Annotated in this window: 53 protein-coding genes (1 of these 53 running past the window's edge); 26 read left to right on the top strand and 27 right to left on the bottom strand. The window is 53.8% G+C overall.

Annotated elements, in window-relative coordinates; translation table 11 throughout:
- The 9 genes from EI42_RS26990 to EI42_RS26950 all read right to left on the bottom strand — a co-directional run.
- Positions 1–158, bottom strand: the 5' portion of a protein-coding gene (locus tag EI42_RS26990; RefSeq protein ID WP_111325749.1) for a class I SAM-dependent methyltransferase. 484 nt of this gene lie to the left of the window's left edge; only the first 158 of its 642 coding nucleotides appear in the window; its start codon is at positions 156–158; the stop codon falls past the left edge of the window.
- Between the two features lie 70 nt (positions 159–228).
- Positions 229–1,383, bottom strand: coding sequence for a cysteine desulfurase family protein (locus EI42_RS26985; protein ID WP_111325748.1), 1,155 nt, complete (start codon positions 1,381–1,383; stop codon positions 229–231).
- Between the two features lie 125 nt (positions 1,384–1,508).
- Entirely contained in the window at positions 1,509–2,366 is an 858-nt protein-coding gene (locus EI42_RS26980) for an amino acid ABC transporter permease (RefSeq protein WP_111325747.1), read from the bottom strand.
- Positions 2,367–2,397: 31 nt separating this feature from the next.
- Positions 2,398–3,069 (bottom strand): amino acid ABC transporter permease, encoded by a 672-nt coding sequence (locus EI42_RS26975; protein WP_111325746.1) that lies wholly within the window; start codon positions 3,067–3,069, stop codon positions 2,398–2,400.
- A 33-nt stretch (positions 3,070–3,102) separates the two neighbouring features.
- Positions 3,103–4,023, bottom strand: a complete 921-nt coding sequence (locus tag EI42_RS26970) for an ABC transporter substrate-binding protein (protein WP_111325745.1) — start codon at positions 4,021–4,023, stop codon at positions 3,103–3,105.
- Positions 4,024–4,237: 214 nt separating this feature from the next.
- Complete coding sequence (locus EI42_RS26965) at positions 4,238–5,074, bottom strand: amino acid ABC transporter ATP-binding protein (RefSeq protein ID WP_111325744.1); 837 nt, start codon at positions 5,072–5,074, stop codon at positions 4,238–4,240.
- Between the two features lie 211 nt (positions 5,075–5,285).
- Positions 5,286–6,095: an NUDIX hydrolase gene (locus EI42_RS26960; RefSeq protein WP_137686015.1), complete on the bottom strand. Its 810-nt coding sequence runs from the start codon at positions 6,093–6,095 to the stop codon at positions 5,286–5,288.
- A gap of 164 nt (positions 6,096–6,259) precedes the next feature.
- Positions 6,260–7,192, bottom strand: coding sequence for a rhodanese-like domain-containing protein (locus EI42_RS26955; RefSeq protein ID WP_111325743.1), 933 nt, complete (start codon positions 7,190–7,192; stop codon positions 6,260–6,262).
- A gap of 72 nt (positions 7,193–7,264) precedes the next feature.
- Positions 7,265–7,825, bottom strand: a complete 561-nt coding sequence (locus EI42_RS26950; protein ID WP_111325742.1) for a hypothetical protein — start codon at positions 7,823–7,825, stop codon at positions 7,265–7,267.
- A 269-nt stretch (positions 7,826–8,094) separates the two neighbouring features.
- Here EI42_RS26950 and EI42_RS26945 point away from each other — a divergent pair, with 269 nt between their 5' ends.
- A complete protein-coding gene (locus tag EI42_RS26945) occupies positions 8,095–8,283 on the top strand; it encodes a hypothetical protein (protein ID WP_111325741.1) in 189 nt (62 codons plus the stop codon).
- Between the two features lie 180 nt (positions 8,284–8,463).
- Positions 8,464–9,912, top strand: a complete 1,449-nt coding sequence (locus EI42_RS26940; RefSeq protein WP_111325740.1) for a glycosyltransferase family 87 protein — start codon at positions 8,464–8,466, stop codon at positions 9,910–9,912.
- A gap of 54 nt (positions 9,913–9,966) precedes the next feature.
- On the opposite strand, the gene EI42_RS26935 is transcribed toward EI42_RS26940, so the two are convergent.
- A complete protein-coding gene (locus EI42_RS26935; protein WP_170142940.1) occupies positions 9,967–11,424 on the bottom strand; it encodes a G1 family glutamic endopeptidase in 1,458 nt (485 codons plus the stop codon).
- A 183-nt stretch (positions 11,425–11,607) separates the two neighbouring features.
- On the opposite strand from EI42_RS26935, the gene EI42_RS26930 reads away from it, so the two are divergent.
- Positions 11,608–12,585 (top strand): threonine ammonia-lyase, encoded by a 978-nt coding sequence (locus EI42_RS26930; protein WP_211326366.1) that lies wholly within the window; start codon positions 11,608–11,610, stop codon positions 12,583–12,585.
- Positions 12,586–12,649: 64 nt separating this feature from the next.
- Here EI42_RS26930 and EI42_RS26925 read toward each other — a convergent pair whose 3' ends face one another.
- The 3 genes from EI42_RS26925 to EI42_RS26915 are packed head-to-tail and all read right to left on the bottom strand — an operon-like array spanning position 12,650 to position 15,809.
- Positions 12,650–13,462, bottom strand: a complete 813-nt coding sequence (locus EI42_RS26925) for a sugar phosphate isomerase/epimerase family protein (protein WP_111325738.1) — start codon at positions 13,460–13,462, stop codon at positions 12,650–12,652.
- A gap of 7 nt (positions 13,463–13,469) precedes the next feature.
- Positions 13,470–14,645 carry a dihydrodipicolinate synthase family protein gene (locus tag EI42_RS26920; protein WP_111325737.1) on the bottom strand — a complete coding sequence of 392 codons (1,176 nt, stop codon included), beginning with the start codon at positions 14,643–14,645 and terminating at the stop codon, positions 13,470–13,472.
- 3 nt (positions 14,646–14,648) lie between these two features.
- Positions 14,649–15,809, bottom strand: coding sequence for a Gfo/Idh/MocA family protein (locus EI42_RS26915; protein ID WP_111325736.1), 1,161 nt, complete (start codon positions 15,807–15,809; stop codon positions 14,649–14,651).
- A gap of 369 nt (positions 15,810–16,178) precedes the next feature.
- Between EI42_RS26915 and EI42_RS26910 the strand changes: the two genes are divergently transcribed.
- The 6 genes from EI42_RS26910 to EI42_RS26885 all read left to right on the top strand — a co-directional run bounded on the left by EI42_RS26910 (position 16,179) and on the right by EI42_RS26885 (position 23,592).
- Entirely contained in the window at positions 16,179–17,252 is a 1,074-nt protein-coding gene (locus EI42_RS26910) for a LacI family DNA-binding transcriptional regulator (RefSeq protein ID WP_111325735.1), read from the top strand.
- 355 nt (positions 17,253–17,607) lie between these two features.
- Positions 17,608–18,375 (top strand): IclR family transcriptional regulator, encoded by a 768-nt coding sequence (locus tag EI42_RS26905; protein ID WP_170142939.1) that lies wholly within the window; start codon positions 17,608–17,610, stop codon positions 18,373–18,375.
- Between the two features lie 20 nt (positions 18,376–18,395).
- Complete coding sequence (locus tag EI42_RS26900; protein WP_111325733.1) at positions 18,396–18,905, top strand: (2Fe-2S)-binding protein; 510 nt, start codon at positions 18,396–18,398, stop codon at positions 18,903–18,905.
- Positions 18,895–21,327, top strand: a complete 2,433-nt coding sequence (locus EI42_RS26895; protein WP_111325732.1) for a xanthine dehydrogenase family protein molybdopterin-binding subunit — start codon at positions 18,895–18,897, stop codon at positions 21,325–21,327. Before EI42_RS26900 ends, EI42_RS26895 begins: the two co-directional genes overlap by 11 nt.
- Positions 21,327–22,313, top strand: a complete 987-nt coding sequence (locus EI42_RS26890; RefSeq protein ID WP_111325731.1) for an FAD binding domain-containing protein — start codon at positions 21,327–21,329, stop codon at positions 22,311–22,313. Before EI42_RS26895 ends, EI42_RS26890 begins: the two co-directional genes overlap by 1 nt.
- A gap of 4 nt (positions 22,314–22,317) precedes the next feature.
- Positions 22,318–23,592: a phenylacetate--CoA ligase family protein gene (locus EI42_RS26885; protein ID WP_111325730.1), complete on the top strand. Its 1,275-nt coding sequence runs from the start codon at positions 22,318–22,320 to the stop codon at positions 23,590–23,592.
- A gap of 31 nt (positions 23,593–23,623) precedes the next feature.
- On the opposite strand, the gene rho is transcribed toward EI42_RS26885, so the two are convergent.
- Positions 23,624–24,844, bottom strand: a complete 1,221-nt coding sequence (gene rho / locus EI42_RS26880; RefSeq protein ID WP_371859942.1) for a transcription termination factor Rho — start codon at positions 24,842–24,844, stop codon at positions 23,624–23,626.
- Between the two features lie 461 nt (positions 24,845–25,305).
- Here rho and EI42_RS26875 point away from each other — a divergent pair, with 461 nt between their 5' ends.
- From EI42_RS26875 to EI42_RS26865, 3 genes are all read left to right on the top strand, one after another.
- On the top strand, positions 25,306–25,947 hold the full coding sequence (locus tag EI42_RS26875; protein ID WP_111325728.1) for a DedA family protein: 642 nt from the start codon (positions 25,306–25,308) through the stop codon (positions 25,945–25,947).
- A 268-nt stretch (positions 25,948–26,215) separates the two neighbouring features.
- Positions 26,216–26,446, top strand: a complete 231-nt coding sequence (locus EI42_RS32095) for a hypothetical protein (protein ID WP_211326365.1) — start codon at positions 26,216–26,218, stop codon at positions 26,444–26,446.
- A gap of 375 nt (positions 26,447–26,821) precedes the next feature.
- A complete protein-coding gene (locus EI42_RS26865) occupies positions 26,822–27,454 on the top strand; it encodes a biliverdin-producing heme oxygenase (protein WP_111325726.1) in 633 nt (210 codons plus the stop codon).
- Positions 27,455–27,509: 55 nt separating this feature from the next.
- On the opposite strand, the gene EI42_RS26860 is transcribed toward EI42_RS26865, so the two are convergent.
- The 4 genes from EI42_RS26860 to EI42_RS26850 form a co-directional block, all read right to left on the bottom strand.
- A complete protein-coding gene (locus EI42_RS26860; protein WP_211326364.1) occupies positions 27,510–28,658 on the bottom strand; it encodes a PQQ-dependent sugar dehydrogenase in 1,149 nt (382 codons plus the stop codon).
- A 30-nt stretch (positions 28,659–28,688) separates the two neighbouring features.
- Positions 28,689–29,618: a DMT family transporter gene (locus EI42_RS26855; RefSeq protein WP_111325725.1), complete on the bottom strand. Its 930-nt coding sequence runs from the start codon at positions 29,616–29,618 to the stop codon at positions 28,689–28,691.
- Between the two features lie 358 nt (positions 29,619–29,976).
- A complete protein-coding gene (locus tag EI42_RS33510; protein WP_211326363.1) occupies positions 29,977–30,372 on the bottom strand; it encodes a M20/M25/M40 family metallo-hydrolase in 396 nt (131 codons plus the stop codon).
- Positions 30,360–31,112: a M20/M25/M40 family metallo-hydrolase gene (locus EI42_RS26850; protein WP_211326362.1), complete on the bottom strand. Its 753-nt coding sequence runs from the start codon at positions 31,110–31,112 to the stop codon at positions 30,360–30,362. The genes EI42_RS33510 and EI42_RS26850 overlap by 13 nt, the downstream gene beginning before the upstream one ends.
- Before the next feature lie 246 nt (positions 31,113–31,358).
- On the opposite strand from EI42_RS26850, the gene EI42_RS26845 reads away from it, so the two are divergent.
- Both EI42_RS26845 and EI42_RS26840 read left to right on the top strand, forming a co-directional pair.
- Positions 31,359–32,501: an ArsR/SmtB family transcription factor gene (locus EI42_RS26845; RefSeq protein WP_170142938.1), complete on the top strand. Its 1,143-nt coding sequence runs from the start codon at positions 31,359–31,361 to the stop codon at positions 32,499–32,501.
- A gap of 19 nt (positions 32,502–32,520) precedes the next feature.
- Positions 32,521–32,865 carry a VOC family protein gene (locus tag EI42_RS26840; RefSeq protein ID WP_111325723.1) on the top strand — a complete coding sequence of 115 codons (345 nt, stop codon included), beginning with the start codon at positions 32,521–32,523 and terminating at the stop codon, positions 32,863–32,865.
- A gap of 12 nt (positions 32,866–32,877) precedes the next feature.
- Here EI42_RS26840 and EI42_RS26835 read toward each other — a convergent pair whose 3' ends face one another.
- The 3 genes from EI42_RS26835 to EI42_RS26825 all read right to left on the bottom strand — a co-directional run bounded on the left by EI42_RS26835 (position 32,878) and on the right by EI42_RS26825 (position 34,762).
- Complete coding sequence (locus EI42_RS26835) at positions 32,878–33,867, bottom strand: helix-turn-helix transcriptional regulator (protein ID WP_111325722.1); 990 nt, start codon at positions 33,865–33,867, stop codon at positions 32,878–32,880.
- A 70-nt stretch (positions 33,868–33,937) separates the two neighbouring features.
- Positions 33,938–34,216: a YkgJ family cysteine cluster protein gene (locus EI42_RS26830; protein WP_111325721.1), complete on the bottom strand. Its 279-nt coding sequence runs from the start codon at positions 34,214–34,216 to the stop codon at positions 33,938–33,940.
- 135 nt (positions 34,217–34,351) lie between these two features.
- Entirely contained in the window at positions 34,352–34,762 is a 411-nt protein-coding gene (locus tag EI42_RS26825; protein WP_111325720.1) for a response regulator, read from the bottom strand.
- Positions 34,763–35,041: 279 nt separating this feature from the next.
- On the opposite strand from EI42_RS26825, the gene EI42_RS26820 reads away from it, so the two are divergent.
- Positions 35,042–35,386 carry a four-helix bundle copper-binding protein gene (locus tag EI42_RS26820; RefSeq protein ID WP_170142937.1) on the top strand — a complete coding sequence of 115 codons (345 nt, stop codon included), beginning with the start codon at positions 35,042–35,044 and terminating at the stop codon, positions 35,384–35,386.
- 119 nt (positions 35,387–35,505) lie between these two features.
- On the opposite strand, the gene EI42_RS26815 is transcribed toward EI42_RS26820, so the two are convergent.
- Together EI42_RS26815 and EI42_RS26810 are read right to left on the bottom strand one after the other, a co-directional pair.
- Positions 35,506–37,284 carry an ABC transporter ATP-binding protein gene (locus EI42_RS26815; RefSeq protein ID WP_111325718.1) on the bottom strand — a complete coding sequence of 593 codons (1,779 nt, stop codon included), beginning with the start codon at positions 37,282–37,284 and terminating at the stop codon, positions 35,506–35,508.
- Positions 37,281–39,023 carry an ABC transporter ATP-binding protein gene (locus EI42_RS26810; protein ID WP_111325717.1) on the bottom strand — a complete coding sequence of 581 codons (1,743 nt, stop codon included), beginning with the start codon at positions 39,021–39,023 and terminating at the stop codon, positions 37,281–37,283. Before EI42_RS26810 ends, EI42_RS26815 begins: the two co-directional genes overlap by 4 nt.
- 334 nt (positions 39,024–39,357) lie before the next feature.
- On the opposite strand from EI42_RS26810, the gene EI42_RS26805 reads away from it, so the two are divergent.
- From EI42_RS26805 to EI42_RS26795, 3 genes are all read left to right on the top strand, one after another.
- Positions 39,358–40,053 (top strand): GNAT family N-acetyltransferase, encoded by a 696-nt coding sequence (locus EI42_RS26805; protein ID WP_111325716.1) that lies wholly within the window; start codon positions 39,358–39,360, stop codon positions 40,051–40,053.
- Positions 40,054–40,055: 2 nt separating this feature from the next.
- Entirely contained in the window at positions 40,056–40,769 is a 714-nt protein-coding gene (locus EI42_RS26800; protein WP_111325715.1) for a hypothetical protein, read from the top strand.
- Between the two features lie 90 nt (positions 40,770–40,859).
- Complete coding sequence (locus EI42_RS26795; RefSeq protein ID WP_111325752.1) at positions 40,860–41,825, top strand: ornithine cyclodeaminase family protein; 966 nt, start codon at positions 40,860–40,862, stop codon at positions 41,823–41,825.
- Between the two features lie 56 nt (positions 41,826–41,881).
- Here EI42_RS26795 and EI42_RS26790 read toward each other — a convergent pair whose 3' ends face one another.
- Positions 41,882–42,211: a YbjQ family protein gene (locus EI42_RS26790; RefSeq protein WP_111325714.1), complete on the bottom strand. Its 330-nt coding sequence runs from the start codon at positions 42,209–42,211 to the stop codon at positions 41,882–41,884.
- A gap of 171 nt (positions 42,212–42,382) precedes the next feature.
- Between EI42_RS26790 and EI42_RS26785 the strand changes: the two genes are divergently transcribed.
- The gene (locus tag EI42_RS26785; protein WP_111325713.1) at positions 42,383–43,165 is read left to right on the top strand and encodes an SDR family oxidoreductase; all 783 of its coding nucleotides are present in this window, start codon (positions 42,383–42,385) and stop codon (positions 43,163–43,165) included.
- A gap of 69 nt (positions 43,166–43,234) precedes the next feature.
- Here EI42_RS26785 and EI42_RS26780 read toward each other — a convergent pair whose 3' ends face one another.
- Positions 43,235–46,129 (bottom strand): tetratricopeptide repeat protein, encoded by a 2,895-nt coding sequence (locus EI42_RS26780; protein ID WP_170142936.1) that lies wholly within the window; start codon positions 46,127–46,129, stop codon positions 43,235–43,237.
- Positions 46,130–46,553: 424 nt separating this feature from the next.
- Between EI42_RS26780 and EI42_RS26775 the strand changes: the two genes are divergently transcribed.
- Both EI42_RS26775 and EI42_RS26770 read left to right on the top strand, forming a co-directional pair.
- Positions 46,554–47,342, top strand: a complete 789-nt coding sequence (locus tag EI42_RS26775; protein ID WP_111325711.1) for a gasdermin — start codon at positions 46,554–46,556, stop codon at positions 47,340–47,342.
- Between the two features lie 30 nt (positions 47,343–47,372).
- Positions 47,373–50,195 (top strand): CHAT domain-containing protein, encoded by a 2,823-nt coding sequence (locus EI42_RS26770; RefSeq protein WP_111325710.1) that lies wholly within the window; start codon positions 47,373–47,375, stop codon positions 50,193–50,195.
- A 32-nt stretch (positions 50,196–50,227) separates the two neighbouring features.
- Here EI42_RS26770 and EI42_RS26765 read toward each other — a convergent pair whose 3' ends face one another.
- Entirely contained in the window at positions 50,228–50,785 is a 558-nt protein-coding gene (locus EI42_RS26765; RefSeq protein ID WP_111325709.1) for a hypothetical protein, read from the bottom strand.
- Positions 50,786–51,151: 366 nt separating this feature from the next.
- Here EI42_RS26765 and EI42_RS26760 point away from each other — a divergent pair, with 366 nt between their 5' ends.
- The 3 genes from EI42_RS26760 to EI42_RS26750 all read left to right on the top strand — a co-directional run bounded on the left by EI42_RS26760 (position 51,152) and on the right by EI42_RS26750 (position 53,061).
- The gene (locus EI42_RS26760; RefSeq protein ID WP_111325708.1) at positions 51,152–51,673 is read left to right on the top strand and encodes a hypothetical protein; all 522 of its coding nucleotides are present in this window, start codon (positions 51,152–51,154) and stop codon (positions 51,671–51,673) included.
- A 120-nt stretch (positions 51,674–51,793) separates the two neighbouring features.
- Complete coding sequence (locus tag EI42_RS26755) at positions 51,794–52,150, top strand: hypothetical protein (RefSeq protein ID WP_111325707.1); 357 nt, start codon at positions 51,794–51,796, stop codon at positions 52,148–52,150.
- 125 nt (positions 52,151–52,275) lie between these two features.
- Positions 52,276–53,061, top strand: a complete 786-nt coding sequence (locus EI42_RS26750; protein ID WP_111325706.1) for a GNAT family N-acetyltransferase — start codon at positions 52,276–52,278, stop codon at positions 53,059–53,061.
- 64 nt (positions 53,062–53,125) lie between these two features.
- Here the strand turns inward: EI42_RS26750 and EI42_RS26745 are convergent, their stop codons facing one another.
- The gene (locus EI42_RS26745) at positions 53,126–53,320 is read right to left on the bottom strand and encodes a helix-turn-helix domain-containing protein (RefSeq protein WP_111325705.1); all 195 of its coding nucleotides are present in this window, start codon (positions 53,318–53,320) and stop codon (positions 53,126–53,128) included.
- Between the two features lie 1,611 nt (positions 53,321–54,931).
- Between EI42_RS26745 and speE the strand changes: the two genes are divergently transcribed.
- Positions 54,932–55,876 carry a polyamine aminopropyltransferase gene (gene speE / locus EI42_RS26740; protein ID WP_111325704.1) on the top strand — a complete coding sequence of 315 codons (945 nt, stop codon included), beginning with the start codon at positions 54,932–54,934 and terminating at the stop codon, positions 55,874–55,876.
- Positions 55,877–56,233 carry an adenosylmethionine decarboxylase gene (gene speD / locus EI42_RS26735; protein ID WP_111325703.1) on the top strand — a complete coding sequence of 119 codons (357 nt, stop codon included), beginning with the start codon at positions 55,877–55,879 and terminating at the stop codon, positions 56,231–56,233.
- Positions 56,234–57,032 lie beyond the last annotated feature (799 nt).

The raw sequence follows: 57,032 nt of genomic DNA, 5'->3' as shown, positions 1-57,032 counted from the left end.
CAGCCGATATCAGCGACATGTCCCTGCACGTCTGCGGCAAGCTGATCGAGCACGCTTCGGTCGAAAGGCTTGTGATCGAGCTCATGAAATACATCGCGAGCGTAGGCTTCGGCCGCGGTATCATAGCTGGTGCGAAACCGTTCGGTGTATTGCTTCATGCAAAGAACTCCATTCAGCAACGGACAATAGTATTGGGAAAACGACAAACTCCTGAGGATCTGTCGGCTGTTATTCGCGTAATGCCAGAGCACTGCGAGCGATTGCGCGTGCCGCCTGCTCTACCTCTTCTTCCGTCGTCCAACGACCGAGCGAGAGACGAAGTGCCGCCATTGCCCGCTGCTGTGAGAGCCCCATAGCAAGCAGCACTTCCGATGGCTCAGCCATGCCCTCATGACAGGCAGATCCAGTCGAAGCCGCGATTTCAGGGGTGGCGGCAAGTACCTGTTCCCCGATAGTGCCATCAATGCTCACGTTGAGCGTGTTGGGAAGTCGTTCGCTCGGGTGTCCATTCAAGTGCACAAGGCCGGGAAGCAGATGCTCAAGACGCTGTTGTAGCAGATCGCGTAGTTCCTGGAGGCGAGGCGAGCCCAGATGCTTTTGTGCAAGCAAGCAAGCGATGCCAAGCGCGACCATAAATGCGACGTTCTCGGTTCCGGCGCGCCGTCCTTGTTCCTGACTTGCCCCATAAATTGAGGGTTCCAGATCAAGGCCACGCCGTATGTAGAGCGCACCGATCCCCTTTGGCGCGTAGAGTTTATGGCCCGCGATGGTGAGCAGATCAACGCCCAGTTCAGAGACGCGAACCGGGACTTTTCCGACAGCCTGGGAGGCGTCGGTGTGGAAGAGTACGCCGTGTCGATGGGCGATAGAGGCCAGGGCGCTGATTGGCTGAATGGTTCCGGTCTCGTTGTTGGCGTACATGATTGAAACCAGCACGGTATCAGGCGTCAATGCGGCTTCCAGCGCGGCAGGAGAAACCTGTCCATAGTGATCGACGGGCAGATAGGTGACACGGAATTGATGCAGGCGCTCAAGACTACGACAGGCTTCAAGCACGGCTGGATGCTCGGTCTGCTGCGTGATAATGTGGTTTCCCCGATCACGATACATCAGCGCGGTTCCCCGAAGTGCCAGGGTATTGCTCTCGGAGCCGCTTCCCGTGAAAATGATCTCTTCGGGTGTGCTATCGAGCAGGTGGGCAACTCGTTCCCGAGCGGTCGCAATAGCGGCCCGGGGGGCGCGCCCATAGAAATGCGTGCTGGAAGGATTGCCGAAGTGGGCACTGAGATACTGTGTCATGCCATCGAGCACGGCAGGATCTATCGGTGTCGTGGCATTATAGTCCAGATAGATCGGGTTCTGATCGAGCGCTGGATGCGTCATGGCGAGCCTCCCTTCACGGCGCGAAGCATGCAAACAATTCCGAAACAATTGATTCTCTTCTTATTATAAGCGCGCCGCTATCAGAATACAAAGGCACCTGCCACGCGGTGTGACAGGTGCCTTGCTCAGTGGTGCTGTTTAGCCTCCATCCGCCGTGTGAGGAGCGACAGCGGATAGCAGATAATCAGGTAGAAGAGCGCTCCGAAAATGAAGACAAACAGCTTCGCATTCGCATCGGTTTGTGGGGCACCCAGAGCCAGCGTGATATGTTCCAGCTCAAGGACGCTGACCGCCGAAAGCAGTGAGCTATCCTGAACCAGACCAATAAAGTTATTTGCCAGGGGAGGAATGACCAGTTTAATCGCCTGAGGGAGTACGATATGTCGCATGGTCTGCCGGGCATCGAGACCCAGACTGAGCGCTGCTTCCGTCTGACCGGAGGGAACGGCGCGAATGCCCGCACGAAAAACCTCTGTCAGATAGGCACCATAATGAAAACTGAGGGCCATGATACCGTAAAAATAGCTATTGAATGAATCGGGAACCAGACTGTTGTTTTGCAGCACCGTCATAATATCAAAGGCGATGCGATCGGGATGAAAGCCCAGATTTGCGAGGGCCAGGCCGAAGCCATAGTACCAGAGCAGGAGCTGCACCAGAAAGGGTGTTCCTCGCACCACTTCCACATAGGTGACGGTGAGCCAGCGCACGGGACGAAAGGATGAAAGCGCCCCAAACGCACCCAACAGACCGATCAAGCAGGCGAACACGGTACTGATAAGCGAGACGACCAGCGTGACCAGCATTCCCTGTAAAAAGGCAGGAAAGTAGAGAAAAAGGATATTCTGATAAGAGAGCAGATAGATACCAAAAGCGAGCGCTGCTACAGCAGCAACGACATAAAAAAGCGCATCAAAGGCCGTACGCCAGCCATGCCGCTGAGGAGCGGGCCGAAGCCCCTTCAAAATCGCGTGCTTTTGCATTTCTTGCGTGTGTTCCTCCCACGGGAGAGCCTCAGAATTGCAGCGAGGCCCGGACCCTTGCTTCAAGTTTGCGTGCAACAAAAGAGGTTGGCAGGCTCATTGCCAGATAGAGCACGATTGCCAGCGCATAGAGCGGCAGCGGGTTGCTTCCGTGTCGCGTGACCCAGAAACTCAGGATAGAGGTCAGGTCGGTTCCTGAAACGAGGCTGACAATGGCTGAATCCTTGATCATAAAGATAAAATCGTTGACGAATGGTGGAATCATCAGCGGGATTGCCTGAGGTAGCACAATCCGAAAGAAGTTCTGCGCGCGCGAGAGACCAAGTGAGTAGGCAGCCTCAGTTTGTCCCTGCTCAACGGAGGCCAGCCCGGCGCGAAAAATTTCGGCTTCATAGGCCGCGTAGTTCAAAGCAAGGGCAGCAATACCGGCTGACCACGCGTTTATCATATTCGCCAGATGATATTGTGCGAGAATGGCACCAAGCGCATAATAGAGAATATAGAGCTGTACCAGAATCGGCGTTCCTCGAATCACTTCGATAAAGATACGGGCCGGCCCGTGGAGCCAGACGGTGCGAGCATTGCGCATCAATGCCAGCACCAGGCCCAGTACAAGCGCCAGGGGAAAGGCGGTGACACAGTAGATCACTGTATCACGCGCCCCGGCGAGGAACGCTGGTAGAGCCTGCAGGGCCAGATCCATCGTGTAACCTCCTTGAATCTCTACCAGATCGCGTTATTGAATGCCAATTTCTGCCTGCTGGTCATTCCACATTTTCCAGCGTTCATAGATTTTGCGCAGCGTGCCATCTTTCTTGAGTTGTGAGATGGCCTGATCGATCTCGCCCTTGAGCTTCAGCGCGTTGGCGTCGCCTTTGAGAAACGCAATGACATAGTCGCTGCTCTCGAAGGGCTTGCCAATTGGTTTGAGCTTCGGGTTTTTCTGAGAAGTCGGCCCACCGCCAAGCACATAGTAGGTCGCCATCGGGTAATCAAGGAAGACGGCGTCCAGGCGTCCAAGCGCCAGATCGTTCAATGGCAGGTCAGGATCATAGGTCTTTACCTTAATTTTCGGGTTGGTTGCCAGGATGTCAGCCGCTTTGAAGCCGGCTCCCGTCCCGACGGTCAGCCCTTCCAGGTCCTTCAGTGAGAGGTTGTCGTTCTCGGTTTTATCGGCAAAACGCTTATCATCGCTTCGTACAATGATCTGCTGTCCATAGCGGTAATACGGCTGTGAAAAGACTTCCGTTTTCTTGCGGTCCTCGTTGATCTCCCAACCGTTCATAATCAGGTCGAAGCGACCAGATTGAAGCGCCTGCTCAAGCTGCGGGTATTCGACCTCAACCATTTTGGCCTTGATACCCATCAGCTTTGCCAGCGCGTCGGCGATATCCACTTCAAAGCCGATCAGTTGCGTCGGGTTGGTGGGATCATGAAACACATAGGGAGCGCCTCCGGTGGCTGCTGCACCCCATTGCAACACACCGGGTTGTTTCAGCCCTTCGCTGGCGATGGTGGTCGCGCTTGAAGAGACAGGAGTCTGGACGTTGCCGCCACAAGCAACCAGAATTTCGGGAATCGCGCTACCGGCGATCAGGAGCCCGCCGAGAGTACCGGCACGTTGAAGAAAAGCCCGTCTACGCAGTTGAGACGCCATGATAGTATAAACCCTTTCTAAAAAACGAGATGTTATGGTTCAGGGTGAAACCTGCTCTGCACGCAGGAAGATGGAACAGGTAGGCATGCTCCCCACGAGCCAGGAGAGCGAAAACAGAAAGGGGGCCTGTTCCCACAGGGAGGGTATCCCTCCGGTCACAAAGAGGTATCCCTTATGCGGGGACCTGTCTTTGTGTTGATGTTGTATCTAGCTGTTACGCCAGCGTGAGATGCGCCAGCATGCGTTCTAAAAAGGCCTGGGTGCGTTTCTGTTTGGGTGCTCGGAACAGCTCTTCTGGATCGCCCTGTTCTATGATGCTGCCGCTATCCATGAAGACGACCCGATCAGAGACATCGCGCGCGAAGAACATTTCATGCGTCACGACGATCATCGTGCGTCCTTCATATGCCAGATCCTTCATGACGCGCAAGACTTCGCCGACCAGTTCAGGATCAAGGGCCGATGTTGGCTCATCGAAAAGGAGCGCCTGGGGCTGCATCGCCAGAGCACGCGCTATCGCGACACGCTGCTTCTGGCCGCCTGAGAGGCGTGAGGGGTAGGTGTCGCGCTTATCCAGTAATCCGACCTTCGCCAACAGGGATTCACCAAGAGCTATTGCTTCATCTCTGGACATTTTACGCACCAGCAAGGGAGCTGCGATGACGTTCTGAAGAACCGTCATATGGGGAAAAAGATTGAAGTGTTGAAAGACCATACCGAGTTCGCGGCGTATCGGGCTCAACTGCTTGACTGAAAGGTGAGGGTTGAGTTTCTGACCGTGAATATAAATATCGCCACTATCGGCCTTTTCGAGGGCATTCAGACAGCGAATCAGTGTACTCTTTCCTGAGCCGCTCGGCCCGATCAGGGCCACCACTTCGCCTTTGCGTACCTCGAAATCGATATCTTTGAGGACCTGCTTATCTCCGAAAGACTTGTTGAGCTTCTTCGTTTGAATGATGATCTCGTCAGCAATCGGCGGGCTGGGAGGGATGCCAGACGACGCGCTGTTGCTGGCAGCGGCGTGCTGGATGTTGATGTTGTCGTGCATGGTTGACGTGCTCCTTGCAAGGTTGGTACTGGATTGAGAATTTCGCAAAAAAATGTGCCGCCAGTTGCCTCAGGCAATGCGACCGCTAATATTATTAGCTTGTAGAGTCGTGAATGTCAATGCATAAAGAGCCAAAAAGCGGAGCGACTCGAAAAAAAGATGGTCGCTTGCTTTTTGGCTCTCCCGAGAGCAGGAACGAAATGAGAAAAGATTATATATCGTGTAAAAGCGGCTTCGGTAATTCCTGAAGAATGCGGGCAAGCTCCCGAGGCAGCGGCAATTCCAGTGCTTGTGTGGGCAGGAACCATTGCCCGTTATATTCGGTTGGCTCCGGTGGCGGGCTGGCGACCCGACAGAGATAGAGTAGATCGAAATGATAATGTGTGCCCAGATCAACAAGCAAGGTACGGTAGGGATGAGGCACGAAATAGGTGTTCTCTATCCGCAAGCCTGTCTCGGCGGGTTGCTGTAGAAAAGTTACGGTATAGCCTGTCTCTTCATGTATTTCTCGTATAAGCGCCTCATGTGGGAACTCACCCTCTTCCACGTGACCACCGGGCGGGAACCAGCGCCCTTTTGCTCGAGGAATCAAAAAGAGATGAGAGCCCTCCTGATCGAACACCAGCCCGGTCACAGTGAACTGATAGGCATGGCGCTGGTGGGGACGACAGTTGATGGCGGCCCGGCGACTGCGTTCCGCGAAAATAATGTTGCTCACCGCCGAGGGGTCCAGAGTGGCGAGAAGATAATGGGCCGTGATCGTGGGATCGGCGGCCAGCGTCACAACGGTGTCGGGATAGGCTTTATGCAGTTTGCTTGCCTCTTTTAGAGGACAGCAAGCGATGGCATCCTGTCCGGCCTTGATACACTCCTCGATGGCGCTTGCGGTGGCATCAATGCGCCGAAGCTGTGGCATGAGCTGTACCAGTGCTTCACAGGCTGAAAGAAGCTGTGCCGTGGCGGACTGTGCGGACGCGACCAGCAGGAAGACCAATCCGCCTTTCGCTCCTTTTTTATCCATAATACATAGGCTCCTCTACAAGACTCCTTATCCAAAGCTTGTCACAGAAAAATCGCTGACATGCTTTTTAGCGAATGTGCACATGCATCTGCATCTATATTGGAAGATACAGAAAGAATGACGATTCTTCAAGAAGAAAAGGAAACATGGGACTTTCATCTTCTTCAGGCATAGGGTTCAATCACCGGAAATCCGTTGGCTTTCCAGCCCGGATAGCCATCAGCGAGCGTCCAGGCCACAAAGCCCTGTTTGCGCAAAAAGGCGGCGGCCTGCTCTCCCCGGGATGTTCCCTGTTGCAGTATATTGCTATAGGTGACAATCAGGCGCTCCGGGGAGAGGGTGTTTGTCTGCTTGTAAAGCTGCTCCAGTGGCAGGTGTAGCGCATTGGGAATGTGACCGTTATGATATTCCAGTGCGCTCCGCACATCGAGGATCAGCGGCGAGCTGTGCAGCGCATGCAGCGTAGCGGATGCAATGCGATAGTGAAAGAGGTCCGTACTGTCTGGAAGCGGGATATGTGGGCCCTGAGGCGAAGCGGACCGGCGCAATTGGAGCGCCTCGGCAAGCGCTGAGATGGCCTCTTCTCGCTGACCGTTTGCTTGATAGGCAAAAGCAAGGTGATGCAGGGCCCACGCCTGAAACGTGAGCGGAGTGGAAAACTCGCGCATAGTTCGCAGCAACAGCGTGTAGAGCCGAACCGGACGCACGGTATCGCCATATTGGTGTGCATGCCGGGTAATCATGGCATAGGGATAGCACAGCCCGTGCTCAAGAAGTTCTGCTCTGGCCTGTTCTGTATGCTGCTGTTGAGCAAGCTGGAGAAAGCGCTGAAATACCTCATTCTCGACGCGGAAAAGCTCCTGCCAGTGGAGTGATGCCAGATTGCTGCTGACAAGCATTTCCGGGGCTGCCTGCGACCGTACAGCCATCAGGTGCTGCTGAACACACGCTTGCTTTCGGGCGATTGTGCTGGCTATGCATTCTTTGAAGGATGCACACATGCCATCTGTTGGGAGGTAACGAACGGTCTCCAGCTCTGTATAGCGTGCGAGATGGAGCAGGACAAGAAGACCGGCCTGAGCAAAGGGATCGTACATGATTCGGTCCTTTCCTGTAGTGTTTGTTATCGGGCGGCGCTCCCCATCTCAGAGATAGGGAGCCGGCCTGAATTACTCTTCCTTGAAATAGATAAGGCCTACCTGGCGCAGTGTTTCCAGCGCACCTTCTATCACCTGAGGGGGCAGATGAAGCTGTCCCTTGAGGTCATCAATGCTACGCTTGCCATCGATCAGCATAAAAATGGTGCGCAAGACAACACGTTCACGTGATGTCCGTCCGGCAAATTGCTCCGGTAAATAGGAACTCTGACGCACAGGGATGGGAGAAGAGATAAGCGAACGGGCAGGGGATGCCTCAATTGGCTGAGGGATCGCTTCTTCTACCGGGACCGGTGGCGGCTGCGTGGGCTCGTTGCTCTCCGCGCCAACGGTCACATTCCATATGTGTATTTGCAGGAGAATGTCCAGTGCAGGGTCACCTTTCAGAATCACGCCATTTGGCCCGGTAATGGCACTCGACGTGATAACACCACCTTGCGCATAGACGATGCCAACGCAGGGGTCTTTGATCAGTGTGCCGGGAACACCATCGGGAAGAGAGGTTTGTAAAGTAATGGGGTGGTTGCTAAATGTATCGACAATCGTCATAAGATCAAGATGATATATTCCCATGCTATGCCTCACCCATTCTAGCTCCAGTTTCCGCAGGAGACATGTTACTATAATAACGACCCAATGGAACGATCGATAGTGATTATGCAAATTCCCCTACTACTGTATCCTTTATCAAAGGAATAGTAGGAACTCAATTTTCTGCATTCGTTTATGATAATGTAATTTTATCATGGAGAAAGATGAATGGCCATAAAAAACATGTTAAGATTAGAAGAGTTCTTTTATGAATTAAATGTAAGAAAAAGAGAAGTGGTAGCGGTAGAATTATGAATAGAAATTTTCCTCCAGAAAAGGCTGGCATACAGGCAGAGAAAGAAGATGGAGAGTGGTATGAGATGTTAGCGCTGTTCTATGCATACCGCTGCTTTGTCCCTGTTGAAATCGCAACGCTTGTCGGAACCGGGGAGAAGGTGCTATGCTTGCTTCTGGGTGTTACGCCCATCTCAGGGCGGTAGAGAAACAATCGAACGGTAGAATAGTCCTTTTCCTCTTCACAATTGGCACTGATTCCGGGTAAAGTAGAGAGGGCGCATATGTTTCTCTATGATTGTTTCTTGCTCTATTTTAAAGAACGAGGCCACCCGCCGACATGTGTGAAACGAATCTCGAATCTCTCTGAATAATGAAAGGCCAAAATGACAGAATTACGCATTGCTGACGAAGAAAAGGGAATGGTAGCAAAGAAGCCATTTTTGGCCCGATACTGGCGCGATATCTGTGTAGCTCTGGCTATGTGTGTGCTTATGTTTATTGGCTCCGGGTGGCAGCTTTTTACTCAGTCAAACTTCCAGTATTTCAATGTCTATAGCGATGTCGCGAAGTATCAGTGCTATACAGTTGGCTTCTGGCAGGGTATGCCGACGGTCCAGACGAAGTTCACGAAGGAACAGTGCGGCTTCATGCGCAACAAGCCCGCGACGAACGGGCAGATTGCTGACTTCATGCGCGAGCATGGGTTTCCACAGCCCTTGATTGATATGGTGAAGTCGCAACAGGTTGGAAGCCGTTTTCATGTCCTGCCGAACGAATATCCTTTCTCGACACTGATCTTCTTCTCTCTGGCGCTCTTAGCCCCTGCTCGCTTCTTTCAGCTCGCCTATGCTTTCTGGATGGCCGTGCTGGCGGTGATCCTGTATGTGCTGCTGGCGCGTTATAAATCGCGTCGTGCCGCTATGGTCTATGCGGTCTATATGGTCGCGGGGGCTGCTGTAACGGCTCTGGCGCGCTTTGACCTGCTCCCGGCGGCGGCAACCCTGTTCGCGGTGATCTGTGCGGTGCGACGACGCTGGACGTGGGCCTATATCTGGCTGGCGGTCGCGACGCTGCTGAAATTTTATCCCGCAGTGCTGTTGATGCCGTTCCTGCTCGCGCAACAGATGGAGCTTGGCAAACAGGTGAAATGGTACGCATGGCGGCGCTGGAAGGCGTTGGCGGTCTTTGTGGTGCTCTGCGTGGTTGTGATGGCCGTTTCGCTCTTCCTGAGCATTGAGGGCACAGTTGGCCAGTTTACCTACTTCGGCCAGCGCCCGATGCAGGTTGAGGCAGTTGGTGCGTCGCTCATGTGGCTGATCTCGAAAGTGACCGGCATGACGCTGACCTATGGAAAGACATTCGGCTCGCTCAATATTCTGAATCACCTGCGCCTGATGAGCATAGTCAGTATAGGGTTGAATGTGTTGTTGTTTGTCGGGCTGCTGTACACCTACTGGCTCCAATGGAAGGGTCGTATCAATGTGGCCGCATCGTCGCTTTTGACGCTGCTGGTGGTGATGGTGACAGGCAAGGTCTTCAGTCCGCAGTACCTGATCTGGGTTGCTCCGCTCGTGGCCTTCGTGGGCGACAGCGACCGTAAATGGTTCATTCCGTGGACGATGATCAGCGTGTTGACCTCGATTGTGTATCCCATCATTTACAATCAGGTGCCACTGGTCAAGGTGCCGCTTCAGCCCGCGTTCTGGCCGGTAGTGACGATACGAAACCTGCTGCTGTTCGGTTTTGTGGTCTGGCTGCTGGTTCTCTACACGCGATCGCGCAAGGTAGGACAAGCAGACGTGGAGGCGCAAAAAGAGTCAGCCCTGACCTGAAAAGAAAGCACAAGGAGCCACAGAAGCTTGAGCACTGCGGCTCCTTTTTTATGCTCACTTTTGCGTCCAGCGCACGGTGAAGCCAGATCCCTTCTGATCAAGTGGCGACGTGATCACGGCGACGGCGTTGCCTCTGTTCATCTGGAAGACATACAGGTGTGGCTGGTCTCCGATTGGCTTGCCATCAACCGAGCAGGTGAACGCGACGGAGTCGAAGCGGGCAAGGCGCTGCGTGTTGCGGCCCTGTTCAACGAAGGTCGGCGCTTCGAGGATACATTCCGCAAAACGGGTATCAGCGATATCTCCGGGCCGTGCGGTTGAAAACTCCCAGTGTTGCGTTTGATTCTGCAATTTGAGCTGAAATTGATTCTGGTGGAACTCCACGGTTGCAATTATCGAGTCGCCAGCGTGGACCGGTTTGCTGATGCGCTGCGGAGGCGCTGGATACGTTTGCCAGGTTGCGAAGTATGATGGCTTCCCGTTCAGGCAATCGGTCTCGGTGATAATCTGTGCAAGCTGGCTCTGCTGGTCGCTGTCCATTGGATTCGCGGTCATGCCTGCCCAGATGCCAGTATACGATGTCTCGGTTGGCATGCAGTACGCGGCAGGTACTTTCCACTCGGCCCGGACGCTCTCGTGCTGGATAGATTGATCCAGGTTTGTTCCGGCATAGCCCGCGTAGTTGGCAGTCGTCTGGGTTTCGGCATAGCGCACGGTGCCGCTTCGGGTGCCGTCCGGGTTTGAAAGAGAGTTACCATTATCGGCCTGGATGGTATAGGAGAGCGTGACGGGACCACTTTGCAGCGATTGGCCCCCGAAGTTCCAGACGCAGGTGTAGAGCTCATTGGATGCGGTGGTTGCCTCACAGAGTGTTTGTTTCTGTTGATTGGGAAGCTCTGCCGTAAAACGCACGCTGCTGATATCGAGATCGCGGGCGAAGGCGCGGACCGAGAGTGAGAGCGAGGTTCCCTGTGTCAGAAAGTGCTGTGTTGGCGCCTCCCAGAGGCCGGTGAAGCTGTTTCGCGGGAGGGTGACGATGGTGACATCATAGCCGCCCTGGCTCGGTTGCGCGTTGGGATGATTGATGCCCAGTGAGAGCGTGCTTTCTTTTCTGGTTGTGATGTTTGCCTGCTTGCCTGCAAGCTCGGTTTGTGAGCCGTTGAGGCGATAGATCAGCGCATAACAGGGCAGTGAGGGCACAGGGAGGGTCTGGGTCTGGCAGTTGTTCTTCCCTTCCGGCCCGACAGCCTGGCTCTCGGGAGTCGGGTGAATGGTTCCTTCTGCGAGGATTTTCACCTGCTCGCCCGGTACGATGGTGAGTGGTTCGGTTTTCTGCTCGTTGGTGATCTTGACCGGCTGAAGCCCGCTTCTGGCGTCGAGATGGACCTTATGCACTCTCGCCGCTTCCGCTGGTGATGCAGAAGGCGGTGTAGAATCGCATGCCGCCGCGAGAAGCAGAATACATAGCAACAAGCAGTGTAGCAGGATCTCTCTTGTCTGCTTGATCGTCATTGCTTTTTCTCCCTGCTGCAAGACACAACCCTGTACATTTATTGTACGATATCTGTATATAAGGAGACATATTGAGCAGTGTAGATACCTGTTCCATGGTGAGAGTAGCGCGGGATATGGCCCATCAGCCATGGCCTTATTGGCTGTAGATGCATGGTTGCAATAGAGCTACAATGATGTTGAATGAATCACCAAAGAGAGGATGATACAACCGGTATGGTGACGTTACAGGACGTACATGCAGCATATGAGAGAATCCGCCCGTATGTGCGCAAAACTCCGCTCGTTCAGATGAAAGCGGTCAGGCAGACTCTCAGCCACGAGGGAGACATCTATCTGAAACTGGAAAATATGCAGGTGTCGGGCTCGTTTAAGGCGCGCGGGGCACTGAATACGGCGCTCGGGCTGACGGAAGAGGAGCGTCAGCGCGGCCTGGTGACTGCTTCTGGTGGCAATCATGGTATGGGCGTGACCTATGCAGGTTGGCTGACCGGAGTGCCTGCGACTATTTATCTGCCGCATTCGACGCCCGCTGCTAAGGTTGCGAAGCTCAAGCGGTGGGGAGCCGAGGTCGTGGTTGTGGGTCGAGTCTGGGATGACGCACATACCGCAGCTCTGGCGCATACGAACCGCTCAGGTGCTACCTATATTCACCCCTTCGCGGACCCGCGGGTGATTGCCGGGCAGGGGACGATTGCGCTTGAGCTGTTTGATGAGAGGCCCGATATCGATCATTTGATTGTGGCAATCGGCGGCGGCGGCCTGATTAGCGGGATTAGCATTGCAACGCATGGGCTCAAGCCTGATGTGAAGATTACTGGAGTGGAGCCGGTTGGCGCGCCGACGCTCTATGAGAGCCTCAAAGCAAACCGCCTGGTGGAGCTGGAAGAGGTCATGACCGCGGCGGGGACACTGGCGCCTCGGAAAAGCGATCAGCTTAACTTTGAGATTATTCAACAGCACGTTGAAGAAATTGTGCTGGTCGATGATGAAGAGATGCGCACGGCTGCCCGCTGGCTCTGGGAAGAACAGGGCATCGCTGTGGAATTGAGCGGAGCTGCCGCCACAGCCGCTGTATTAAGTGGCAAGGTCTTGATTGAGCCGGGCGAGAAAGTGTGCGTGCTGGTCTGTGGTCAGGGGACAGACGGTATCGAGGAATAATCGGGACATGAAAAGGAAGGGGGAAACGCGTTCCCTCTTCCCGGTTTCAGAGCGTGTGTGAGTTCTAGACATGTTCAAGGTAGCGCTCGCACATAAGCTGTAATATCTCGTCTCCTGGCATGCTCCAGAGCTGCTGGTTGAAGATCTCGACCTCAATCGGGCCTGTGTAGCCAGCCTGTTCCACAGCGGTGCGCAGGCGCCGGAGCTCGATCACACCGTCTCCCATCATGCCTCGCCCGTTCAGCATATCAGGCGTCGGGACCAGCCAGTCGCATACATGAAAGCCGAGAATCCGCTCGCCGGCTGCTGCGATCTGTGCATAAATATCAGGCTCCCACCAGATATGATAGGCATCGATCACAACCCCTACCTGTTTATGATTAAGGCGGCTTGCGATCTGGTTTGCCTGCTGAAGAGAGACGATCACTGAGCGATCACCTGCATACATCGGGTGAAGCGGCTCTATGCCGAGCCTGATGCCATGTTGCTCGGCGTCGGGGATCAGCTTTTCTATGCACTCCTCCACGTAAGCGCGAGCGGCGACAAGATCACCATCAGCGGCGGGGCCACAGACCAGCACCAGGACTTCTGTGCCGAGCGTTGCCGCCTCTTCAATGGCGCGGCGATTGTCGTCAAGCCGCTCCTGACGCTCGCGGGCGCTGCTTCCCGCGAACCAGCCGCCGCGGCATAGGCTGGACACGCGCAGACCGGAATCGCGCACAATACGCGCGCTTTCCTGCAATCCCTGTTCGGCGACTTTTTCGCGCCAGAGGCCGATAAAGGGAATTCCAGCCCTGACACAACCCTCTACCGCCTCGCGCAGATTCCAGGGATCTGTTGTCTTTTGATTTAAGCTGAGCCGTGAGAGATCATGCATTGGTTTGTTATGCTCCTGTCTCCTCGATTCCGGCGAGGGCTAGAACGGTGCGCATCCGTGTTAGAGCCAGTTCAGGCTGAAGCAACAGACCGGCTGTATCTGCCAGTTTGAAAAGTTCGACAAGGTGCAGAATAGACCGCGCATTTTCCAGACCTCCAACCATATGAAAGTGCTTCTGATGTCCATTGAGGTAGGCCATAAAGACAACTCCCGTCTTGTAGTAGTAGGTGGGAGCCTGGAAGATATGGCGTGAAAGGGGCACGGTCGGTTCCAGTAATGCCTGATAGTGTGCGATATCACCCTGATCGAGCGCCTGAAGCGCGGCGGAAGCCACCGGAGCGATCGCATCAAAGATGCCGAGCAGCGCGTCACTGTACCCCTGCTCGTCTCCCAGTATCAGGCGTGGGTAGTTGAAATCGTCGCCGGTGTACATATGGACACCCTCGGGCAGCAGGCGGCGCATCGTGATCTCGCGTTCGGCGTCCAGCAGCGAGATTTTGATCCCATCAATTTTAGAGGTATGCCGCCTGATAACATCGAGGCAGACATCCATAGCGGCATTCAGGTCGGTAGAGCCCCAGTAGCCGTGTAGAGCCGGATCGAATATATCTCCGAGCCAGTGCAGAATGACTGGTTGCCGGACCTGCGACAGAATGCGCTCATAGACGTGAAGGTACTCGTCAGGCGTGCGTGCACAGGCGGCCAGAGCGCGGCTCGCCATCAGGATAATACGTCCGCCTTCTCCCTCGATGAACTCGCACTGCTCCTCGTAGGCTGCGATTACGTCATCAAGCGTGACGGAGGGTGAGGGGGCAAGCTGATCGGTTCCTGCGCCACAGGCGATCCCACCGCTATAGGTTCGCGCCTCAGTAAGGGAGCGGCGAATCAGCTCTTTAGTGGCGTGCCAATCAAGCCCCATACCGCGCTGTGCTGTGTCCATTGCTTCGGCCACGGAGAAACCAAGCGACCAGAGATAGCGCCGATAGGACATGGTTGCATCCCAATCGAGTGTGGCAGGCTGTGCCGGACCATTCTCTGCCAACGGATCACAGACAACATGTGCGGCTGCAAAAGCTTTACGGCTCTTCGGTGGAAGAAATTCAACAGGAGGTGTGAACGGCCCTTTCAGCGTATAGGGTTCGAGGGTTCCGTCCGCCTGCGGTAAGCGAATCTGTTGCGACATACGCTACTCCAGTTCTGTCGGGATGGCCGGGACATCCAGCCAGCGGCGTTCTTGCCAGGACCGCAATCCAAGCTCTGCAAGCTGCACGCCACGTGCTCCCGCAACAAGTGTCCAGGGGAAGGGAGTGTCACAGACGACGTGCTTCAGGAAGAGCTCCCATTGTGCCTTGAAGCCGTTTTCAAACGTGGTATTGTCGGGCACATCCATCCACGAAGCATAGAAGTCGATCGGATTGGGAATATCGGGATTCCAGATAGCCTTTGGTGTGTTCACGCGGCTCTGTACCTTGCATTCCCGCAGCCCGGCACGCGCACTGCCATGTGTTCCGTCTACCTGAATGGTCAGCAGTTCGTCGCGATAGACACGTACACACCACGATGAGTTAAAATGGGCGATGATGCCGCCCTCAAGCTCAAACGTGGAGTAGGCTGCGTCGTCGGCGGTACAGGCATAGGGGTTACCCTGCTCGTCGATGCGCTCTGGAATGTGCGTCGCGCCCAGGCAGGAGACCGCTTTAACAGGTCCGAACAGGTTATGCAGCACGTATTCCCAATGGCAGAGCATGTCAACGATAATGCCACCACCCTCTTCTTTCCGGTAATTCCACGATGGCCGCTGTGCTTCCTGCCAATCTCCCTCGAAAACCCAGTAGCCAAACTCGCCGCGCACGGAGAGGATACGACCAAAGAAGCCGCTATCGATTACACGCTTGAGCTTCTGAAGCCCCGGAAGGAAGAGTTTGTCCTGTACAACGCCGTGCTTGACGCCTGCTTGCTGTGCGAGATGCGCCAGTTCCAGCGCTGTGCTGGTATTGGTGGCAATTGGTTTCTCGCAATAAATATGTTTTCCAGCCTGTATAGCTGCTTTCACATTCTCAGCTCGAAGTGTCGTTGATTGCGCGTCAAAATAGATGCTATCGTTGGGGTTAGCCAGGCATGCAGCAAGGTCGGTACTCCATCGCTCGATCTTATGGGCTTCGGCCAGCGCTCGCAGCTTGTGCTCATTGCGTCCAACCAGAATAGGGTCTGGTATCAGAGCCTCGCCATTTGGAAGGGCTACACCGCCCTGTTGTCGAATCGCCATAATTGAACGAATGAGATGCTGGTTTGTGCCCATACGCCCCGTGACCCCATTCATAATTATTCCGATCCTACGCTGTATCATGTATTGCTCCTTTCCATAAAGCAATAACCCTTTCCGCTTTCTCTTGAAGAGAAAACGTTATCTATTTCTATTGTTGAGGCAGCAGAAGCAAGCGGAAATCATTCACGCTTGCTTCCCTGGTTTTGTGCTATCATGAAAGAGTATTTTGCCCCACCTTTTTCAGAAAAGGTTTTCTATTGTAAACTATACCGTGCGACTCCGTTTTTGTCAATGGAAGTCGGGCGAAGGTCAAGCTCAATAAGAGCAAGCAGGCGGTGTTAGAATGAAGAACGGTCATGTTCCATAGAGAGCCTACTTGACAGAAAGTAGAAAATCACAGATACTTTGGTAGAAATGCATTACTGCCTGCTAAGGAAGGAATAAACGGTGATGGTCAAACAGGTAGCCTCTATTGTTGATGTCGCGAAACTGGCCGGGGTATCAATTGCCAGCGCCAGCCGCGTATTAAGCGGTTCCTCCTATCCTGTCAGCGAGGAGACGCGACAAAAAGTGCTGAAGGCGGCGCAGGAACTGAACTATGTGCCGAACTCGCTTGCGCGCAGCCTGAGGGCGCAACGAAGCAACCTGATAGCCGTTCTGGTAGGCGATAATGCTGATCCTTACTTTGCCGAGATCGTGCGCGGTGTCGAAGATGTTGCGAACGACTGCGGCTACCTGACGATTGTCTGTAACTCTGATCGGAAAAAAGAAAAAGAGCTCAATTATTTACGCATTTTGCAGGATTATCGTGCGGATGGAGTTATTTTTGCTGGTGGTGCTTTGAATGAACCCGGCTACCCGGCGCAGCTTGAGAAGGCGATCAAGTCGATGCTGGATCGGGGTGCGGCAGTGGTCACGCTGGCTCAGCATACCTTGCAGGTGCCCTCAATTCAGGCTGACAACTTTGCCGGGGCCCGCGCCATGACACAGTACTTGCAGCAGCTCGGGCACCGCCGCATTGGCTTTGTATCGGGTCCGACCAATGTGACGGTTGCCAATGTGCGCTTGCAGGGGTATATGGCGGCGATGGTTGAGGCTGGTTTGCAGATTGACCCGGGACTCATTCTCAGTGGTAATTTCGATCAGGCAAGCGGCGAGATGGCCGCACAGGCCATTTTACAGATTCCACCAGAGCAGCGACCTACGGCTGTGTTCGCGGCAAATGATGAGACCGCCTTTGGCCTGTTAAGCGGTCTGGGACGATTGAAGATCCGTGTGCCGCAGGAGATTTCTGTCTGTGGTTTTGGTGATCTGCCGATGGCGCAGATGGTGGTTCCCGCGTTAACGACCGTGCATATTGGCCTGCGTGAGCTTGGTCGTGCGGGTGCGCGTAAGTTGTTGGCGATGCTGCATCGTGAAGAGGTCCCTCCACTTGAAGTGATGCCCACGCATGTTGTTCCTCGTGATACCACTACATCTCCTTCAGTTGCATCATCTGCTCTTAAGATGGTTGACACACCTTAAATGTCCTTTATCTCTGTATTTTATCTCTGCACGGTCGCTTCTGGTGAAAGCCAGAATAGCGACTTTTTTCTTTTCTCTCAAAATTGGTACAAAAACATGTCCCCTTTTCCGAACTCCTTCGCATTATAGAATAGAAGATTTTTTGTTGCTCTGCTCTCTCAGGGCATTCTCTTCTGTTATGGTCTCTATTAGCACCCATTAATGGTGGTACATGATGGATATAGTGAACGATACAGGAAAAATAGGGAAACAGGACAAAATTGGATTGACGCGTTTTCTTCAGGAGTATATACTTGTTCATATGAGCAAACGATTTGTTCGCCAGAGTGAACAGCGGAGGGATGAGGATGCACATATGTCGCGATTACGTCTGCCGGCGCCAATGGTGGAGCGGGCTTTTCGGCTCCTTGACCTGCTCAGCCTTGCGGAAGAAGGGATGACGCTTTCTGAGCTTTCGCGCCAACTCTCGATGAGCAAGGGAAGCATGCACGGGCTGCTCAAGACGCTGGAAGCATGCGGCATTGTGGAACAGACAGACGAGAAGCTGTATGTCGCTGGTCCTTACCTGTTTGACCTGGCACAACGGTTTGCGCGCGGGCCGGGCTTGCGACGGCTGGTGTTGCCTGCAATGCAGCGGCTGGCCGAAGCAACCGGTGAAACGGTCATTCTCGGGCGTGAGGAAACGATAGGTGTGCGAATAAACGAATGTGTGCGCGCCGAAAACGAGCACCTGCATATCTCAGCACGGCCCGGAACCATCGTGCATTTTCTGGCCGGAGCGACCGGGCGCGTCGTGCTGGCAAGCTGGTCCCCCGAGCGGCGGGAGTCCTTTTTGCGGTCACAGCCCCTGCCAACGTTTACCAGACGCTCGATCTCTGACCCGGAGCGCTGGTTACGTGAGGTGGCCGAGACGGAACGAACGGGTGTTGGCATCGATTACGAGGAATATCTGACGGGGGTGAACGCGGTTGCGGCTCCGATTACGGGCCCCGGCAGAAACCTTGTGGCTTTGCTCTGGATTGTAGGGTTTGCCTCGCGCTTTGATCGTGTGAGAGTCATTGAAGCAAGCAGATTGCTCTCTGCTGAAGTTCAGGCGATTTCGCGGGCATTGGGAGGCGCATAGTCATCAAAGGAGAGACTGGTATGCAGCGGCAATTGATTACGCTCACTGTCAATGGGGAGCGCCGCGAGGTTGCGGTTCTGCCTCATCATACGCTCCTGGAGGTGCTACGGGAAGATCTGGGCTTGACCGGAACCAAGCACGGGTGTGAACTGGGAGAATGCGGGGCCTGTACCGTTTTGCTCGATGGACGGCCTGCCCTGTCCTGCCTGACGCTGCCCCTGGCGGTTCAGGATTGCGAGATTACGACTATTGAGGGGCTGGAACGCAATGGCAAGCTGCACCCTCTACAGGAAACCTTTGCGGAACTGGGGGCGGCTCAGTGTGGCTATTGCACGCCCGGGATCATTCTTGCAGGCGTGGCGCTGCTTGAGGAGATCCCTCATCCCTCATTAGAGCAGATAAAGGAGGCCCTTTCGGGCAATCTCTGCCGCTGCACTGGCTATACGGCGATTTATGCCGCGGTGGAAGAGGCGGCACGCCGAATGACAGCGCCCATTCCATCAGGAAAGGGGTCGGACAATGACGCATGACTCCGCTTATACTGTGATCGGACGACCATTCCCGAAAGTCGATGCATACGCGAAAGTCACCGGACGTGCACTGTATGCCGATGATATTTCACTGCCGCGTATGCTCTATGCTCGGCTGCTTCGTTCGCCACATCCACATGCACGCATTCGCTCGGTGGATGTTCAGCGTGCGCTGGAACTGCCGGGAGTGGTTGCGATCCTGACAGGTGAGGATCTTCCGCGCAAGTATGGTATCCTGCCTTCCAGTCAGGATGAGTATGCATTGGCAGTCGAGAGGGTGCGCTATGTTGGTGATCCCGTAGCGGCGGTAGCGGCGCTCGATGAAGAGACGCTGGACGAGGCGCTCAAGCGGATTCAAGTCGATTATGAGATTCTCCCGGCACTTATGAGCATTGATGAAGCGCTGGCTCATCCCGAGATCAAGATCCACGAAGAAACGCGGGTCGGGAATATTCACAAGGCAGTTTCCTATGAGTTTGGGGATCTTGAGGCCGGTTTTGCCGCCGCTGACGAGGTTTTTGAGGATTGGTTCTTTTATGAGGGCAACAATCATGCTCCGATTGAGGAACACGCCTGTGTGGCGAATTGGGAACCGATCCCGCATGACCCGATCGGGGGGAAGCTCACGCTCTGGTCATCAACGCAGACGCCTCATTATGTTCATCGAGAGGTAAGCAAAGTACTCGATCTGCCACAGTCGCACATTCGCGTGATTGCGCCGCATGTGGGTGCCGGCTTCGGTGGCAAGTCGGATCCATTTTCACATGAGATATGCACGGCTGAGCTGGCTCGACGGACTGGACGCCCGGTAAAACTGACCTGCACTCGTGAGGAGGTCTTCCTGATCCATCGCGGACGGCATCCCGTCAAGATGTGGATTAAGACGGGTGTAAAGCGCGATGGCACGCTAACGGCAATGCATTTTCGTTCATTCCTGGATGGGGGCGCGTATGGCTCCTATGGCATTGCGACGACCTACTATACGGGCGCTCTTCAAACGGTGACATATGCGCTTCCCTGCTATAAGTTTGAGGGAATGCGTCTGTTTACCAATAAGCCGCCCTGTGGCCCCAAGCGTGGTCATGGCACCACACAGCCCCGGTTCGCGGTTGAGGTGCACCTTGATAAGGTAGCGTATGCGCTTGGTATCGATCCCATCACCCTGCGGAAGCGCAATCTGATTGCTCCCTATACTCGTACGGTGAATGGTCTGCGCGTGACCAGTTGCGCGCTGGATGTGTGCCTCGATCGGGTGGTAGAGCGCTCGAACTGGCACGCATTTCAACAGAGCAAGCAAGCACAGGAGACAAGCACCACGCTCAGGCGGGGGCAGGGGGTGGCGGCATCCGCGTACATCTGTGGAGCGGGCAAGCCGATTTACTGGAACGATATGCCGCATTCCGCCGTGCAAATTCGCCTTGATCGCGGTGGAGGCGTGACCGTCTACTGTGGCGCTACCGATATCGGGCAGGGGTCTACATCAGTGCTGGCGCTGATCGTTGCCGAAGAATTGGGTATCGAGCCGGGTCGCATCCATATGGAGACCGCTGATACCACGCTGACGCCGGTTGATCTTGGCTCCTATTCAAGCCGTGTCACCTTTATGGCCGGGAATGCTGCTATTGTTGCTGCTCGTGCCCTGAAAGAGCAACTGATGACCGTCGTTGCTGAGCGACTTGGTGTCCCGATGGAGCGACTGGTTGCGGCGGGCGAGATGATCTACGATGAGCATGACCCCGGGCGAGCCATGTCGTTTCTCAAGGCGATTCAGATGGCCGAGGCGCGTTTCGGGGCGCTGGTCGCGGCGGGCTCCTACACGCCGCCCGAGGATATTCACGGCGACTATAAAGGGGCAGGAGTTGGACCCTCTCCAGCGTATTCCTATTCGGCCTGTGTGGCTCAGGTGGCGGTCGATGTTGAGACCGGTGAACTGACCGTAGAGAAGCTCTGGTTGGCTCACGATGTGGGAAAAGCGCTCAATCCGGTGCTGGTTGCCGGGCAGGTCGAGGGGGGCGCATATATGGGCTATGGCGAGGCAGTGATGGAGCAACAGGTGTTTCGCAAGGGGCGGCATAAGATCCCTTCGCTACTCGACTATAAGCTTGCGACCACGCTGGATACGCCCGAGATCGAGACGATTCTGATTGAACATCCCGATGCGGAGGGTCCGTTTGGTGGCAAGGAGGCGGGGCAGGGGCCCCTGAACCCGGTCATTCCCGCGATCGCGAACGCCATTTATAACGCGGTGGGTGTGCGCCTTGATGAGACGCCGATGACTGCTGACAAGCTGTTACGCGCTTTGAAAGCGGCTGCGGGTGCTCGGGTAATCCCACCGACTGTCGCGTCGGTTGCCGTGCCTGATCCCTGGCCGACGCGCCTGGTCCGTTGGGCACCTGACAGTGTGAAGGGAGGGAAGCAATAATGTTGCGACTTCCACCATTTCGCTATCTGGCTCCTCGCACGCTTACCGAAGCCGTCGAGATGCTGGTTCAGGAGGGCGAGCAGGCAATGCCGCTTGCCGGAGGGACCGATCTTCTGCCCAATATGAAGCGTCGCCAGTTCACCCCCTCGGCGCTGATCGCGTTGCAGGGAATCGCGGACCTTCGACGGTTAGAGGGCTCGCCAGCAACGGGTATGCGGCTTGGCGCGGGAATCACGCTCACCGAGCTCTCGATGCTGCCCCAGGTAATGACGGGCTATCGTGCGTTGGCGCTGGCAGCGGCTTCGGTCTCGACGCCACAGTTGCGCAATGTGGGTACGCTTGGTGGTAACCTGCTGCTGGACACGCGCTGTAACTACTACAACCAGACAGAGTTCTGGCGACACTCGATCGGCTATTGTATGAAGAAGGACGGAGAGATCTGCCTTGTGGCTCCGGGAAGTCCGCGCTGTTGGGCGATTTCCTCCGCTGATACTGCGCCGGTGCTGGTGGCGCTGGATGCCCGGGTGCGTTTGCAGGGCGCGCAGGGCGAACGTGTGATCCCGGTTCGTGAGCTGTTTCGGGATGACGGGATGCATCCCTACACGAAGACCCATGATGAGCTGGTGAGTGATATTCTACTTTCTCCAACTGATGGCTGGCAGAGTATCTACCTGAAGCTGCGGCGGCGTGGCTCGTTTGATTTCCCGTTGCTTGGTGTGGCAATCGCACTCAAGAAACGGGCTGATGGCATTGTGGACGACGTGCGTATTGTTCTGGGTGCAGTGGCCTCGCATCCGGTGGAGGCACGAGAAGCGGAAGCGTTGTTGCGCGGGAATGCGCTGACTCCTGAGGTGATCGAGGCGGTGGCGCTTGCGGCGGCAAAGCGAGCCCGACCACTTGATAACGCTGATCTGACCATTGCATATCGGAAGCAGGTTGCTCCGGTTTATATTCGTCGTGCGTTGTTGCAATTAGCCCGGGAGTGAAGCAATGATTGCTCTGGAAACGGCCTCTCGTGCTGAAATAGAGGCCCATCAACTGGCGCGTTTGCAAGAAGGATTGAAGCAGATCTTGCGCAGTAACCGGTTCTATCAACGAAAGTATGCAGACATGTCGCCGCTTCAGAGGCTCACAGATATGGCGTGTTTGCCTTTTACTGCGAAGCGAGAGCTGATCGCGGATCAAGAGCGATACCCTGCCTATGGTTCAAATCTGACCTTCCCGCTGGCCGAGTATGTGCGTCTGCATCATACCTCTGGTACGACTGGACGACCATTGAGAGTGCTGGATACCGCGGAAAGCTGGTCATGGTGGGCGCGTTGCTGGGGCTTTGTCTATCGTGGGGCAGGTGTGACGCGGGATGATGTGCTCTTTCTGGCGTTTGGCTTCGGGCCGTTTATTGGCTTCTGGGCCGCACATGAAGGGGCGCATCTGCTTGGAGCGTTGACCGTGCCAGGGGGGAGTATGGATTCATTGCAACGGCTGCGGCTGTTGCGCGAGACAGGCGCTACAGTGCTGGTTTGTACGCCGAGTTATGCCCTGCGTCTGGCTGAGGTTGCACGCGAGAATGGGCTGAAGCCGGCGGATTTTTCGATCCGGGTGACGATTCATGCCGGAGAGCCGGGAGCCTCTATTCCCGCTACCCGGGAGCGAATTGAACAGGCCTGGCAGGCGCAGACCTACGATCATGCCGGGATGACCGAAATGGGGGCCTACGGTTTTTCCTGCTCGGAACGCTGCGGTATGCATGTGAATGAAAGCGAGTTTATCGCCGAGATTCTTGATCCCGTAACGGGCAAGGCGGTACGCGAGGGCGAAACAGGCGAGCTGATATTAACCAATCTCGGTCGTTGGGGCATGCCCGCGCTTCGCTATCGCACGGGCGACCTTGTGCGACATGGCGGCTACCGTTGCCCTTGCGGGCGGAGCTTTCTCTTTTTGCCGGGCGGCGTGCTTGGCCGCATCGATGATATGCTGATCGTGCGCGGCACGAATGTGTATCCATCTGCGCTGGCCGACGTGCTACACCGGTTTCCCGAGGTTGCCGAGTATCGGATCATTGTCACACGGGTGGGCACGATGGATGAGATCGCCCTGCAAATTGAAAGTGCGACGCCGAGGCCGGAGGCGCTGCAAAAGGCGATTCAGCAGGAGCTGCACGCTGTGTTCGGCTTGCGCTTCCCGGTAGAGGTTGTCTCGTCTGGCTCCTTGCCACGCTTTGAGCTCAAGGCGCGGCGGGTTGTGGACAGACGACCGCGAGTGTAGGTGCCGGGTTGCTTCCGGCACCCCGTTTCAACTATGAAAGGCCATCTTTGAGTGATGCCAGAAATTCAAGGTTGCTGTTCGATCTGGACAGGCTCTGCAAGAGCGCTTCCATTGCTTCCAGACCGTTATTGCCAGGCTGATCGGCAAGCGTCGAGAACATACGACGCATCAGCACAACGGCACGTAACGTCTTGGGATCAAGGAGAAGTTCTTCACGGCGAGTACTGGAGAGGGCAATGTCAATGGCGGGGAAGACGCGGCGTTCTGCGAGTCTACGGTTCAGAACCAGTTCCATGTTACCGGTTCCTTTGAACTCTTCGTAGATCACGTCATCCATGCGGCTCCCGGTATCGACCAGACAGGTCGCGATAATGGTCAGGCTGCCACCTTCTTCAATCTTACGCGCGGCACCGAAGAAGCGTTTCGGTGGGAAGAGAGCACTTGGATCGAGACCACCGGAAAGGGTGCGCCCGCTAGGTGGAACCGCGAGGTTATATGCGCGGCTCAGGCGCGTGATGCTGTCCAGCAAGATGACAACATCCTTGCCGCATTCAACCAGACGCTTGGCGCGTTCCAGTACCATTTCAGCAACACGGGTGTGTGCTTCGGTCGGCTCATCAAAGGTTGAGCTGATGACTTCGGCCTTGACCGAGCGTTTCATGTCGGTGACTTCCTCTGGTCGCTCGCCAATCAATGCGATGATCAGATGAACGTCGTCGTACTTGGTGGTGATTGCGTTGGCAATTGCCTTGAGGAGCATGGTTTTTCCGGCTTTTGGAGGGGAGACGATCAGACCACGCTGGCCACGTCCGATGGGAGCTACCAGATTGATGATGCGGCCTGAGAGGCTGGATGAGTCGGTTTCCAGGTCAAACATCTCTCGGGGAGAGATAGGAGTGAGGTTCTCGAAGTGCGGCCGATGCTTGGCTGTTTCGGGGTTCAGGCCGTTGATTGCTTCGACTCGCAACAGGCTGTAGAACTTCTCGTTGTCCTTCGGCGGTCGGACCTGCCCGGTAATCATGTCTCCGTTGCGCATACCGAAACGGCGAATCTGTGATTGCGAAACGTAGACATCCATACTTCCGGGGAGAAAGCGTTCCTGCCGCAGAAAACCGAAGCCCTCTTCGACAATCTCCAGGACGCCAGAGGCCATAATGTTCCCTTGCTGATTGCTGCCAGATTGGAGCAGGCGGAAGACAAGTTCCTGTTTCCTCAGGGTATTGTAGCCGGAAAGATCCAGATCATTCGCCATAAGGCGTAGTTCTGGTAAAGTTCTATTTTCTAATTCAACAATGTTCACGATGCACGGGCGTACTCAATGCTTGAAAAACGCCCATTCCCCCTTTCTGCTGGAGTTGCGTTTGAAATAGAATAGTGGTGTATATTACAAACCTGGCATATCAGCTTCAAAGAAAATCCTGTTTCCTTTTCTGTGGCGTCTAGTTGGAGGCTCTTTCCTCTGACTTTAGGATATAGATCAACCTGCTAGGGGAACTATCGGGTGAAAACGAGCACTTCTGAGGCCATATGCACTATAGCAGATGTATCAAAAGATGTCAAGCGACAGAGTTTTGTTCTGGCGCTTATGCAAAATGCTAAGGGATATGCTACAGTTCTTCTTATAGGGAGGTTGCCTGCTTGCTCGCGGGAGGATACCCCCGGCTTTGTTTTCTATTGTGCTATAAATTGACATAAAGCGTGTGGAGTACGCATATGTGGCATATTACAACGATAATGATTCTTTCCTGGCTCGCCACTTATGGATATTGGGCCGTGCTCTTTGGTGTGATGATCGAGAGTACCGGGATCCCGTTTCCGGGAGAAACCATCCTGCTGGCCGCTGCCGTGACCGCTGGCTCTACCCAGAAACTCGCGATTCATATTGTGATTCTGGCGGCGATAGCCGGGGCCATTATCGGCGATAATATCGGCTTCTGGATTGGGCGTGAGGGTGGATATCGCCTGTTACGCCGTTATGGTAAATATGTTCGGCTGGATGAGCGCAAAATAAAAGTGGGTCAGTACCTTTTTCTCAAGCATGGAGGCATGGTCGTCTTCTTTGGGCGCTTTGTGGCCTTTCTGCGCGCCTGGGCGGCCTTTCTGGCAGGAACGAACCGCATGCACTGGCTTCCATTCTTGCTTTATAACGCGACTGGCGCGATCCTCTGGGCAACGATCTACGGACTTGCAGGCTATCTACTTGGGAATAATGTGCATCTGCTTACGGGGCCGCTCGGAATCGTTGCCATCGTAGTGGCGCTTGTTGTTTGTGTCGCGGTTGTGCTGTTTTTGCGCACCCATGAGAAGCGGTTGGAAGAGGAAGCCGAACGTGTTTTTCCAGGTCCACTTCAATAGATTTCTATTTCACACGCATAGTATAATAAACAATAGAAAAGGAGTTTCAATTCCAAGTGGTAAGGGTGGTGAAATGAAAAGAGTTCTCCTGGGATTGGTGCTGTCTCTGGCAGCACTTTTTCTCACTACAACCTCAGTATCCGCTTCTGCGTATATTACGTGGAAGAAAGGAAGTTTTGTTTCATTCTCACAATCTGCGGAAACAGAGGATTTCCGTGTCTCTTTCGTTGATGGACGCTCCGAAAGCGAGGGCATGAACCGGCTTTCGATGGAGTTTGAATGTTCCCGCAATATGGGTTTCAAAGTAGATCTCTATAATATCGGCGAGAAGAGAATTATCGGCACAAAAGAGATTTCTTGTTCTCCTGGGGCCCGATATCGGGGGAGCGTTTGGCTTCCAATCAAGCAGGTTGATGACTACTACTTCCGCTTCTATCGGACGCATGGTTCTGGTACAATCACGGTGATCTCCTACGAGTATTTCTACTACAAATCGTGAGCGTATTATCCATCTCAGGTCGCTGGAGCAAGTGGCACCAGCGACTTTTTTGTGTATCCTATCCTCAAAATGGTTCATGGGGAATTGTCTACCCTCTGCTGAAAGCGCCTGTGTGAGCAAGTCGTTATCGGTCTCTGTTCTGGTAATCCCTCCCTTGACAGTCAACTTTTCGCCTGTGTATAATTATGTCAGAGTTGACTTGATAGTCTGAAGAAAAGAGCGAGGGGGTTCGCTCAAAAAAAATTTGCGCTTCAGGTCAAGTTTGACTCAATGGGTTTCGGTGGAGAAGAGAGCATCTTTTCTCACGATAATTGACCTGAAGACACCGGGAAAATAGCTGTTTTCCGGTACGCAAAAAGAAGGAGAGAGTGCGCTATGGTTATGTCTGCTCAGGGTGAAGAAGTTCGTTCACTGAATATGATGGAACAGTTACGCTCAGCTACCCACGCCTTGCATGAGCAACTGGACGGAAGGATGAGCAGTCATATTTTCGTTGATTCGTTTGGATGTGAGGAATACAGGCGCCTTCTGGAAAAGTTTTACGGGTTCTATCAGCCGCTGGAACAGCAATTCGATGCTGTAGCTCGTAATGAAGCGTGGAATGAAGTTGGGCTAGATATGAGCGAGCGCAAACGAACCGCACAACTGGAAGCAGACCTGTTGAGCCTGGGAGCAACCGAGGAAGAGATCAAGCGGCTTCCGCTCTATCAGGGCTTTGAGCGCATTCTGTCCACCGTCCCGCAGATGCTTGGGGCGCTGTATGTTGCCGAAGGTTCGACCCTGGGTGGCCAGTTTATTGCCCATCGACTGGAAAAGACACTCGGCATTAATAGCCAGAACGGTAGCGCTTTCTTCAGAAGCTATGGACCTCATGCGGTGAAATCAATGTGGAGGCTCTTCTGCGAGCGCGTCAACAGCTATGCAGAGCACCATCCTGAGGCCAGGGGCGAGATACTGGATACGGCAAACGCTATGTTTCGCGAGTTTGAACACTGGATCCTTGCCTGATAGGGAAATGGAGCTGAGAACACCCGCTCTGTGCATGACAGAGCGGGTTTCTTTTTCAGGCCGCCGGACCAAGCCGAATAATGCGATCGTCATCGCTGGTAGGATTGCCGCGACCGTCCTGATTACTGGTCAGGATCCAGAGAGAGCCATCAGGAGCCTGCGTGACGAGGCGCAAGCGTCCGTACTGACCCTGTAGCAGTGCCTCTTTCTGAACAACTGTGTTGCCATCTGGTCCGAATTGAATGCGCCAGAGCCGTTCACCGCGCAACGAGGCCATGAAGAAACTGCCCTCCCATTGGGGGATTGCGCCATGCTTCAGGAAGGTCGCACCGCTTGGCGAGGCTTCCGCGGTCGAGAATGTCACCAGCGGATTGACGAAGCGGCTATCATTGCCCTTGCCCTCAACCTCGGGCCAGCCATAATTTTTCCCCGGTTCAATCTTATTGATCTCGTCGTACGTATCCTGTCCGAACTCCGTAGCATAGAGCTGTCCCTTCTCATCCCAGGCCAGCCCTTGCACGTTACGATGCCCGTAAGAATAGACAGGACTTGACGGGAAGGGGTTATCAGATGGGATGCTTCCGTCCGGCTTGATGCGGAGGATCTTACCACCGAGCGACTCCTTATTCTGCGCATTTGAGCGATCGCCTGCGTCGCCGGTGCCAATATAGAGCATGCCATCCGGGCCGAATGCGATTCGCCCGCCATTATGGATAGCACCCACTGGTATCCCTTTGAAGATCACCTGCGGGGTTTTGCCCTCCTGAAAACGGACGACACGATTGTCCTCGGCTGTGGAATAGTAGACATAAATAAGGTGGTCTTTCTGATAATCCGGTGAGATAGTGATACCAAGTAGACCCCCTTCTCCTGCTCCTTCCTGTGCGATGCGCTGCACTTCTTCGACTTTGCCGGAGGCGTCAACCTTGAGAATGCGGCCTTCACGCTCGGTCAGCAGCGCTTTCCCATCAGGGAGAAAAACCAGTCCCCAGGGGATGTTGAGTCCCTTCACGAGCACTGTGGCTTTGACTTCCTTTCTGTCCGGCGTCTGCGTTGGCGCGCTTGTTGCTGTTAGCTGAGGGGGCTGTGTTGGGTTTGTCGCAGCGCTTTCTCTGCCGCTGCTACAGGCTGAGACAAGGACGGTGATGAGCAGGGTACTCAGAAGGAGTACCATACTTCCGGGTGAGGCGATTGGCTTGCGCATATATTCCTCCTCTATCTACAGAGCAAGTACCTATTTTTGTGTAGTCCTTTTTTCGGGAGTGCTTCGGAGAAGATCGGGTTTCGTTCTGGAATGCGGAAAGGTTGCAAGCGCGGGCAGACAGGTAGCGCAGAGAATAATCAGTCCGCCGATCAGCGTGGTGCCGCTCGGGATCTCGTGCAAGAGCAATGCACCGAACAGAATTCCCCATACCGGCTCAAGACTGGCAAGCAGGCTTGCAAGTTGGGCTGTGATATGACGCATGCTGGAAATGAAGAGGGTGTGTGCCAGCGCTGTACAAAAGATGCCGAGTAGAAGCAGTACAAGCAGAGTTTTCGGTTGCCCGAGGAGTGGCGTCGGGAAGAAAAAGAGCATGGGAAGCGTGGCAATCGTGGCAACTCCGGTTTGATACAGGCTGAGGGTGACGCTGGAATAGTGCCGCCCCAGTCCTCGATTGCCGACCGACAGCAGCGCGAAGGTTGCGCCTGCCAGCAGGCCCCAGGCGATCCCGAGCGTGATTTGATTCTCAAGTGAGAAGGATGGAACCAGCAAGTAGATCCCGGGCAGAATCAGAAGCGCCGCAATAATCTGAAGCAAGCTGGGACGCTGCCGCAAGAGAAGCGGTTCAAGCAGGGCGGTAAAGAGCGGAAAGCTGGAAAAGGAAAGCAGACCTATTGCTACATTTGAGACGTTGATTGATTGGAAGAAGGCTGTCCAGTGCAGCGCCAGAAGCAGCCCCTGACCGATGAGCAACAGGCCGTCACGTCCGCTACGAGGCCGCACCGGGATCCGTTGCGAAAGAGCGATAATGGTCAATGTAATGCTGGCGAACAGAACACGCCCGAGGACGATCAATGGTGATGGCAATGCGCTGATTTTGCCCAGAACACCGGCCAGGCCAAAAAGCATCACGGCGACATTCGCGAGTGCCAGACCTCGAATGCTGTGCGGTTGTTCCTGCATAAAAAAGATGCCTCCCAGAAATGTGTAGCCTTGCTGTGTACCTCCTTTGTGTAAGCTTACCCTGTTTTTCCGTTCTGAGCAAGGGATCAATACGATCTGCGGTCGCTTTCAAGAAGCGCGAAAACGAAGAAACAGGGAACATAGGAAGAAAGTTTAGAGCTCTTGTTCTTTTCCGTGGGAAGGAGTATCCTTGTATCAGGGTGAAGAGAAGAGAGATAGAAAGAGGAAACCTGCTTCTTTAGAAAAAGAGGGAATGGATGTGGAAGAGCACGTAATTTCTGAGCGAAAGGCTTCTTATGGGGTAATAGTGTGGAGGTGAGAAGAGCCGCCTGGCAGCCCTTCTCCAAAAACAGAATCGTTACCGGCAAAATTCCTGAATAGTGGCGAAGAGAATATCGGCACATTGCTCGACCTGTTGAAGGTCTGCCCATTCAACAACCGCGTGTGCGCCTGCTCCTCCGGGACCAAACACGACGGTTGAAATGCCTGCTGCTGCCAGAAGAGCGGAATCCATCCAGGGAGTCGCGCCGATAAGCGGGGGCTCGTTTCCCAGGAGCAGGCCGGCATGATGGCGGAGAACCTGAACAATGGGGGCATCTTCAGCGACCTCAAAGGCATCGCGTACCAGGATTGTACGCGCGGTTGCCTGAAAGGCAGGGTCTGCCTGTCGAAGGCTATTGAGCAGCGTCTGAAGCTGTGTCTCGACATCGTTGATTGTTTCGCCCGGGATCGTGCGCCTCTCTAACTGCAACACGCATTGTTCGGGATAGCTTGACCATTCTTGCCCGCCGCGAATGATTGAGGCATGCAGGGATCCATGCCCGAGTAGAGCGGATGAGCCGGCCCGCGCTGAAGCTCATTGTGCAGGCGTTCAAGGCCGACAAGGACATGTCCCATTTTGGCGATGGCGTCCAGCCCAAGATCTGCCCGTGAACCATGAGCAGCTCTGCCCTGCGTTATGACTTCCTGCCAGATAAATCCTTTATGGGCAAGGCAAAGTTGCAGGTCCGTTGGTTCGGTCACAATGGCGGCGTCGGCTGTCCAGCGCTTGAGCACTGATTGCGTGCCGAGGCTTGCATATTCCTCGTCGGCAACCGCGGTGAGAATGACATCTCCCCGGAGTCCAGCCTGTCGGGCCCGAGCGGCCGCGATCATTGCCGCTGCCAGCCCGCCTTTCATGTCGAACGCGCCTCGCCCGTAGAGTCGGTTGCCTTCAATGAATGGCTGATGTGGCCGCTCCATGCCGCTCACGCCGACGGTATCCATATGCGCGTTAAGCATCAGCGAGCGCCCGCCTCCTGTACCGTGCGCGATGCCAACCACGCTTGGCCGTCCGGGCTGTGGTTCGTCCCACTCGACGGTCAATCCGGCCTGTTCAAGCCAGTTTGAGATGAAGGTTGCAATCTCCTTTTCGCCTGCACCGTTCGGGACAAGCTCGGGGTTTACTGAATCGATCGCAACGAGTTGCTGAAGCAGAGATGTGGTGTCGTTCATCGAACCGAGTTTCCTTCTAACTGCTGAGGAGGACAGGACAGGCAAAAACACCCTATCCCGTCTTTTAGTGTAGAGAATGATGCAGATCGCTGTCAAGGATGCGCAAACCCACTTTATCATGTTTCCCCTGTTTCTGAGAGTCACTGATGCCTGCTCTTGACCGGGAGCAGTTGCTTGCTGTATGATGTATGCAAGTTGCGAATAACGCATATGCAATTTCTGCATACAACTATACAGGGGGAAAGAATGCTGCGAGGTGATCTCGTTCCGGCTCATGTACCCTGGAAATGGGACACGCTGCTTTCTCTGCCGGTTCATCTCAGCACGGCTATGCTGCTGCTTGATTATGCTGCTTCGGGCAAGCCAACGCCAACGTCCTGGCCTGAAAGCATGGTGCCGCGCCTCTCGCCGCAGGCCCGACATGATCTTGAGGCTATGCGGGTCTTGTTGGCTCATGGTGCCGCTCTGCGGAGCTTTCTGTTGAAGTGGCTCCCCGCCGATGATCCCGCACAGCGCGATTGGCAGGCCTGGAGGGCGTGGCTGCAACAGTTCCCGATAGGAGATCTGATCGTACATGGCATCCTGGAAAACCTGGAATTCTATCGCCGTTCCATGTCGCCTCTTGCCGAGGTGGAGCGCCGGCTGCGTGCATGTGGGCCGGTAACGGCGGCTTCTCTGGCTGATCCAACGGTCCGCGTTGCTGCATACCGCGCCGTTCTGGCAAGCTGGCAAGCAGAAGAGGATACGCTTGAGTTGATAGAGCAGCCAGAGAAACTGAGAGAGGCGCTTTTGCGTTTCTTTACTGAGGTCTGGGATCTGGGGGAACAGCAAAAATGGCAACAGCGGATTCAGGTGATAGAAGAGGTATCGGCTGTAAATCTCGCCCATTTTCAACAGGAGGGGCAGCGCCTGTCCCCTGCTGAAATGGTGGTGCGGGTGACGGGCTTGCAGTTGGGGGCAGAGTGGGAAACAGCGCTCTGGCAGGCACAGCGCGTGGTGTTTGTGCCCTGCTTCTTGCTTGGCAGGTACTTTTCGCTGATTCCGGTTGATGACGTCTATTATGTGCTGTACGAGCCGTCGGAAGGCCGTGTCAGGCCTGCTCTGTCGTTGCAGGTGATCGAGCTGGAAAATCTGCGTCCTGTGGTTGAAGCGCTTGGCGACACAACGCGACTGGCTATCTTACGTTTGCTTGCTGAGGAGGGGGAACTGTTTGCGCTTCAGATCGCTGAATGGCTGAGTCTGCATCAAAGTACGGCTTCGCGGCAACTGGCACAGCTTGAACAGGCGCAGCTTGTTCTGGTGCGGCGGCAACGGGGCATGAAGTTCTATAGCGTTGATCGGCAGCGCATACAGCGGTTCTGCCATAGCTTGTTAACGATGTTTGCGTAATTCTGGAAGGGAGTGCACCATGATGAAGCTAAATCATCTCAGTATTATTCCAACCGACATGGAGCGAACCATTTCGTTCTTTCAGAAAGAATTGAATCTGCCGGTCAAAGGCGATGCCAGCTATGCAGAAGTGAATGCGGGAGCTATAATTATCAGCCTGTCACCTTCGGCTGCCGTTCCGACCGAGCGGCCACAGGGTGTGGTGTTACAGTTTGAGGTCGATAGTGTAGGTGCGACGCTGGAGCAGGTTCGCGCTCGCGGCGGATGGGTGCTGCGCGATCCTGAGCTGATGCCCTGGGGCACCGAGTCGGCATATGTTGCAGGACCCGATGGTCTGATTGTCGAGTTCTATCGCTGGCCCTGATCGACCTGCTCATCATCGAGCGGGACGCTGACGGAGGGAGGTCTTGCGCTCATAAAAGCTAAGCAGGTTTCGGGCTGTTTGCAATATGTGCTCGCGCAGGGTGTCAGGCTCGATGATCTCTATATGCGAGCCAAAGCCGATAAGGAAGTCATGGGCTTCCATTTCAACATCAAAGCGAATCACCAGCCTGGCCCATCCCTCGCCGTCGAGATGCTCCATCTGCTCTATTCTATGGACGTATGGTGACTGGTTGAGCCGTGCAAGCGCGTATTCATCGGCGTAGACGGTCACATAATAGCGGGGAAGCGCGGCTTTAAAGTCGACAAGCGACTGCTTCCAGTAGCTGGCAAGGTCAAAATCAGGGGGACGCTGGCTGGCTTCATCCAATACCTGCGCTTCTTTGATGCGTGAGATGCGATAGGTGCGCACTGAGTCATCAATCGCAACAACCAGATACCAGACGCTCCCCTTGACGACCAGCCCAAGCGGATCAGCGACGCGCTCGACATAGGTTCCATCGGCGCGGCGATAGCTAAAACTGAGCTTTCGATCCTGCCACACCGCCTCTTGAATTCGTGCCAGAGCCGGTGTGGCCTCTTCTGTGTTGCGCCAGCTGGCTGAGTCGATGTAGAGCCGCTGTCGCGCGTATTCGGCCCGTTGCTTGTACATCGTGGGTAGGGCCGTGAATAACTTGAGCTGTGCGCCCTCGGAGACTTTTTGCAGGCCCAGATCACGAAGCACCCGCTCGGGAAGCCCCATAAAGAGAACCTCGACCTCGTTTTCATTGAGCCCGTTCAATCTGGTGCGGTACTCTTCGAGCAGCCGCCAGCCTCCGCCTGTACCGCGATCCGCGACAACCGGGATACCAGATGAACTGAGCGCTTCCATATCACGATGGATGGTACGCTCGGAAACCTCAAGGCGGCTGGCAAGCTCTTTTGCTGTAATCCGTTGGTGGACCTGTAGGAGCAGCAAAATAGACAGAAGCCGGTCTGCACGCATCTCGTATTCTCCTTCTCTCTGAACAACGGCAACAAGTGCAGTGTATCACACGAATATGACATGTATTGTCTTATTTCGAATCCGGTTTCTTCCTGTCAGGTGTAGTGGCGCGTTCGAGCTGTGTGAGCCAGATCAGCGCTTCCTGAGCCGAATGGCCGCACATTTCCTCGGACGGTTGTAGCATCCGGCAGACCTCCGGGCGCTCGGGTTTCCCGAAGAGGGCGCAGCGGTTCTCTGGCGTCAGATGGATACAGCGAACGCCTGCTGGTTTGCCGTCGGGCATTCCCGGTATCGGGGATGAGATAGAAGGAGCTATGCAACAGGCTCCACAGCCAGCACGACATTTCATGTTGCTCTCCTGAAGTTGCAATTCGAGGAAGTCAGACAGGTATCAATAGGGCAAGAAATGACATGCAGAGCAGAGGCCCTGCATGTCATGTTATGACTGGATATCTGTACAGAGCAATCGTACAGAGAGATGATTTCACTCGATTATCTCTTCAATTGAGCGGAGGAAATCATCCATTTCAAAGGGTTTGTAAATAAGAGGAATTTTACGCTTTTCCAACTCTTCTTGCTGATCTCGCTCGATACCAGCCGTGATAACAATTGTTGGAATATGCTGCAATTCCTGTATTGCCTGTAGTCTGTCATATAGTTCCAGGCCGGTCGTACGTGGCAGACGATAATCCAGGAGCAGGAGTGCCGGATCAATTTCCCTGACACGCCTGATAAGGTAAGTTGGCTCCAGATCTTCAGTCAGTGAAATAACGCTGTACGGGGTTTCCTGCTGAAGCATAAGAGTCAGCATCTCAGCATTACAGGTGTCATCTTCGATTACCAGGACCGTTTTCTGCTTCGGGTTTCCCTCCTCGTTCTGTCTGATGCTGGTCATACCTGTTCCCCTTTTTGGAATGGATCGATTCTGGTAGCGCCAGGGAACGAAGTCAAATGAGCTGGTGTGACTTCGCCCAGGAGTATTGGAAAGGTACGAATAGAATAATGCGATCGCTGATACAAGAAACTGCTGAAAGGGAAGGGGGTTAGAGCCAGGTGAACCATCCTTCCTTTTTATAATATCACTTTCTGTTACCAAAAAGATATGGGTAACGTGTAATCCCTGTCAACTATGTACACACATATCTTTTTCCTGAGTAGAGAGGTGGAAGAAGTCATGCAAGATATCGATTTACTGGCAAGAAGTATTGAGCTCTGTCGCCGTTGCCATACTATTTGTGGGCGCGTGCTCAAGCATAGTTTACAGAAAGGTGGAGATTATCTCCAGGAGGCGCGTATTCAGGCGCTACTGGATTGCATCGATACCTGTTCCTATTGCCTCGATTTGATGTCACGCCAATCACCTCTTCATATGCGTGCATGTGATCTCTGCACAGAAGCATGTACACGCTGTGCTGCATCTTGTGAGCAGCTAGGTACAGATTCACTGTTACAGGAGTGCGCGAGAGCCTGCCGTGATTGTGCATCGGTATGTCAACAGGCTGGCTCATACGTCGCGTGAACTCGTGGTAAAGTCGTTCGTGCGCGAGAGGGTACCTTCAGGCGGTACCCTCTTTTTATGTTCAATGCCCCAAAGTACTACTTCTTGTGTACCATATTTGACGCTTTTCTTCTGCTATGCTATTCTATGATGGACTGCTCGGCAGTATATCCATGCCAGAGATGCTGCATCTCGGGGCTTCGCTGTAGGAGCTCGTCTAGCTTGCCCTCGCTTTCGATGCGACCGTCTTTCAACACAAGGATGTGGTTGGCTCGTCGGAGCGCGGCCCGCCGATGCGAAACGGCCAGAACAGTTGTTTCCTTGCGTGCAAAGAGTCGCTGCCAGAGTTGCGTTTCTGTTTCGACATCAAGCGCGCTGGAAAGATCGTCGATGACGTAGAGTGCGGCAGGTCGCACAAACATGCGAGCGGCTGCGGAACGCTGTAGTTGTCCACCGGAAAGGCGCACTCCTTTCGGACCAACAACGGTATCAAGGCCCTGTTTCATTGCGGCAAGATCAGACTCAAGAACGGCCAGTTGTAATGCCTCTTGCATGCGTTCTTGCTTCTCAGGCAGTCCGAGCAGGATATTGTCGCGCAGCGTATCACTGAACAGGCGCGGCACCTGTGCAGTGTAGGCGCAATGTGGAGGCACGAAAAACGAGGCCGGATCGGCGATTTTCTCGCCGTTCCAGTAGATGTCGCCGTGCGTGGCTGGAAGCAGCCCGATCAGCGCTTGTAGCAGTGTTGTTTTGCCTGAACCGATACGCCCCGTTACCACAGTGAGCGTGCCGGGCTTGATGGTCAGGTGAATGTCTTCAATCCCTTTATCGGTCGATGGATATAGATAGGTAAGTCCTTGCACCGTCAGTTCCTGAAGAGGCTCCTGCACTGTAATATCGGGAATTTCGGGCAATGGACCCCGTGTGTAGACCGGCCCATGCTGTACCAGCGAGCGCGGTGGTGCTCCTTGAAGCAGCGAAACCATACGCTCTATTGAGATGCCTGCCTGCTTGTATGCGGTCAGCACGGTGCCAAAATGTGTGATGGATTCGGTAATCCAGCCCAAAAAGTAGATGAACAGGGAAAAGTCAGCAACCGTAAAGGAGCCGCTTTGCATGGCCTGAGCAGCTACAAACAGAATAAGCCCGGTACCGATATTGACGGTATTGGTAAAGAGGGATTTCATAATCTGTTCGATCAGACGATCACGGATTGAGGCCTGTAACCGCTTCTTGTTCAGCGTACGCAGGTGCTCTACGGCTGTGGCCTCGGCTCCGGCAATCTGAACTGCCTGTACAGAGCCGAAGATTTCGCCCAGGAAGCCTGTTACCTTGCTGGTGGCGATGCGGCTTTCTGTGCGTCGTTGCTTGATTCGCTCTCCTGCGTAGTTAACCAGGCCGGTGATGATCAGCAAAGGCAGGAAGACGGTCGCCGTTACCAGGGCATTGATTCTGAGCATAATGACCAGCGCAATGATCGCAAAAACACTCAGTCCGATCAGGTCGTTAAGAGCCATCAGGAAGACGGAGTTTTCATCAACATCGTCGCGTAAGCGGCTGATCGTCTCGCCGGCTGAGTCGGGTAACGCCTGTGCACCAGGCATTTGCAGGATTCGAGACAGGATGTTCTTTTGCAGGAGTGCTGCATTTGTATAGATAAATGGAGCGTTTGTAAGCTGACAACCAAAGAGAAATGTAATACGCCCGAGCGCCGGGACAATCAGAAGCGTGGCAATCCACCAGAGGGTAGAACTGCTGAGCTGCTCTGCTGAGAGCCTCTGGAAGAATTCACGGATAATCAGCCCCGGAATGATTTCCAGGATAAAAAGCAGGGTGATGAACAGCGAGTTGAGGCTGAAGTGCCAGGGACGGAAACGAATCAAGCTCCAGAAAAAGTGCCATGTCTGTAATGGTTTCATGCAAGAACCTCTTCGTGTGCTGTCTGCAAGAGTGCCGTGAAGTGCGAGGATGGATCGGCGGTCAGCAGTGCACGACTGCCATATTCACGGATCTGGCCGTGCTCCAGAATCAGGATGGAGTCGGCCCGCTGAATCGTGCGCAGGCGATGCGCGATAATAATGGCTGTGCGTCCACGCAAAAGCCTCTCGATGGCCTGTTCCAGCAGATGTTCTGTAACTGGATCAAGGCGTGATGAGGCTTCATCGAGGATAACCAGACCGGGATCTCGCAGGAAGATGCGGGCGAACGCAAGCAACTGTGCTTCTCCCGCCGACAGGCCGCCACCGTTTGGGGGCAGCACTGTATCCAGTCCCTCGGGGAGTGCCTCAAACCAGTGACGCAGACCAAGCTCGTAGATTGCCTCTTTGATTCGCTCATCATCAATGCTGTGATCGAAGAAGGTAAGGTTGTCGCGAACGCTCGCGTTGAAAAGCTGCACATCCTGTGTGACTATGCCAATATGCTTGCGCAGGTCGGCGATGCGAGCTTCTCGCAGATTGTGTTCAGCCAGTCGGATGTTTCCCGTTGTGGGGTCGTAGAGGCGCAACAGCAAGCGCGCTATGGTTGTTTTGCCGCTTCCTGTGCGTCCAAGTAGGCCCAGGATCTCGCCCGGTTGCAGGTGGAAGGAGATGTGCTGCAGAACCTTCTCATCTTCGTTGTACCCGAAAGAGACATCCTCGAAGGCGACTGGAAGCGCTCCGGCGGGGAAGGCATAACCCGGCCCGTCCTCAAGGACGCTGCGCTGCTGGAAGAGCTCCCTGACACGGGCAATTCCGGCGCTGGCTCGTTGAAAGGTGTCAAGCTGATTGATAATGGCCTGAATTGGCTTGAGTAGTAGTTCCAGGTAGAAGAAGATGAGAAAGGCGGTGGCAAGGCTCATATCCCCCCGACTATAAAGCCATGCAGAGAGCAAGATGGCAATAAGCTGCCCACAGGCCCCGGCAAGCAGTGGAAAGCTCCAGGGTATGGCGGAGATAATGCGGGCTTTACGCGCGGCTTGCAGACGTTTTCGAGTGTGGACATAGAGCTGTCTCAATGTGTAGGCGTGTGCTCCACTTGAGCGAATGTCTTCTGTCCCGTTGAAGCGCTCTTCCAGAAAGCCGTAGAGTTCGGCGCTGACCTGACGAAACACTTTCCAGGGTTTTATGGTTATGTGTCGCATCGAGTACATGCAGAACAGGAAAAGCAGGGCAAACCCTGTCAGGCTGATTCCAATGTACCAGTTGATCCACCAGAAAACGATCAGGATGCCGATCAGGAGCAGCACGTTCGCAAAAATGTGTACGACAAATTGCGAAAAGAAATCCGCCAGCGTCGTGATGTCTCCATCTACGCGCTCTATAAGCTCGCCCGGCGTGTGATCTTTGTGAAAGGAAAGGTCCAACCGTAGCAAGTGATTGGTCAGGTCGGCACGCATCGCGTTGGTCGCGTTCCAGCCGATCCGCTCGCTGAGGTAGGTCGCAAGCACTGTGATGACCTGTTGCAGGATTGCCAGCCCGATAAAAAGCAGTGCCGTCCTGTAGAGGAATGGTGATTGATCGCGATTCTCAAGGGCTTGAATGAACTGCCCTAAGAGCTGTGGGTTAAAGAGCTCGAACCCGATTCCTCCCAGGAGGAGGAGAAGGAGAAGCAGCACTTGTCGGATCTGAGGCCGCAAATAGGCCATGAGTAGTCCAGAGGTACTGAATCCGGTTTGCATGGAAAAACATCCTTTTTGTGGTGCAGGAGAAAAACTTCCCTACTCACCTGATAACTGAACAGGAGGAAACTTTTTCAATAGTACCCTGAATTATGGAGAAAAATCAATAAAAGAGTGGGTGAAAAGGGAGGGTGATTTTTCATAGCTGGTAGAAATGGGGATGGTGGAAAGCCGGGAGGCTGGCATGCTTGCCACCGTTTCAGAAATACAGTACGATAAGAGGCATCTGATTCACGTCTTTTTTGAAGAGAGTTGAGGTTTTTGATGAGCTTAATTGTATCTCGTTGCGACATATTACAAAGGCGTATTGAATGAAAAGTAAGAAGGAAAACCTATGAAGCTCTCACAAGAACGTGAATGGTTACGCAGTCATATTGAGGCGGTCTGGTCCCTTCGGATTCCGCCGTTGGAGCGGGATCAAGTGGAGATCCTCTACGCGAAGCGGCTGCCGCCCTGGCAGCTCTTTTATGCACAACTGCTCGATACCGCTACTGTTATTGAGGTCTGGCACCCCGACATTGCTGAGGAGGCGCGCGAACAGCTTCGGGAGCAGGCGCACGAGGCCCTGGCAACTTCGCATCCTATGCCAGCCGTCCTGACGCGTGAGGTTGCCTGTACACAGCAGGCTGCTCCACAGCTTGACCTTGCGACAGCGCGTTCGCTTGCTCGTGTGCTTGACGAGGAAGATCGGGCCTTACTGCATGCCTTCGAGCCCGGCTCTGTCGAATACTATCTGGAGGCGCACCGTCAGCCTCTGATCGGTGTTATCGTGGATGGACGATTGCTGAGTGTTGCTCATAGTTCCCGACGAACTGAGACGGCCTGCGAACTGGGCATAGAGACATTGCCCCTTGCGCGTCGTAAGGGCTATGCGCTTGCTGCAACGGTCCTGTGGAGTGCGCTGGTGGCTCAGGAAGGGCTGCTTCCGCTGTATAGTGCTATGCTTGAGAATCTCCCTTCACGACGGCTTGCCGCAGCGGCGGGCTTCCGGGAGTTCATGCATGCTGTATTGATCCAAAAAGGACGTTAAGGATGATAAACGGCTTTTTGCTGCTCGCTTCAGATCATTTCAACTGGCAGCTTGTGTTGTTGATTGTGCTGATTCTCCTGTTTGTAGTGCCAAAGTCGCGAGCTGCGAAAAGCCGTCCACCGCATGCCAGCCAGCATCCGGTTGCCCGTTCTGCTCCAGCGCCGCGCCCGAAGCCGACCCAGCCCGTGACTCCGCTTGAGCATAAGCTTCAGGAGCGGTTGCAGAAGGTACAGGCCCAGCGCACTGTCACGCGGACATTGATTGGTCCGGCTTTTCTGTTGCAACAGGCGTTATCTCATCGTGCGATGACGCTCTATGCCCAAGAAATGGGCATCTCGGTGCAGGAAGTAGCCCGGGCATGTATGGAGCTTGAACGGGCATATAGCATCGGCATGCCCTCGGAGACACCGAGCCAGGGCGCTGATCCTGCGGTGACGACCATGCTCTTGCGGGCGGGATGTCGCGATGATGCCTTGCTCTATTATCGGCTGAGTTCCGGTGCGACGCCACAGGAGGCGGAAAGCGCCGTCAACTATCTTCAGGAGCTGATGAGCGCCGGGCTGCTCTCGCTGGATGAGGAGTCGCGGCAGCCCCCCGATCCCTTTGCGCTACACTTCCTCGTTCGGTCTGGCTATCGGCTGCTTGCACTGCGCTACTATCGTGAACGGACAGGGGCTCCTCTTCTTGTCGCGCGGGAGGCGCTTGAACGGTTCTAAGCATGGCTGTTAGCAGAAGGCCCCATTGGCTCTTGCTTGCTCGCTGGAAAGGTGGCATGCTTGTTCGTAAAAAGACAGGGGATGCTCTATATGACACTGTTACTTTCACGATCCGAAGTTGAGCCCTTTTTGCAGCCTGGACCGATCTTAGAGGCGTTGCGATGCGCCTTCCCTGCCTATTCGCTGAAACGGAGCGCTGCTGCCTTGCGCGTTCGTGCGGAGGTGCCGGGAAAGACGGGAGCGCGGGCTATCGTGCTGATGCCGGGTGTGCTGGAAGACATCCCGGCCTATACTGTGAAGGTACATGCAAAGGTTCCTGGCATGCAACCGGCCATTCAAGGGGTGTTGCTGCTGCATGATCTGCACACCGGTCGCCTGCTTGCGGTGATGGATTCCACGGCGATTACAGCGTTGCGTACGGGGCTTTGTGGCGCACTGGCTGCTGACGTGCTTGCTCGGTCCGATGCTTCCCGGGTGGCGATCATTGGGGCAGGCGTGCAGGGACGGCTTCAGTTGCGCTGTCTGCGGCTTGTGCGCTCGCTCTCGCAGGTGCGTGTTTTTGATGTTGAGCCGCAGGAGGCGTATCGTTTCGCGCAGGAAATGCGGGAGGAGCTGCATATCTCGGTTCTGGTCGAAACTTCGGTCGAGGCGGCAGTCCGGGATGCGGAGATCATTGTGACGGTTACGTGGGCACGGGAACCGTTTCTCTTTGCATCGATGGTGCAGCCGGGCACACATATTTCAACCCTCGGGCCTGATGAGCCGGGAAAATGCGAGGTAGGAGCTGACTTGTTGCAACACAGCCTGTTTGTCTGCGATGATCGAGCTCTGGCGGTATCGATGGGTGCTATCGGTGGTGCGGGACTGGATGAGCAGGCCATTGATGCGGAACTGGGTGAGGTGCTGGCAGGGGTGAAAGCGGGAAGAAGCTTCGCTGAACAGCTCACGGTCTATGGCGGTGTCGGGTTGGCTTTTCAGGATCTTGTTGCTTGCTGGCACGTCTATCAGGAGGCGCTGCGGGCAGGCCAGGGCCAGACGATCGATTTTCTGGGCTGAGCAAGCGCGGGAAAGGACGCAATGCGCATCGATACCATTGCGTCCTCTGGCTGCTGCTACTGACCAACCACAACAGCGGTGCCGCTGACTGAAACCATCAGCATATTGCCACTGCCGCCGCCAGAAATGGACTCATAGTCAATATCGATGCCGATAATGGCGTTTGCTCCACGTCGCTGAGCCTCTGCAATCATCTCCTGCATCGCGATCTGTTTTGCTTTGCGCAGCTCTTCCTCATAAGCAGCAGAGCGTCCGCCCACGATATCGGTGATGCTGGCAAAGAAATCCTTGAAGACGTTCGCGCCTAAGATCGCCTCGCCTTCAACCAGGCCGAGGTATTGATGCACGTGCATTCCTTCCACGGTGGATGTTGTGGTTAATAGCATGCTTCTCTCCTTTGCGCCCTGTATTGGCATATGCTTCCAGGGAACTTTGTGTTCTCATTGTTTTTTATTACGAGCCACGGTACGAGAAGTTGCACTGGAAGCGGATGTGAAACGCTTTCTCGCTTGTGGACGTGTTCGGGATGAGAAAACAAAATGAAAGGATGGCAAGGTATGGGATTAGCTGGAAAAGTGGCACTTATTACGGGAGCTGGCTCCGGTATCGGGAAGGCAACGGCGGTTCTGCTGGCACAACAGGGGGTGAAAGTGGCCCCGTTGAGTCACACCGCTAAGGAGATAGAAGCGACGGCGAAGGAAATCCAGGCAAAAGGAGGTGAGGCGCTCCCGCTGGTTGCCGATACAACGAGCGAGCAAGAGGTGCAGCAGGTATATCACCAGATAGCGGATCGATGGGGCCGCCTTGATATCGTGTTCGCGAATGCAGGTATTAATGGTGTCTGGGCGCCGATCGAGGAACTGACGCTCTCCGAGTGGACGCGAACGATTACCACGAACCTGACCGGAACCTTCTTGACGATCAAGTACGCAGTTCCTTTTCTGAGGGAAAACGGCGGTAGTGTGGTGATTACGTCGTCGGTGAATGGAACGCGCATTTTCAGTAATACCGGAGCAACGGCATATTCGGTCACGAAGGCGGGCGAAGTCGCACTGGCGAAAATGCTGGCAGTTGAGCTTGCGCCAAGCAACATTCGGGTGAACGTGATTTGTCCGGGAGCGACCGAAACGGAGATAGGGGACAACACGCAGCAACGCGATGTAGACAAGGTCAAATTCCCGGTCGAGTATCCACAGGGCTCGATTCCTCTGGGCAATGGCAAGCCCGCAAGCGCCGCACAGGTCGCAGAACTGGTCCGTTTTCTGGTCTCGGATGAGGGAAATTATATTACCGGCTCAGAGGTCTGGATTGATGGTGCAGCCTCGCTGGTACGGGGCTAGCAAGCATACCAGAGAAAGCGCCCGATAAGCCGGGCGCTCCTCTTTTTTTGGTTCTGCTCAATCATTCGGCTAGAAAAAGTCGATCTTGGGCGGATCTTTGGGATATATGCGCAGAACCTTGTGGTTTGGATTCAGGCGCAACACCTGCGCGAAAGCATCCTCCGCCATAGAATCGTGACCCAGAGCCCGATGAATTAAACCCTTATGATAGAGTGCCTCTTCATCATTCGGGTTCAGCTCAATAGCCTCATCAAAGGCATCAAGTGCATCATCGTACTCGCGTAACTCCTTCAGGATCAGGCCTTTGAAGAAGTAGGCGTCTGCATACTTGGAATCAAGCCGTAACACCTCGTCATAGGCTTCCAGCGCCTCTTGTTTGCGCTTGAGTTTGCGGAGCGCATGCCCTTTCTGCTGATAGGCATATTTATCGTCCGACGAGAAGCGAAGCGCCTTATTCAGCCAGATCAGGGCCTCCTCATAGTGACCGAGGATATTGAAAATCCAGCCCTTTTCACGCAATGTCCATGCATCTGTAGGATCAAGCTTGAGAATGAGGTCATAGGTATCGAGCGACTCGTCATAGCGCTTCAATTGCCGCAAGACCCACCCTTTTTCCTGCAAGGTCCAGATGTCGGTTGCATTGAGCGTCAGGGCTGTATTCAGTGCGCGAAGTGCTTCGTCATACCGCTTCATCTTGCGGAGCGCGAAGCCCTTCTGCTGATAGGCGTATTCGTCGTTCGGATCCTGGAGCAGTGCCAGTTCAAGGGTACGCAGGGCGTCGGTGTAGCGTTCCAGATTGTTGAGCACCCATCCTTTTTCGCGCAGTGTCCACGCGTCATTGGGCTCAATCTCCAACGCGGCGTTATAGGTATCGAGTGCCTCGTGATTGCGTTTCATCTGCCGCAACACAAAGCCCTTCTCTCGCAGGGTCCAGACATCGTGTGGATTGAGCAGCAGCGACGTATTCAGCGCGTCTAACGCCTCATCAAATCGCTTCATCTTGCGCAGGACAAAGCCCTTTTCCTGGAACGTCCAGGCGTCATTGGGTTCAAGCTGCAAGATGTGGTTACAGGCGGCCAGAGCATCCCCAAAGCGGCCGAGAAGCCGTAGCACAACCGCTCGCTCCTGAAGCGTCCAGAGGTTGACCGGATCGATCAGCAGCGCTTCCTCGTAGCAATCAAGCGCCTCTTCATAGCGTTTGAGCTTTTTGAGAGCAAAGCCACGCTGTTGATAGATGTACTTGTCATGCATGTTCAGCTCAACCGCTTTATCCAGACTGACAAGGGCTTCCTCATACCGGAGCAGATTGTTGAGCACCCACCCATGTTCACGCAGGGCCCACGGGTCGTCAGGATTCAGGCGGAGAGCCTCTTTCAGCGCTTCCAACGCCTCTTTATCGCGCTTGAGCTTGCGCAGGATGAAGCCTTTTTCCTGCCATGCAATCTCCTCGTTCGGGTCGCGTTCAATCGCCTTCTCGAAGGCTTCAAGAGCCTCATCAAAGCGTTGTAGCTCTTTGTAGACCAGACCCTGATAGCGATAGGCTACCGCCAGCGTGTTATCAAGGCGAATGGCTGTTTCGCAGGCCTGTAGCGCTTCTTCGTTGTCGCCAAGCGTGTAATAGATCATCGCTTTGCGACAATAGATCAGGGCGTCGCTGGCATCCAGTTGCTGCGCCTGTTCGAGCACGTCAAGCGCGTCCTCATAGCGAAAATGCTCGATCAGGATTTCGCTTTGTCGGAAGGCCTCCTGAGCCGAGGTAAAATGATACGGTTCCTCATCGTCCTCATCGTCTTCAAGCTCATACTCGAAGTCGAGATCATCGTCCAGGTTGCCATTCAGTGTCTGGGCCATTTTCTGCGAAGACAGGGCCTCCTCATGGCGTCCAAGAGCCTGAAGAACCAGTGCCTTTGTGTTGTAAATGGTCGGTGCCAATGCGGGATTCAGGCGCAACACGCTATCATAGAGGCTCAGCGCTTCCTCGTATCGGCCCAGTGCGACCAGGGCGGTGCACTTGTTGGCATACACTTCTGTGAGGTCTGGGTTCGCTTCCAGAGCAGCATCATACGCCTCTAAAGCCTCATGAAAACGATTCAGTTCCGCGAGCGCCTTGCCCCTTTTGTACAGGAGTGTGGCATCTTCCTGATGAGCCAGAGCCTTATCAAATGCGTCGAGAGCTTCCTGATAGCGCTTCAGTTCAAGCAGCGTCTCCCCTTTGTTGGCGAGTACTGGTGCACATTCGGGCTCAAGCTGGAGAGCGCTATCAAAGGCATGAAGTGCGTCTTCATAGCGCTTCTGTAGATGGAGGGTGATCCCTTTGTACAGGTATGCTTCAAGAAAATCTGGCGTCTTTGTGATGACCTGATCAAAGGCGGCAAGCGCCTCCGGGTAATCCTTCAGGTGAAAGTAGGTCAGTCCTTTCTGATAAGAGGCCGCGCTGAGTGCTGGATTGAGCTGTAGAGCCTGATCAAAGGCGGCGATAGCGTCTCCCGGGCGATCTAGCTTGAGCAGAACGAGCCCTTTGTTATAGGCGGCGCTGACGTGCTCAGGATTGCTCTTAAGCGCCTGATCAAAAGCGTTCAGGGCCTCCTCATATTGTTCGAGATCCTGGTATACCAGGCCTTGTGTGTTATAGGCTGCTGCATAGCTGGAGTCGAGGCGCAGTGTCGCCTGAAAAGCCTGGATGGCCTCTTCATAGCGGCCCAGTTCAAACAGGGCCAGTCCCTGATGATAGGAGATATCTGCGTTATTTGGGTCGATCTCCAGAGCCTGTTCAAAGCTAGACAGGGCTTCGGTATGGCGCTTCAGTGCAGCGAGAGCCAGACCCTTGCGGTAGAGGGCCGTCACATCCTGCGGATGCTCACGGAGCGCCTCATTGGAGAGTCGAATAGTTGCTTCGTAGTCTCCGAGCGCGTGGCTTTGCTGCTCGTTGCTACAACCCTGTATCTTATGATTGTCATTCATCATGTGGAGAACCCCAGAATATTTTTCGTATAGCTTTTTGGCATATGGAAGCTGTCGATGCATTATCATTATATATGGGCGCATACGCTTGAATCAATGCAATAGGGCAGAAGTATGCTGTAAGCATAGGTTGGCACGCTTTCCCGCGCCATTTGCTTTGCTGATCGCACAGGGGGAAAACTCAAAATCTTTTTGTGAACGATTTAATTGTAATAGGGTTAGCTGTATGTTACAATAACACAAACTTTATTGCAACTGGAATCAAAGGAGCTTCACGAGTGGCTTTATAGTTAAACACCTCTTCACTTATACCGTACAGGAAGGAACTCGTTGATTCTACCGCGGCGTTTTATTTTTCCTTGTGAAGCGAGAAAACACTTTATTTGGCAGCGTCAAATACGTCCTTGTAATAGGAGGGAAAAAGCCTATGTTTAAACGGCGCGGATCGCTTATCAATTACCTGCAACCCTACGGCTACTGTGGTATATATGTACCCCGCTTTGAACTCCAACCGCTGGCTGTCCTGGCTCGGCAGGAGGACGGTAGCCTTTTTGGCAACATCGGCTTATTGACATCTATTGTTGGGTCTGGCACCCCGATCCCCTTTACCATTCAGGCAGGAGAGCCGTTCGTCCCGCTTTCTGGCAGCATCTCGTTCTCGCTCGGAGCCGCTATCGGCATGGATTTTCTGGGCAATATGCTGACCGTCATTCAGGGTGCTGATGTGAAATTGGAGCTTCAGGTGAAAAAGGGGAGCTCGCTGCATTTCTCTTTTGAAGAGGTGATGCAAGATCGCGTCGAGCTGCTTCAGATCGAGAACTACCTGAAGCGGGTGCCCGTGCGTCTCATGCAGGTCGGCTTCGCACGCGATTTACAACGTGGCAAACTCTATATCGTTACCGCGACGCTCAGAAGTTCCAAATTTAGCGTGACGTTTGAGAAAGCGCGGGCAATCGGCCTGGAACTGGGTGCCAAAACTCCCTGGAATGTAGGCGAGGGAACCCTTACCCTGAGTGAGCTGGCCAATACTTCTACGGCTCGGATGACCTACAATGGCCCCAGACCCCTTGTTTTTGGCTTTCAGGCCGTGCAGGCTGTCTATTCCAGCTCTTCCTATAACTCGCTCAAATTGCTCAAATCTGAGGCAATGCGCGGCACTTCTGCTTCCGGCTATAGAATGCTCAACGTTGAGCAGGCCTCTGGATATGACAGCTAAAAAGAATGAAAAGAACATAATGAGGTCTGTATGGCGTATACAAATGTTGATATACGCATCACCAGCGCACGTGGCTTTATAGGGAGACAGGACAGATACATCGCTACGATAGTATATGGCCGACAAAGGGAGCGAACGCAGTTTTCGTTTCCTGCTGAGGAATGGAGGGCGCTTGAAACCGATTTCCGGGAGCAGGGGCTGCGGTCGATCTCTGATATGCGTGGTCCTGTGATAAATGATAGCAATGTTGTCAGGCGCTTTGGTCGCGTGCTGTTTCAGGCGCTGTTTGATAGTAATCGCGCGGTCGCACGCCTCTATGAGAGCATTGTGGCTCAGGAAGAGGAGGTGCGGCTGCGGCTTTACATCGAAGATAGTAGATTACTCAATCTGCCCTGGGAAATGCTTTTCGATCCCAGGCATAACGCCTATCTGGCGTTGCGCCGCTCACCGAAGTTCTCTATTGTGCGCTGGAACGGCAGAAAGCAGCCGGATTTCGAGCTGAGTGTTCCGAAGTTGCGCATTCTGATCGTGACCTCTCAGCCTCGGAATATGGTAGATGTGGCCGTCGAACGCGAGCTGGAGAACATCCGTTTGGTGCTGTCGCCGCTGGTAAGGGATGGGCGCGTTGAGATGTGTGTCATTGAGGCGAAACCAGGCGAACTGGGTCGCGTCAGAAATGGAACCTGGCATATACTGCATTTTATCGGGCATGGAGAGCGTGGCGAGCTTATCATGTTGGATGAGAATGGGTATGCGCGCCGGGTGGAGGCCGAGGCGATCCCTTCAGAATTGCCGCTAGAAGTGCGCCTGGTCATTCTGAACTCCTGCTATGGAGGGAAACAGCATCAGGTGTTTGCGTTTACCAGTACCGCGAATCGGCTGATGCTTTACGGCGGCGTGCCCGCTGTACTGGCGATGCTGCACCGTATTCCCAACGAGAGCGCCATTGTGTTTGCCCGGGCCTTCTACACGGCGCTTATCGGGCAGAATGAAGAGGTACGCTCGCTTGAGAGTGCGGTCGTGCAGGCTCGCAGCGAGCTGTACGGGAATGCGAGGGAATCAGTTCACTGGGCCACACCTGTACTGTATATGAGTCGGGGCCTGGACGTGAAGATAGGGCACAAGAAGCCCTCACCCACACCCCTCTGGCTGGTGGTGTTGCTCATTGTGCTGGTGCTTCTTTCCATAAGCTTCATCTTTGCGCGGTATTATTTGATAGATATGCAAGCTGGCCCGACAGCGCCTCCTGTTGTCACGGGCTGCAACGTGGACTCGTCGCTCTATACCCGGACGACCGAGCAGCAGACCCCGTCGCTTGGCACCTTTACTCCTGACTCTGGCGTCTATACCCGCACTGTGAAGAACAGCGTGATCGGGATCAGTAACGGTGGCACCTTTTTTGACATGCAGCGAGGCAAGGAGGCGAACGAGCTGTTGAGCCGGGCGGCAAGTGAGTATCAGAAAGGGAATGATGCCGCCTATGATGCGTATCTACGCGATATCATTGATAGCGTTGACCCGACCAACGCCGAGGCCCAGATCTATTATGAGAACTACCGCATTCTCAAATCAGGTAAACCGTATATTACGGTTGTCCTGGGCACCTCCTTTACAAAAAGTAACATGGGTGGAACACGTGATGTGCTTCAGGGTGCTGTCACGGCACAGAAGAATCATAATGCCCTGCTTGAGGGCGCTCTGAACGCGCTGCCGTCCAGGCTGCCGGATAACCACTTTCAGGGGTGCCCTTCGGTGGTCGTCCTGATCGCGAACTCAGGAGATGACGAGAACAACACACAGCTTGTCGCGGACCAGATCAAGACGCTTGCCCGGCTCCATCAGTCGGTGGTCGGGGTGCTTGGCTGGACCTTGAGCGCTCATGCCATTAATGCGCGGTCCTATCTCGCCGACTCCAATCTGCTTATGCTTTCTCCGACTGCTTCCAGCAAGGGATTGACGAATACGCCCCGGTTCTATCGTATTGTGCCCGAAGATGATCGCCAGGCTCACCTGATGGTTCAGTATCTCGCGAAGCGGCATAGCAATTCGATGAAGAGAGTGGCTATCTTTCGTCAACTGCGAGACAACTATAGTAGTAGCCTGGGGAATGTGTTTCGCGAGAACCTGGAAGACGTTTTCCCGGAGGTAAAGATATATAATGGACAATACTTCCAGGGCGATGCACAATCAATTGAACAGGCGCTCAGGCAGGCGGTAGAAGGGGAAGGGGTCAAGGTGATCTGTTTTGCTGGCTATGTTGGTGAGGCAAGTCTGCTGCTCAATGCGCTACAAAAGCACATTGACGCAAACGACCAGCGTTATCGGGATATTTTGATTGTGGGTGGTGATGCTATCTCGATTCTGGCGAATTATCCCGCCAATCAGCGTGGCCTGGATCATCTGCTTGTCACCTCGTTCGCGACCTCGGATGAATGGGAGTGGCTGGCAAGCAGGGGCATTCAGCAGGCGAATGAGCGGGCGGTGTTGCAGTTTCGTGAGACCTATAAGCGCTACTTCCAGAACGACCAGCTTCAGCTTGCAAACGGCTTTTACGGTATTGATTGTGATGTGATGCTTGGCTATGATGCGCTGAATGTGCTGCTTGAGACGTATCGGCTGATGGTGGCTGAGGGCAACGGCACCTGTGGACGCTGCCTGATGTCCGACGCGCTTGTGAAGCTTCAGGGTGACCGTATCTGGCAGGGAGTGAGCGGGCAAATCTCATTTCAGGCAAGCGGGAACAATCCTGTGAACAAGGCAGTTGCAATCGCGACGGTGGATGTGAAAAAGAAGCAGATCAAGACAGAGGAGGTGTATGGCTGCTTCTTCCCGACTGTGTGTCGGAACCCATAAGAGGGGGGAAAACAGGTACCCCCCTCGCGGGTTCAGTGGTTGTCTGGCGGTTGAAAGGTTCCTTTGACGTTCAAATAAATAAGTTGTGAGTTACGAAACTGCACAATCATATCTGGTTGACCGTCATTGTTTGTATCATTAAAACGCAAAGTAATCGGAACAAGGGCGGCATCGGGTCCTAGCAGTTGAGGGCCCACATACACATGAGGCTTGGAAGCATCGCCTCCAGGTAGCTCAACGATATGAATGCGTCCTTGCAGATTCATTGCGATAAAATGACTGGGTGTTGTTCCGGCTTCATGTCCTACGGTCGCATCGATGTGAAAGGTGCGAGGACGACCGTAGTGAAAGTCATCCAGTCCAACGGATATCCAGGCAAATAGACTTTGCCCGAGCCAGACACAGAGAAGCATTCCTGCCATTCCCAGTACCATAAAGAACAGATAATGGCCAGAGCGCTTCGTCGGGTGTGCCGCCGTTACCGGGCGGCGGGATCGGTTGCCCGCATCGTAGAGTTCCTCTGTTACAACGGTAGATGAACGATAAGGACGATAGCGTACAACGCTCTTTGGAGCAATTGTAGAAGACATACTTCCTCCTCTGAAGAAAAAGAATAAATGCAGAAAAGAAAAAGAAGAAATACCAACCACTGCGGAACCGCACGGTTGCACCCTCAGAGGGAGAGAAAGCTGCATATTTAAATGAAAATGTGCGCGACTACAATTGCAATGCAAAGTATACCTGAAAATAAGGAAACGTGCCAGTACCGAATAGGCATATATGGTACCTATTGGCCGCATGGCCTGTACTTTCTCTTTGCCCCGAATTGACCACTTCGAATCCAGAAACGTATAATGAAAAGAGATGATACTCTGTGGAAAGAGTGAACAACCACCTTTTTGATGCTGCTGCCGGTCTGCCTCTGGATGTTGTGGTTTGGGAAGGAGCCAACAGTAATGACCACGAGAAGAAACTATACGCGTGAGGAATGGAACTATCTTGAGAGCCTGCCATTCCTGGTTGGTGGCTTTGTGAGCGCGGTTGATAGCGGTTTCCTGGGGCGCCTTGTGGAAGCCTTTTCTCTTGTTCCTACGGTCTTTAAAACGGCAAAACGCTTTCCGCGCAATCAACTGATTCAGGCCGTTGTACAGGGTCAACAGGCCCACGGTGACAGCAAAGGGAAGGCTGAGAAGCGCTTCTCGGAAGAGGCCGACGCGAAAAACGTGCGCGATCTCTGTCTGCACGCGTGCCGGAAGGTGGCCGAGATCCTGGACCAGAAGAGTTATCCAGCGGAGGCAACCGAGTTCAAGCGTTGGGTGGTGGCGATCGGCGAGGAGATCGCGAATGCTTCGGGGGAAGGGGTGCGTTTTCGCGATTTCAGGAGCCTGGGGAGACGTACCATCACAAGGCGAGTCAGTGTCAAAGAGGAGGAGGCCCTTCACGCAGTCAGGGAGGCGCTCGGCCTGCCAGAACTCTAAGGCTGGCGCTGGAAAGCAGTGGCCACTGGAAGAAGGGCCCTCTGCTCTTTTTTGAGAGGAAATTGTGATACAATAAGGGAGTAGCAACCGGTTGTTTTGTGCTAGTTGAAGGAGCTCCTCATGCGTGTCTTTTCCCAGGAAGCAATTGAACGTCCCCATAGAACGTGGCTGGCAGCCGAAGTATTCTGTAAACATGCTCGCGCTATTGGTCAGGTGACGGCCAATGCGAGCGATGAAGAGACCGTTATTGCTGTTGTACGCAATGATCTGACGTTTGGTGGAGCCTGGCCCATACCAAGCGAGGACCTCTACTGGCTGGTTCCGCAGATTGAAGATGATGAGGGTGGTTGGGCTGTCATCTTTAACGCCAGAAGTTCGGTGGCAGAAATCTCGGATCGCTGTATCCGCTTTGCACGCCTGGCGTTCAGGCATTGGGAAGTGATGCAGCGCTATGTCAAACGGCAGTCTTCGCTGTGATCCTGCTTTTCACTCCTTCGGTACGTTGATCCCCATGTGTGCGCTCTGTATACTGTTTTTGATGTTTGAGGCTGGCGAAATTTCGTCAGCATTCTTTTACTCAAAAACAGGGAAGCCTGGGAGGAATGATGAACCTGCTGTCGTTGATGGACGAGAATCTTGTGGTCCATCAAAGTTACCTGCAAGCGCTGCATCCCGCTATGCTTGTCCGTCGCGATCCACAATTATTGCTGGTTGATAGTGGTCTGGACTGTGATACCCTGAACTATGTCTCTCTGGCGCGCTTGGACGCCGAGGAGGCACCACTGCGTATTGAAAACACGATTGAGCACTTTCGGCACGTCGGGCGGCGTTTTTCCTGGTGGCTCGGTCCACAGGATAGGCCCGCTGAGCTTCCTGAGCTGCTTGAGGCGGCTGGCCTGACGAACACCGAGACAGAAACAGCGATGGCGGTTGATCTGCGTGTGCTTCCGGCGTTGCAGCTTCCGGAGGGACTGAAGATCGAGCGCGTGCGCAGCATGAGCCAGCTTGAGGACTTTGCTCGGGTGCTGGCGAGCCTCTGGATGCCGCCCGATGAACAATTGATTGCCTTTTATCGGCTGACGGCGCATGAGCTGCTCAAGAATGATTGTCCGCTGCGGCTGTATGTTGGTTACTGGCAGAGGGAGCCTGTGTCAACGGCGGAGCTCTGTCTTGCCGGCGAGGGGGTTGGGCTGTACAATGTGGCGACGCTGGAAGCATATCGAGGCCGCGGCTTCGGAAGCGCGTTAACGCTCTATCCGTTGTTGGAAGGACGCGCAGCGGGGCATCGTTTCGGGGTATTGCAGGCGGCAGAAGATGGCTTCCATATCTATCAACGACTGGGCTTTCATGCCCTGGGGATCTACCGCGAATATCAGCCCCCCCGCTAAAAAGACAAAAAGAAGGGCTCGCATGTCGATGAAATCATGCGAGCCTCTTTTTCTGCTAAATGGCTTAAGAAGCCTTGAAGTCGGTGGTTGTGCCGAGGACTTTTTCAAGCGTCTCACGCTTAATGCGGTAAGCCTGGCGGCTGCTGACATGAGGAAGTACAACAGCTTCCAGAGCGCCCTGCTTCACCCAGCGGCGAACAGTGGTATCATCAACACGCAGAATTTCGGCAACTTCAGAGACGGTCAGCAGATCATTCATCGGAAAAAATTCCTCCTTACTTATTGTTGTTTGAATGCTCAGTCCATAAAATGAAGCAGTGTATCAAGTGCTACACCGCTTGCAGGGAATAACAGAAAATCTCTGATTCTATATAAGAGATTATAGTAAACTTTGGCACTGTGCGTTTTTATTATATAACACGCTCATAGGAATTGCAACGGCATCTCCGGGAAGGGGTACTTTAGTACTCCTTTTCGTCTATCTATTGTTTGCCAGGTCAGAAAACCAGACAAAGCAAAAGGGCAGGCTCAGGCGGAGTGAGCTTGCTCTTCGGGTAATGGAGCGTGTAATGCTTTTTATCCTCTACGGAGAGGGCTGCATTGAGGGTATGACGGGAAGTGCCTGAGCAGAGGCCCCGTCAATACAGGCCTGCGAAAACGTGTTATTCCCATTTATTGTAGTATATACGGAAAACTCAGAATAGACAAGAGCGTGGCTGTTCCATATATGCTGAATTACCTCCGTATGAGTGCCCGGGTACGTACTCCATACCTGAAAATCGTATCGTTTATCGATAGAAACGGCGATTTTTCTCCTGTAATTCCCTACCCAAACGATCGATGATCGTGAACGTTAGCAGCGATCATCACGCTACCAGTTGATTTTATTGAAGAATGAATAGAGTTTGTACCTGGCGTTCAGGAGCAAGAATTGAGTATGCTCTGCCCTGAATGGCTTACTGAAAAAGTATGACTTTCAGTCACCTCTTTCTACGGTATCGGCTGGTGTCAGGTTGCACTGAAGGGTAGAGAGAAGAAAAAAAGAACTTGAGCGAGTATCGCTTGCATTACCACAGTGAAGATGAGATAATAGGACGGGCGAAGAGAGAGCTTCTCAGACTCATCAACATTGGACGAATTTTCCGCAAGCAAAAAAAGACTTGAACGCCCTGTCAGGGGGGGTGAGCGCTTTTGCTTTGTTGAAAAAGGTCCCAAAGGCATTGACATTTCCCCGGGAAATAAGATATAAAATATGGCTTGTAAGCAGTTGTTTGCGAGGCTGGCACTCGTCAGACGAGACTGCGTCTTCTCATCAGCGTTGCTTGTTGCGCTGCTGATGAAGTTTACTGACAACGGTCAGAACATGTTACTGTTGAGGGCACCCTTACGTTCTTATTAGAAGTGTGTCCTTCACACAGAGAACGGAGGAAAGCAGCACGCTTTTCTCATACGCCCTGGCAGGATGCGCGTAGCATCACGTTGAGGCGTGAGTTATACAATCAAATACGGAAAACAAGCAAACGAAGAAAGAAACATTATCACACACTGTGTGATACCGTAAAATGGCTCTGTAACTGGTTGTAAGCATCAACCTTTACAGAGCTTGCTCATGTGTGAGATGGAAGCAGAAGTAGAGGAGGTCGGAACGGAGGGGGGAGAGATACAGAGAGAGAAGGGCATGACGTCGCCTGTTAAAGAGGTCTCACCTGCTAAAGCGAAGCGGCGGAAGTGGAATAGCCCGGTTCCAGGAACACATTCTCCCAGATACATCTTAACAAGCGAGCGACAGGATATACCATTATCTTTCTTTAGTAGGTCGGGGGGTGGAGAAGGGGATCAAAATTTCTGTTGAGAAGGAGAGTGGTGCGTCATGCGTGCACAGAATTGGATGATTGAATTTCGTGCGGTCAGTCGCGCGAATATGTTCAGGCTGCTGAAGACAGAGGTCTCAACAAAGTCGAAATACCAGGAGATCGTGATTGCCGATGTCCAGGGTTTCGGTAGGGCTGTATTTTTGGATGGTTTACCACAATCGTCTGCAAAAGATGAATTTATCTATCATGAGGCGTTGATCCATCCTGCACTTGTCGCAAACAAAAGCCCGAAAAAAGTCTATATTGCTGGCGGTGGCGAAGGTGCTGTCCTGCGTGAGATTCTCAAGCACAATACCATTGAAAAAGTGGTCATGGTTGACATTGACGAAGAGTTCATCAACCTGTCGAGAGAATATCTGTACGACTGGCACCAGGGAACCTACGATCATGAGAAGGTAGAGTTGGTACATGGAGATGCAAGAACCTATCTGGAGGAAACAGAAGAGCGGTTCGACGTGATCATCATGGACCTGACCGACCCTCTGGAAGATGGGGTCTCTACCTCGCTCTTCACCACCGAGTTCTTCTCGCTGGCAAAATCACGTCTGGCCGAGGGTGGCGTGCTCTGTATGCAGGCCGAGACCGTTGATATTACTGATATCGCACCGCATGTCTCGATCGTGAAAACGCTGCAACAGTGCTTTAAGAACGTGCTCCCGTATCAGACGTATATTCCTTATTATGGCCTTGCATGGGGCTTCGTTGTTGCAAGCGACCATGACATTCGCCCGCGCTTTGACGCGGAAACTCTAACACAAACGCTCAAAGAACGCGATTGTAACGACCTCAAGTTCTATGATAGCGAATCGCACCAGCACATGTTTTCTCTGCCTAAATATCTGCGAGACGCAATTGCTGATCCAAATGTCGGTAAGATCGTTAGCGATGAGCAACCGTTAATTGTCGAACCACTAGCTGAAGGGGAGAAAGGAAATTCGTAGATGACAACACCTCCGGTTGGGCTACATATCCTCTCGGAATTGTACGATTGTGAGAGGGTAGGAAAGATCGATAAGCAGACTCTCAGTGAGAAAGTGGCTCAATTAGTGAGAGAGAACCAGTTAACTCAGATCGGAGCGCTTTACCATGAGTTCGAGGGTGGTGGTATTACCGCCGTTATTCCCCTGGCAGAATCCCATATCGCGCTTCATACCTGGCCTGAACTGGCTTATGTCACTCTCGAAGTGTACGTTTGTAATTATACTCGCGACAATTCTAACGCTGCCCGCAATGTCCATCAGGCGATTGCTGAACTTTTCGCTCCGGGACGAATGCAGACACATGAACTGACGCGCTAATTCCGTTATCTCTGTTGACAGCCTGAAAAGAGAAAGGACCGGCTAGCTGCTTGCTAACCGGTCCCTTTTTTTATCTGACATGTTGTTTTTTTTATCGTCTTTTCACAATTCATGCCAGGAGCCCGCCTCTACGGGCACTCCTGAGTGACCTGAAACACCACCCCTAACACATGGATGGGAACTTTCACAGGCAACCCTCCTTCTTAGATGAGAGGTGCTGTCGTTCTATCCTTTCTCATGTCTTCTGGAAGCCCGCCTCTACGGGCACTCCTGAGTGACTTGAAACACCACTCCTAAGACATGGATGGGAACTTTCATAGGCAACCCTCCTTCCGTTGTCCAGAAGAGCTGTTGTCTAAGTGCTTTGGTAAGCCTGGAAAGCCCGCCTCTACGGGCACTCCTTGCTCACTTGAAACACCATCCCTAATAAGCGAACAGGAACTTTGATAGGGCGCCTCCTTTCTTTGGCTTTCCTAACTGTTCTGTTTCGCTTCTTTCACCAGGCACTTCTCTTTTCCTGGTGATGTCTCCTTTTCGGAGATCACACTGTAATTATAAGGAATGATACAGAGAGTGTCAAGGTGAACAATAAAGTATTTTCTTGAAATATGGTAACGGAATACACTTCTTCTCGGTTGCACTTTTCATTGACACTCCCCAGGCCAGAAGGGCGGGGATTCTTCCTTCATCCAGCCTGCTTGCGCGGCGCCGCAGTGCGACGACGCGTAGCGGCAGGCTGTCCAGAAGCGTTCGACGAGACACCCTCGTCGGTTCCCGTCTGCCCGACGGTACCCTGTAG

The sequence above is a fragment of the Thermosporothrix hazakensis genome, assembly GCF_003253565.1.
Lineage (GTDB): Bacteria > Chloroflexota > Ktedonobacteria > Ktedonobacterales > Ktedonobacteraceae > Thermosporothrix > Thermosporothrix hazakensis.
Note: the sequence above shows the minus strand (reverse complement) of the source record. Positions and strands in the feature narration are given on the sequence as shown.

Coding starts and splice junctions, on each gene's coding strand:
- EI42_RS26985 (WP_111325748.1), bottom strand. CDS start 1,383: ATGACGCATCCAGCGCTCGATCAGAACCCGATCTATCTGGACTATAAT.
- EI42_RS26980 (WP_111325747.1), bottom strand. CDS start 2,366: ATGCAAAAGCACGCGATTTTGAAGGGGCTTCGGCCCGCTCCTCAGCGG.
- EI42_RS26975 (WP_111325746.1), bottom strand. CDS start 3,069: ATGGATCTGGCCCTGCAGGCTCTACCAGCGTTCCTCGCCGGGGCGCGT.
- EI42_RS26970 (WP_111325745.1), bottom strand. CDS start 4,023: ATGGCGTCTCAACTGCGTAGACGGGCTTTTCTTCAACGTGCCGGTACT.
- EI42_RS26965 (WP_111325744.1), bottom strand. CDS start 5,074: ATGCACGACAACATCAACATCCAGCACGCCGCTGCCAGCAACAGCGCG.
- EI42_RS26960 (WP_137686015.1), bottom strand. CDS start 6,095: ATGGATAAAAAAGGAGCGAAAGGCGGATTGGTCTTCCTGCTGGTCGCG.
- EI42_RS26955 (WP_111325743.1), bottom strand. CDS start 7,192: ATGTACGATCCCTTTGCTCAGGCCGGTCTTCTTGTCCTGCTCCATCTC.
- EI42_RS26950 (WP_111325742.1), bottom strand. CDS start 7,825: ATGGGAATATATCATCTTGATCTTATGACGATTGTCGATACATTTAGC.
- EI42_RS26945 (WP_111325741.1), top strand. CDS start 8,095: ATGAATAGAAATTTTCCTCCAGAAAAGGCTGGCATACAGGCAGAGAAA.
- EI42_RS26940 (WP_111325740.1), top strand. CDS start 8,464: ATGACAGAATTACGCATTGCTGACGAAGAAAAGGGAATGGTAGCAAAG.
- EI42_RS26935 (WP_170142940.1), bottom strand. CDS start 11,424: ATGACGATCAAGCAGACAAGAGAGATCCTGCTACACTGCTTGTTGCTA.
- EI42_RS26930 (WP_211326366.1), top strand. CDS start 11,608: ATGAATCACCAAAGAGAGGATGATACAACCGGTATGGTGACGTTACAG.
- EI42_RS26925 (WP_111325738.1), bottom strand. CDS start 13,462: ATGCATGATCTCTCACGGCTCAGCTTAAATCAAAAGACAACAGATCCC.
- EI42_RS26920 (WP_111325737.1), bottom strand. CDS start 14,645: ATGTCGCAACAGATTCGCTTACCGCAGGCGGACGGAACCCTCGAACCC.
- EI42_RS26915 (WP_111325736.1), bottom strand. CDS start 15,809: ATGATACAGCGTAGGATCGGAATAATTATGAATGGGGTCACGGGGCGT.
- EI42_RS26910 (WP_111325735.1), top strand. CDS start 16,179: ATGGTCAAACAGGTAGCCTCTATTGTTGATGTCGCGAAACTGGCCGGG.
- EI42_RS26905 (WP_170142939.1), top strand. CDS start 17,608: ATGTCGCGATTACGTCTGCCGGCGCCAATGGTGGAGCGGGCTTTTCGG.
- EI42_RS26900 (WP_111325733.1), top strand. CDS start 18,396: ATGCAGCGGCAATTGATTACGCTCACTGTCAATGGGGAGCGCCGCGAG.
- EI42_RS26895 (WP_111325732.1), top strand. CDS start 18,895: ATGACGCATGACTCCGCTTATACTGTGATCGGACGACCATTCCCGAAA.
- EI42_RS26890 (WP_111325731.1), top strand. CDS start 21,327: ATGTTGCGACTTCCACCATTTCGCTATCTGGCTCCTCGCACGCTTACC.
- EI42_RS26885 (WP_111325730.1), top strand. CDS start 22,318: ATGATTGCTCTGGAAACGGCCTCTCGTGCTGAAATAGAGGCCCATCAA.
- rho (WP_371859942.1), bottom strand. CDS start 24,844: ATGGCGAATGATCTGGATCTTTCCGGCTACAATACCCTGAGGAAACAG.
- EI42_RS26875 (WP_111325728.1), top strand. CDS start 25,306: ATGTGGCATATTACAACGATAATGATTCTTTCCTGGCTCGCCACTTAT.
- EI42_RS32095 (WP_211326365.1), top strand. CDS start 26,216: ATGGAGTTTGAATGTTCCCGCAATATGGGTTTCAAAGTAGATCTCTAT.
- EI42_RS26865 (WP_111325726.1), top strand. CDS start 26,822: ATGGTTATGTCTGCTCAGGGTGAAGAAGTTCGTTCACTGAATATGATG.
- EI42_RS26860 (WP_211326364.1), bottom strand. CDS start 28,658: ATGCGCAAGCCAATCGCCTCACCCGGAAGTATGGTACTCCTTCTGAGT.
- EI42_RS26855 (WP_111325725.1), bottom strand. CDS start 29,618: ATGCAGGAACAACCGCACAGCATTCGAGGTCTGGCACTCGCGAATGTC.
- EI42_RS26850 (WP_211326362.1), bottom strand. CDS start 31,112: ATGAACGACACCACATCTCTGCTTCAGCAACTCGTTGCGATCGATTCA.
- EI42_RS26845 (WP_170142938.1), top strand. CDS start 31,359: ATGCTGCGAGGTGATCTCGTTCCGGCTCATGTACCCTGGAAATGGGAC.
- EI42_RS26840 (WP_111325723.1), top strand. CDS start 32,521: ATGATGAAGCTAAATCATCTCAGTATTATTCCAACCGACATGGAGCGA.
- EI42_RS26835 (WP_111325722.1), bottom strand. CDS start 33,867: ATGCGTGCAGACCGGCTTCTGTCTATTTTGCTGCTCCTACAGGTCCAC.
- EI42_RS26830 (WP_111325721.1), bottom strand. CDS start 34,216: ATGAAATGTCGTGCTGGCTGTGGAGCCTGTTGCATAGCTCCTTCTATC.
- EI42_RS26825 (WP_111325720.1), bottom strand. CDS start 34,762: ATGACCAGCATCAGACAGAACGAGGAGGGAAACCCGAAGCAGAAAACG.
- EI42_RS26820 (WP_170142937.1), top strand. CDS start 35,042: ATGCAAGATATCGATTTACTGGCAAGAAGTATTGAGCTCTGTCGCCGT.
- EI42_RS26815 (WP_111325718.1), bottom strand. CDS start 37,284: ATGAAACCATTACAGACATGGCACTTTTTCTGGAGCTTGATTCGTTTC.
- EI42_RS26810 (WP_111325717.1), bottom strand. CDS start 39,023: ATGCAAACCGGATTCAGTACCTCTGGACTACTCATGGCCTATTTGCGG.
- EI42_RS26805 (WP_111325716.1), top strand. CDS start 39,358: ATGAAGCTCTCACAAGAACGTGAATGGTTACGCAGTCATATTGAGGCG.
- EI42_RS26800 (WP_111325715.1), top strand. CDS start 40,056: ATGATAAACGGCTTTTTGCTGCTCGCTTCAGATCATTTCAACTGGCAG.
- EI42_RS26795 (WP_111325752.1), top strand. CDS start 40,860: ATGACACTGTTACTTTCACGATCCGAAGTTGAGCCCTTTTTGCAGCCT.
- EI42_RS26790 (WP_111325714.1), bottom strand. CDS start 42,211: ATGCTATTAACCACAACATCCACCGTGGAAGGAATGCACGTGCATCAA.
- EI42_RS26785 (WP_111325713.1), top strand. CDS start 42,383: ATGGGATTAGCTGGAAAAGTGGCACTTATTACGGGAGCTGGCTCCGGT.
- EI42_RS26780 (WP_170142936.1), bottom strand. CDS start 46,129: ATGATGAATGACAATCATAAGATACAGGGTTGTAGCAACGAGCAGCAA.
- EI42_RS26775 (WP_111325711.1), top strand. CDS start 46,554: ATGTTTAAACGGCGCGGATCGCTTATCAATTACCTGCAACCCTACGGC.
- EI42_RS26770 (WP_111325710.1), top strand. CDS start 47,373: ATGGCGTATACAAATGTTGATATACGCATCACCAGCGCACGTGGCTTT.
- EI42_RS26765 (WP_111325709.1), bottom strand. CDS start 50,785: ATGTCTTCTACAATTGCTCCAAAGAGCGTTGTACGCTATCGTCCTTAT.
- EI42_RS26760 (WP_111325708.1), top strand. CDS start 51,152: ATGACCACGAGAAGAAACTATACGCGTGAGGAATGGAACTATCTTGAG.
- EI42_RS26755 (WP_111325707.1), top strand. CDS start 51,794: ATGCGTGTCTTTTCCCAGGAAGCAATTGAACGTCCCCATAGAACGTGG.
- EI42_RS26750 (WP_111325706.1), top strand. CDS start 52,276: ATGATGAACCTGCTGTCGTTGATGGACGAGAATCTTGTGGTCCATCAA.
- EI42_RS26745 (WP_111325705.1), bottom strand. CDS start 53,320: ATGAATGATCTGCTGACCGTCTCTGAAGTTGCCGAAATTCTGCGTGTT.
- speE (WP_111325704.1), top strand. CDS start 54,932: ATGCGTGCACAGAATTGGATGATTGAATTTCGTGCGGTCAGTCGCGCG.
- speD (WP_111325703.1), top strand. CDS start 55,877: ATGACAACACCTCCGGTTGGGCTACATATCCTCTCGGAATTGTACGAT.